Source organism: Pseudacidovorax sp. DMC4 (assembly GCF_056314265.1).
This window is the reverse complement of sequence record NZ_JBQUYR010000002.1, coordinates 1-57329: the sequence shown is the minus strand read 5'-3', so window position 1 is coordinate 57329 and position 57329 is coordinate 1. Positions and strand designations below refer to the sequence as shown.

The 57329-nt window shown below is 69.2% G+C and carries 47 protein-coding genes and 1 tRNA gene (1 of these 48 running past the window's edge); 21 read left to right on the top strand and 27 right to left on the bottom strand.

Features of this window, described 5'->3' with window-relative positions:
- The 6 genes from ACT54X_RS03905 to ACT54X_RS03880 form a co-directional block, all read left to right on the top strand.
- Positions 1-633, top strand: the 3' portion of a protein-coding gene (locus ACT54X_RS03905) for a Bug family tripartite tricarboxylate transporter substrate binding protein (protein ID WP_476345145.1). It extends 339 nt beyond the left edge of the window; 633 of the gene's 972 nt are visible here — the last part of the coding sequence; the start codon falls outside the window, past its left edge; it ends in the stop codon at positions 631-633.
- Entirely contained in the window at positions 630-1970 is a 1341-nt protein-coding gene (locus ACT54X_RS03900; protein WP_476345143.1) for a sulfatase family protein, read from the top strand. Before ACT54X_RS03905 ends, ACT54X_RS03900 begins: the two co-directional genes overlap by 4 nt.
- A gap of 132 nt (positions 1971-2102) precedes the next feature.
- Positions 2103-2615: a hypothetical protein gene (locus ACT54X_RS03895; RefSeq protein WP_294373082.1), complete on the top strand. Its 513-nt coding sequence runs from the start codon at positions 2103-2105 to the stop codon at positions 2613-2615.
- 58 nt (positions 2616-2673) lie between these two features.
- The gene (locus tag ACT54X_RS03890; RefSeq protein ID WP_476345141.1) at positions 2674-5493 is read left to right on the top strand and encodes a PAS domain S-box protein; all 2820 of its coding nucleotides are present in this window, start codon (positions 2674-2676) and stop codon (positions 5491-5493) included.
- Positions 5494-5736: 243 nt separating this feature from the next.
- Positions 5737-6366: a TRAP transporter small permease subunit gene (locus ACT54X_RS03885; protein ID WP_294373079.1), complete on the top strand. Its 630-nt coding sequence runs from the start codon at positions 5737-5739 to the stop codon at positions 6364-6366.
- Between the two features lie 20 nt (positions 6367-6386).
- The gene (locus ACT54X_RS03880; protein ID WP_294373077.1) at positions 6387-8258 is read left to right on the top strand and encodes a TRAP transporter large permease; all 1872 of its coding nucleotides are present in this window, start codon (positions 6387-6389) and stop codon (positions 8256-8258) included.
- A 199-nt stretch (positions 8259-8457) separates the two neighbouring features.
- On the opposite strand, the gene ACT54X_RS03875 is transcribed toward ACT54X_RS03880, so the two are convergent.
- The 4 genes from ACT54X_RS03875 to xseB form a co-directional block, all read right to left on the bottom strand.
- Positions 8458-9540: a TRAP transporter substrate-binding protein gene (locus ACT54X_RS03875; protein ID WP_017762306.1), complete on the bottom strand. Its 1083-nt coding sequence runs from the start codon at positions 9538-9540 to the stop codon at positions 8458-8460.
- Positions 9541-9689: 149 nt separating this feature from the next.
- Entirely contained in the window at positions 9690-11543 is a 1854-nt protein-coding gene (gene dxs / locus ACT54X_RS03870; RefSeq protein WP_476345137.1) for a 1-deoxy-D-xylulose-5-phosphate synthase, read from the bottom strand.
- A 20-nt stretch (positions 11544-11563) separates the two neighbouring features.
- Entirely contained in the window at positions 11564-12499 is a 936-nt protein-coding gene (locus ACT54X_RS03865) for a polyprenyl synthetase family protein (protein ID WP_294373070.1), read from the bottom strand.
- Entirely contained in the window at positions 12499-12753 is a 255-nt protein-coding gene (gene xseB / locus ACT54X_RS03860; protein ID WP_234193837.1) for an exodeoxyribonuclease VII small subunit, read from the bottom strand. The genes ACT54X_RS03865 and xseB overlap by 1 nt, the downstream gene beginning before the upstream one ends.
- Positions 12754-13021: 268 nt before the next feature.
- Here xseB and ACT54X_RS03855 point away from each other — a divergent pair, with 268 nt between their 5' ends.
- From ACT54X_RS03855 to ACT54X_RS03820, 8 genes are all read left to right on the top strand, one after another.
- Positions 13022-14185 (top strand): aromatic ring-hydroxylating oxygenase subunit alpha, encoded by a 1164-nt coding sequence (locus ACT54X_RS03855; protein ID WP_294373068.1) that lies wholly within the window; start codon positions 13022-13024, stop codon positions 14183-14185.
- 51 nt (positions 14186-14236) lie between these two features.
- Positions 14237-15160, top strand: coding sequence for a DMT family transporter (locus ACT54X_RS03850; RefSeq protein WP_294373066.1), 924 nt, complete (start codon positions 14237-14239; stop codon positions 15158-15160).
- A 64-nt stretch (positions 15161-15224) separates the two neighbouring features.
- Complete coding sequence (locus ACT54X_RS03845) at positions 15225-16133, top strand: sulfurtransferase (RefSeq protein ID WP_294373064.1); 909 nt, start codon at positions 15225-15227, stop codon at positions 16131-16133.
- Positions 16134-16138: 5 nt separating this feature from the next.
- Entirely contained in the window at positions 16139-16771 is a 633-nt protein-coding gene (locus tag ACT54X_RS03840; RefSeq protein ID WP_294373063.1) for a DUF2796 domain-containing protein, read from the top strand.
- The gene (locus tag ACT54X_RS03835; protein WP_294373061.1) at positions 16768-17472 is read left to right on the top strand and encodes an ABC transporter ATP-binding protein; all 705 of its coding nucleotides are present in this window, start codon (positions 16768-16770) and stop codon (positions 17470-17472) included. Before ACT54X_RS03840 ends, ACT54X_RS03835 begins: the two co-directional genes overlap by 4 nt.
- Complete coding sequence (locus ACT54X_RS03830) at positions 17469-18728, top strand: ABC transporter permease (protein WP_294373059.1); 1260 nt, start codon at positions 17469-17471, stop codon at positions 18726-18728. Before ACT54X_RS03835 ends, ACT54X_RS03830 begins: the two co-directional genes overlap by 4 nt.
- A gap of 191 nt (positions 18729-18919) precedes the next feature.
- Entirely contained in the window at positions 18920-19534 is a 615-nt protein-coding gene (locus tag ACT54X_RS03825) for a DUF3299 domain-containing protein (RefSeq protein ID WP_294373057.1), read from the top strand.
- A 214-nt stretch (positions 19535-19748) separates the two neighbouring features.
- A complete protein-coding gene (locus ACT54X_RS03820; protein WP_294373055.1) occupies positions 19749-21791 on the top strand; it encodes a DUF3300 domain-containing protein in 2043 nt (680 codons plus the stop codon).
- 84 nt (positions 21792-21875) lie between these two features.
- On the opposite strand, the gene ACT54X_RS03815 is transcribed toward ACT54X_RS03820, so the two are convergent.
- The 4 genes from ACT54X_RS03815 to polA form a co-directional block, all read right to left on the bottom strand.
- Positions 21876-22832 (bottom strand): ZIP family metal transporter, encoded by a 957-nt coding sequence (locus tag ACT54X_RS03815; protein WP_476345133.1) that lies wholly within the window; start codon positions 22830-22832, stop codon positions 21876-21878.
- Positions 22833-22947: 115 nt separating this feature from the next.
- A complete protein-coding gene (locus tag ACT54X_RS03810) occupies positions 22948-23844 on the bottom strand; it encodes a dienelactone hydrolase family protein (RefSeq protein WP_294373050.1) in 897 nt (298 codons plus the stop codon).
- 169 nt (positions 23845-24013) lie between these two features.
- On the bottom strand, positions 24014-25309 hold the full coding sequence (locus tag ACT54X_RS03805; RefSeq protein WP_476345132.1) for a glutamate carboxypeptidase: 1296 nt from the start codon (positions 25307-25309) through the stop codon (positions 24014-24016).
- Positions 25310-25568: 259 nt separating this feature from the next.
- Positions 25569-28358 carry a DNA polymerase I gene (gene polA, locus ACT54X_RS03800; RefSeq protein ID WP_476345130.1) on the bottom strand — a complete coding sequence of 930 codons (2790 nt, stop codon included), beginning with the start codon at positions 28356-28358 and terminating at the stop codon, positions 25569-25571.
- A 122-nt stretch (positions 28359-28480) separates the two neighbouring features.
- Between polA and ACT54X_RS03795 the strand changes: the two genes are divergently transcribed.
- The 3 genes from ACT54X_RS03795 to ACT54X_RS03785 are packed head-to-tail and all read left to right on the top strand — an operon-like array spanning position 28481 to position 30748.
- Complete coding sequence (locus ACT54X_RS03795; protein ID WP_234193825.1) at positions 28481-28849, top strand: hypothetical protein; 369 nt, start codon at positions 28481-28483, stop codon at positions 28847-28849.
- A gap of 7 nt (positions 28850-28856) precedes the next feature.
- Positions 28857-29909 carry a homoserine kinase gene (locus tag ACT54X_RS03790; protein ID WP_294373042.1) on the top strand — a complete coding sequence of 351 codons (1053 nt, stop codon included), beginning with the start codon at positions 28857-28859 and terminating at the stop codon, positions 29907-29909.
- A 41-nt stretch (positions 29910-29950) separates the two neighbouring features.
- On the top strand, positions 29951-30748 hold the full coding sequence (locus ACT54X_RS03785; RefSeq protein ID WP_294373040.1) for a BPSS1780 family membrane protein: 798 nt from the start codon (positions 29951-29953) through the stop codon (positions 30746-30748).
- Positions 30749-30772: 24 nt separating this feature from the next.
- On the opposite strand, the gene ACT54X_RS03780 is transcribed toward ACT54X_RS03785, so the two are convergent.
- Positions 30773-33187, bottom strand: coding sequence for a UvrD-helicase domain-containing protein (locus ACT54X_RS03780; protein WP_294373039.1), 2415 nt, complete (start codon positions 33185-33187; stop codon positions 30773-30775).
- A gap of 48 nt (positions 33188-33235) precedes the next feature.
- Complete coding sequence (gene azu / locus ACT54X_RS03775) at positions 33236-33688, bottom strand: azurin (protein ID WP_294373037.1); 453 nt, start codon at positions 33686-33688, stop codon at positions 33236-33238.
- Positions 33689-33900: 212 nt separating this feature from the next.
- On the opposite strand from azu, the gene ACT54X_RS03770 reads away from it, so the two are divergent.
- From ACT54X_RS03770 to ACT54X_RS03760, 3 genes are all read left to right on the top strand, one after another.
- Positions 33901-34563, top strand: coding sequence for an OmpW/AlkL family protein (locus tag ACT54X_RS03770; RefSeq protein WP_294373036.1), 663 nt, complete (start codon positions 33901-33903; stop codon positions 34561-34563).
- Positions 34564-34786: 223 nt separating this feature from the next.
- Positions 34787-35764, top strand: coding sequence for a GMP reductase (locus tag ACT54X_RS03765; protein WP_294373034.1), 978 nt, complete (start codon positions 34787-34789; stop codon positions 35762-35764).
- 36 nt (positions 35765-35800) lie between these two features.
- Positions 35801-35876 (top strand) — tRNA-Ala (locus tag ACT54X_RS03760).
- Between the two features lie 76 nt (positions 35877-35952).
- Here the strand turns inward: ACT54X_RS03760 and ACT54X_RS03755 are convergent.
- From ACT54X_RS03755 to ACT54X_RS03725, 7 genes are all read right to left on the bottom strand, one after another.
- Positions 35953-36792: a restriction endonuclease gene (locus tag ACT54X_RS03755; protein ID WP_476345648.1), complete on the bottom strand. Its 840-nt coding sequence runs from the start codon at positions 36790-36792 to the stop codon at positions 35953-35955.
- A 90-nt stretch (positions 36793-36882) separates the two neighbouring features.
- Positions 36883-37347 carry a YdeI/OmpD-associated family protein gene (locus ACT54X_RS03750; protein ID WP_476345127.1) on the bottom strand — a complete coding sequence of 155 codons (465 nt, stop codon included), beginning with the start codon at positions 37345-37347 and terminating at the stop codon, positions 36883-36885.
- Positions 37348-37379: 32 nt separating this feature from the next.
- Positions 37380-38495, bottom strand: coding sequence for a sensor domain-containing diguanylate cyclase (locus ACT54X_RS03745; protein ID WP_294373028.1), 1116 nt, complete (start codon positions 38493-38495; stop codon positions 37380-37382).
- 380 nt (positions 38496-38875) lie between these two features.
- Positions 38876-39283: a GFA family protein gene (locus ACT54X_RS03740; RefSeq protein ID WP_294373026.1), complete on the bottom strand. Its 408-nt coding sequence runs from the start codon at positions 39281-39283 to the stop codon at positions 38876-38878.
- Between the two features lie 146 nt (positions 39284-39429).
- Positions 39430-40233 carry an SDR family oxidoreductase gene (locus ACT54X_RS03735; RefSeq protein WP_294373024.1) on the bottom strand — a complete coding sequence of 268 codons (804 nt, stop codon included), beginning with the start codon at positions 40231-40233 and terminating at the stop codon, positions 39430-39432.
- Between the two features lie 30 nt (positions 40234-40263).
- Positions 40264-41121, bottom strand: coding sequence for a helix-turn-helix transcriptional regulator (locus ACT54X_RS03730; RefSeq protein ID WP_294373021.1), 858 nt, complete (start codon positions 41119-41121; stop codon positions 40264-40266).
- A 40-nt stretch (positions 41122-41161) separates the two neighbouring features.
- Complete coding sequence (locus ACT54X_RS03725; protein WP_476345124.1) at positions 41162-42364, bottom strand: acyl-CoA dehydrogenase family protein; 1203 nt, start codon at positions 42362-42364, stop codon at positions 41162-41164.
- A 291-nt stretch (positions 42365-42655) separates the two neighbouring features.
- On the opposite strand from ACT54X_RS03725, the gene ACT54X_RS03720 reads away from it, so the two are divergent.
- Positions 42656-43381: a GntR family transcriptional regulator gene (locus ACT54X_RS03720; protein ID WP_294373016.1), complete on the top strand. Its 726-nt coding sequence runs from the start codon at positions 42656-42658 to the stop codon at positions 43379-43381.
- A gap of 18 nt (positions 43382-43399) precedes the next feature.
- Here the strand turns inward: ACT54X_RS03720 and ACT54X_RS03715 are convergent, their stop codons facing one another.
- The 10 genes from ACT54X_RS03715 to ACT54X_RS03670 form a co-directional block, all read right to left on the bottom strand.
- Positions 43400-44467, bottom strand: a complete 1068-nt coding sequence (locus ACT54X_RS03715; protein ID WP_476345121.1) for a branched-chain amino acid ABC transporter permease — start codon at positions 44465-44467, stop codon at positions 43400-43402.
- Positions 44468-44480: 13 nt separating this feature from the next.
- Positions 44481-45542: a branched-chain amino acid ABC transporter permease gene (locus tag ACT54X_RS03710; RefSeq protein WP_476345119.1), complete on the bottom strand. Its 1062-nt coding sequence runs from the start codon at positions 45540-45542 to the stop codon at positions 44481-44483.
- Positions 45543-45555: 13 nt separating this feature from the next.
- On the bottom strand, positions 45556-46299 hold the full coding sequence (locus ACT54X_RS03705; protein ID WP_476345647.1) for an ABC transporter ATP-binding protein: 744 nt from the start codon (positions 46297-46299) through the stop codon (positions 45556-45558).
- A gap of 1 nt (position 46300) precedes the next feature.
- Complete coding sequence (locus tag ACT54X_RS03700) at positions 46301-47125, bottom strand: ABC transporter ATP-binding protein (RefSeq protein WP_294373012.1); 825 nt, start codon at positions 47123-47125, stop codon at positions 46301-46303.
- 4 nt (positions 47126-47129) lie between these two features.
- Entirely contained in the window at positions 47130-48323 is a 1194-nt protein-coding gene (locus ACT54X_RS03695; protein WP_017761940.1) for a substrate-binding domain-containing protein, read from the bottom strand.
- 56 nt (positions 48324-48379) lie between these two features.
- On the bottom strand, positions 48380-49942 hold the full coding sequence (locus ACT54X_RS03690) for a long-chain-fatty-acid--CoA ligase (RefSeq protein WP_294373009.1): 1563 nt from the start codon (positions 49940-49942) through the stop codon (positions 48380-48382).
- A 45-nt stretch (positions 49943-49987) separates the two neighbouring features.
- Positions 49988-52105, bottom strand: a complete 2118-nt coding sequence (locus ACT54X_RS03685; protein WP_476345116.1) for a 3-hydroxyacyl-CoA dehydrogenase NAD-binding domain-containing protein — start codon at positions 52103-52105, stop codon at positions 49988-49990.
- Between the two features lie 130 nt (positions 52106-52235).
- Positions 52236-53033 carry an enoyl-CoA hydratase/isomerase family protein gene (locus ACT54X_RS03680; RefSeq protein WP_294373007.1) on the bottom strand — a complete coding sequence of 266 codons (798 nt, stop codon included), beginning with the start codon at positions 53031-53033 and terminating at the stop codon, positions 52236-52238.
- 50 nt (positions 53034-53083) lie between these two features.
- The gene (locus tag ACT54X_RS03675; protein WP_294373006.1) at positions 53084-55078 is read right to left on the bottom strand and encodes an acetyl/propionyl/methylcrotonyl-CoA carboxylase subunit alpha; all 1995 of its coding nucleotides are present in this window, start codon (positions 55076-55078) and stop codon (positions 53084-53086) included.
- Positions 55079-55106: 28 nt separating this feature from the next.
- Complete coding sequence (locus ACT54X_RS03670) at positions 55107-56729, bottom strand: acyl-CoA carboxylase subunit beta (protein WP_294373004.1); 1623 nt, start codon at positions 56727-56729, stop codon at positions 55107-55109.
- Between the last annotated feature and the right edge of the window lie 600 nt (positions 56730-57329).

Here is a 57329-nt window from a genome sequence, read left to right as displayed (position 1 = left end):
GAGCGCGACTTCCAGCCGCTGTCCAACGTCAACAACTACGAGTTCGGCCTGGTGGTGGGCAGCGCGGTGCCGGTCAAGCAGCTGTCGCACCTGCTGGCGTGGATGAAGGCCAACCCCGAGAAGGCCAACGTGGGCGTGCCCGCCACCGGCAGCCTGCCGCACTTCTTCGCGCTCATGCTGGGCCAGAAGGCCCAGGTCAAGACCGAGGTGGTGGGCTACCGCGGCTCTTCCACGGTGATGACCGACCTGATCGGCGGCCAGATCCCCATCGCCGTCGACACCTTCGACGTGCTGCTGCCGCAGCATGAATCGGGCAAGGTGCGCATCCTGGCGGTCTCCAGCGCCAAGCGCTCGGCCTTTGCGCCCGACGTGCCCACCTTCAAGGAAGCCGGCCTGGACATCACGGCCGTGGGCTGGAACGCCTTCTTCGCCCCAGCCTCGATGCCGCGCGACAAGGCCGACCGCCTGGCACGCGAGATCCACGACGTGATGCAGGAACCCGACACCCAGCGCAAGTTCACCGACGCCAGGATGCAGCCGGTGGTCAGCACCCGCGCCGAAACCGAGGCGATGCTCAAGGCCTTCCGCGCCCAATGGGCACCCGTCGTCAAGACCTCGGGCTACCAGCCATGAACGCCACCGCCACCCCCGGGGCCGGCCGCCCCAACATCATCTTCATCGTCGCCGACGACCTGGGCTACGCCGACCTGGGCTGCTACGGCGGCCGCGACGCGCCCTTCGGCAAGGTCTCGCCCGTGCTGGACCAGCTGGCTGCGGGCGGCCTGCTGCTGACCCAGGGCTACGCCAACTCGCCCGTGTGCTCGCCCACCCGCTTCGGCATGATCACCGGCCGCTACCAGTACCGGTTGCGCGGCGCGGCCGAGGAGCCGATCAACAGCAAGAGCCGCGGCAGCAGCACGCTGGGCATGCCGCCCTCGCATCCCACCCTGCCCTCGCTGCTCAAGGACGCCGGCTACCGCACCGCCCTGATCGGCAAGTGGCACCTGGGCTACCCGCCCGCCTTCGGGCCGCTGCGCTCGGGCTACGAGGAGTTCTTCGGGCCGCTGTCGGGCGGGGTGGACTACTTCACCCACTGCGACAGCCGCGGCACGCACGACCTGTTCTTCGGCGAGGAAGAGAAGCACGACGAGGGCTACCTCACCGACCTGTTCTCCCACCGCGCCGTGGATTACGTCGAGCGCATGGCCGCCGGCGAGGCGCCCTTCTTCCTGAGCCTGCACTACACCGCGCCGCACTGGCCCTGGGAAACGCGCGAGGACGCCGGCCGCGCCCCCGCCGTCAAGGACAACCTGTTCGACCTGGCCGGCGGCAACATCCACGTCTACCGCCGCATGATCCACCACATGGACGAAGGCATCGGCTGGATCGTGGAGGCCCTGCGCCGCACCGGCCGGTTGGACAACACGCTGGTCGTCTTCACCAGCGACAACGGCGGCGAGCGCTTCTCGGACAACTGGCCGCTGGTCGGCGGCAAGATGGACCTGACCGAAGGCGGCATCCGCGTGCCGTGGATCGCCCACTGGCCGGCCGCCATCGCCCCCGGCGGCCGCAGCGAGCAGCTGTGCATGACCATGGACTGGTCGGCCACCATGCTCGACGCCGCCGGCGTCGCCGCAGACCCCGAGTACCCGCTGGATGGCGTCTCGCTCATGCCCGTGCTGCGCGACCCCGCCGCCACCTTCGCGCGGCCGCTGCACTGGCGCATGAACCACCGCGGCCAGCGCGCCCTGCGCGACGGCCGCTGGAAGTACCTGCGCGTGGACGGACACGACTACCTGTTCGACATCCCGGCCGACGAGCGCGAGCGGGCCAATCTGGCGCCGCGCGTGCCCGCCCGCCTGGCCGCCATGCGCCAGCAGTGGGAGGACTGGAACGCCACCATGCCGCCCATTCCAGAGGACGCCACCGTCAGCCTGGGCTATTCGTACAAGGACATGCCGCAGCGCTGAGCGCACCCGCTGGCCGGAAAGGCCTGCGCCTTCCTAGAATCGTCCGAGGCATCCGGCCCGCCCCATCCCGGGGGCGCTGCGCCTGCAGCCCCTGGCGCGGGGTGGCGGTGCCATCCGCATTGGGAGGACGCCATGCAACCGCTGAGCTTCGGCCGCTGGGAACACTGGATGCTGGCGTCGGCCGTGGTCATGGGGCTGGCGGCCCTGGCCTGGCGCCTGTGGGATGGATCGCGCGCCTGGCGGCAGCGCCACCACCGCATCGACACGGCCCGCTCGCGCTCGGGCACCCTCGCCATGCCTCTGCAAGGCCGCAGCACCGGCGCCGTTCCCAGTGCCCCCGTGCCGTCGCCCGCGGCGGCCCCGCCGGTGGCGAACACCGCGCTGTACGACAACCCGCATCCGACGCTGCGCATCCAGTACACGGACATCTACGGGCAGGCCTCGGACCGGGTGATCACGGTCGAACGGCTGGACCTGTACCGCCAGGTCATCATCGCGCGCGGCACGGAGCGCGAGGACCTGCGCACACTGTCGATCGGCCGCATCCGCATCGCCCGGGACGCCGGCACGGGCGCCCACTTCAGCCTGGCCCAGTGGATCGAACGCATGCGCAGCCGCCAGGCCGGGACGGGCCATAACGCGTGATCCGCTGACATCGGCCGCCCCGTGCCGCCACCATAATCCGGCCGCATTCCCGCGACCTATGCGCGCCGCATCCGTCCCCACCCACTGGCCCTTCGTCCGAGGCGAGTGCGCCGCCCTGGCGCGCGCCCTGACCGCCGAGCGCTGCCCCCTCGGGCCGGCCTCCGAGTGGCCGCCGACACTGCGCATGCTCATCGACATGATGCTGCCTTCGCAGGCGGAGATCGTGCTGTTCTGGGGCCAGGACTACGTCGCCTTCTACAACGACGCCTACGCGCCCACCATCGGCAACAAGCATCCCACGGCCTTCGGTCGCCCGGGCCAGGAACACTGGAGCGAGTTGTGGGACGACCTGCAGCCGCTGCTGGACCGCGTGCTGCACTTCGGCGAGACGGTGGCCGCCCAGGACCGGCCCTTCCGCATCAACCGCCACGGGCAGATGGAAGACGTGTTCTTCGACATCTCCTACTCGCCCGTGCGCGAGCACGACGGCCGCATCTGCGGGGTGCTGTGCATCGTCAAGGAGACCACGGCCCGCGTGAACGCCACGCGCCGCCTGGCGGCCAGCGAGGCCCACCTGCGCGAGATGGAAGAGCAATGGCGGCTGGCCCAGGCGGCCGGCGGCGTGGGCGTGTTCGTGCTGGACATTCCGGCCGACACCGTCACTGCCTCGCCGGGCTTCTTCCGCGCCTTCGGCCTGCCGGCCCATGCCGCACCCGTGCCCTCGTCGATGCTGGAAACCCTGAAGGTGCCCGGCGAGGCGGAGGGCATGTCCGACACCCACAGCCGCAGCGACGGCAGCGCGCCGCTCGATGTCGAGTACCGCATCCGCCGCGCCGACGACGGCCGGCTGCGCTGGATCTGGCGCCGCGCCGAGATCGTGCGCGACAGCACCGGCGCGCCCTTGCTCATGCGCGGCGTGGTGCAGGACGTGACCGTGAGCCATTTGGCCCAGGCCACCCTGCGCGAAAGCGAGGCGCGCTTTCGCGCCCTCGCCCAGGCCGTGCCCAACCAGGTGTGGACGGCGGGCCCCGACGGCGCGCTGGACTGGGTCAACCAGCAGGTGCTCGACTACACCGGCGCCCGCCCGGACGAGCTCCTTGGCCACCGATGGCTGGCGACCCTGCACCCCGAGGACCACGCCTCGATGCGGGCCGCCTGGGCCCGTGCCTGCACTACCCTGACGCCCTACAGCACCGAGCTGCGCCTGCGCCGCCATGATGGTCAGTGGCGCTGGCAACTGGTGCGCGCTCAGCCCGTGCAGGGTGGCGACGGCAGCATGCGCTGGATCGGCACCACCACCGACATCGAGGACCAGAAGGCCGCACAGGCGCAACTGGAGGCCATGAACTCCACCCTGGCGCAGCGGGTGGAGGAACGCACGCGTGACCGCGACCGGCTGTGGCAGCTGTCCACCGACGTGATGGTGATCGCCGACCTGGGAGGCCGCATCCTGCACGTCAACCCGGCCTGGTACGCCATCCTCGGTTGGCGCGAGGAGGAACTGCTGGGTGGCCAGCTGCTGGACTATTCGCATCCCGAGGACCTGGCTGCCGCCGAACGCGAGTTCGAGCGGCTGGCGCAGGGCATCCCCACGCTGCGCTACGAAGGCCGGATGCGCCACCGCGACGGCAGCTACCGCACGCTGTCATGGACGGCCGTGCCCGACGCGCCCTATCTGCATGCGGTCGGCCGCGACGTGACGGCGCTGCGCGAATCCGAGGCGCGGCTGCGCCACAGCCAGAAGATGGAAGCCATCGGCCAGCTCACCGGCGGCATCGCGCACGACTTCAACAACATGCTCCAGGGCATCACCGGCGCCATCGAGGTGATGCGGCGGCGCGTGGCCCAGGGCCAGACCGAGGGGCTGGAGCGCTTCATGGACAGCGCCACGCAATCGGCCCACCGCGCCGCCTCGCTGGTGCAGCGGTTGCTGGCCTTCTCGCGCCGCCAGTCGCTCGATCCGAAGCCGCTGGACGTCAACCATCTCGTGCGCTCCATGGAGGAGATGCTGCGCCGCACACTGGGCGAGCATGTGCGCCTGGACGTGGCGCTGGAAGCCCAGGCCTGCCTGGCGGTCGGCGACGAAAGCCAGCTGGAGAGCGCCATCCTCAACCTGGCCATCAACGCGCGCGACGCCATGCCTTCGGGCGGCCTGCTGCGCATCGCAACGGCACACCTGGCGGTGAAGGACGGCGAGATGGAGCCGCTGCGCCCCGGCCACTATGTCCGCATCACCGTGGCCGACACCGGCAGCGGCATGCCCCGCGACGTACTGTCCAAGGCCTTCGATCCCTTCTTCACCACCAAGCCGATCGGCCAGGGCACCGGGCTCGGGCTGTCGATGGTCTACGGCTTCGCCCAGCAATCGGGCGGCCATGTGCGCATCGACAGCGTGCCGGACCAGGGCACCCGCGTGGACCTGTACCTGCCCTGCTCCGACGAGCCGCCCACCGAGCAGCCGGAGGCGAGCCGCGATGCAGGCAGGCCGCTGGCGACCGAGGGCGAGGTCGTGCTGCTGGTGGAGGACGACCCAGGCGTGCGCCTGCTGGTTCGCGAGGTGCTGGTCGATCTGGGCTACCAAACGCTGGAGGCAGCGGACGGTCCGTCGGCGCTGCCCATCCTGCAGTCGAACCGCCGCATCGACCTGCTGGTGAGCGATGTGGGCCTGCCCGGCCTCAATGGCCGGCAGGTGGCGGAGATCGCCCGCCAGCAGCGGCCTGGCCTGCAGGTGCTGTTCATGACCGGCTATGCCGCGCGCGCCGCGATCCGGTCGGAGTTCCTCGCGCCCGGCATGGACATGATCGCCAAGCCCTTCGCCATCGAGGAACTCATCGAGCGCATCCGCGCGATGGTGGGACGCGGCCCGACCGAGCGCTGAGTCCTTGCGCGCCCGCACCATGCGGGACGACCCAAGCCGCCTTGGCGAAGACCGCGCGGCCCGCGGTCCGGGACGCGCCGACATGCACTGCTGCAGGCCCGCACAGGCTGGGGGTTCGCCTCATGGTCGACGCGGCGCGGCCCCTTAGAATCCGCCCGCCTTTCGCACCCGGCTCGCGGCCCACAACGCCAGCGCGCCGGGTGTCTTCGTATCTGAAAGGCCCAATTCAAAAATGGAGTAGACATGCAAGGCTTGCTGAGGCTCTCGCGCGCCATCGACTGGCTCAATGCGCAGGTGGGCAAGGTCGTGATCTGGCTGATCATGGCGTCAACGGCCATCAGTGCGCTCAACGCGCTGGTGCGCTACATCTTCAACACCAGTTCCAATGCCTTCCTCGAGGTGCAGTGGTACCTGTTCGCCTGGTCCTTCCTGGTGGCTGCGGGCTTCACGCTGCTCAACCGGGAGCATGTGCGCATCGATGTGCTCAACAGCCGCCTGCCCAAGAAGGCGCAGATCTGGATCGACATCGTCGGCTTCACGCTCTTCCTCACGCCGGTATGCCTGCTGGTGCTGTACTACACGGTGCCCATGACGATGCAGAAGTTCGCCTCGGGCGAAATGTCGGGCAACCCCGGCGGACTGATCCGCTGGCCGGTGTGGCTGGCGCTGCCGATCGGTTTCACCCTGCTGCTGCTGCAGGGCTGGTCCGAGCTGATCAAGCGCATCGCCTTCCTCACCGGCGATGGCCCTGACCCGACCGTCAAGCCCGGCGAGAAGACCGCCGAGGAAGAACTGGCCGAGGTGCTGCGCCAGCGCGCCGAATCCGACGCCCGCAATGCCAACGCGGCCGCCACGGCGCCGCAGGCCCGCTGAACCGGACGGGAGTACACGACGTGGAGTTCATCACCGCCAATTTCGCCCCGATCATGTTCGCGGGGCTCATCTGCTTCCTGCTGCTGGGATTCCCGGTGGCCTTCAGCCTTGGCGCCTGCGGGCTGACCTTCGGCATCATCGGCATCGAACTGGGGGTGTTCCAGTCCTCGGTGATGGCCTGGCTGCCGCAGCGCCTGATCGGCATCATGGCCAACGACACGCTGCTCGCGGTGCCCTTCTTCACGCTGATGGGGCTCATCCTGGAGCGCAGCGGCATGGCTGAGGACCTGCTCGACACCGTCGGCCAGGTGTTCGGCCCCATGCGCGGGGGCCTGGCGCTGGCCGTGGTCTTCGTCGGCGCGCTGCTGGCCGCCACCACCGGCGTGGTGGCCGCCTCGGTCATCTCGATGGGCCTGATCTCGCTGCCCATCATGCTGCGCTACGGCTATGACCGCCGCTTCAGCAGCGGCGTGATCGCGGCATCGGGCACGCTGGCCCAGATCATCCCGCCCTCGCTGGTGCTGATCATCATGGCCGACCAGCTCGGCAAGAGCGTGGGCGACATGTACAAGGGCGCCTTCGTGCCGGCCTTCATGCTGGTGGGCTGCTATGTGCTGTACGTGGCCTTCCTCGCCATCTTCCGGCCCGCCAGCGTGCCGGCGCTGCCCGCCGAGGCCCGCATCTACCGCGAGCCCGACGGCAGCGGTGGCTATCGCTCGCTGCTGGTGCTCATGGTCATCTCCTTTGTCGTCTCGGTGCTGGTCGCGCGCCACCTGACCGATGTGCACAGCTGGTGGAGCGGCCAGACGGTCACCTCGGTCGCCACGGACGAAAAGGTGGTCGTGGCGATGTGCGGCGGTACCTTCGTCGCGCTGGTGATCGCCCTGCTCAACAAGTACCTGCGGCTGGGGCTGCTGTCCAGGCTGGCCGAGCGCGTGACCTTCGTGCTCATCCCGCCGCTGCTGCTGATCTTCCTGGTGCTCGGCACGATCTTCCTGGGCATCGCCACGCCGACCGAAGGCGGGGCGATGGGCGCCATCGGTGCGCTCATCATGGGCTGGGCGCGCGGGCGGCTCGACATGACGCTGCTCAAGCAGGCGCTGGCCGCCACCACCAAGCTCGGCAGCTTCGTGATGTTCATCCTGATCGGCGCCACCATCTTCAGCCTGGTATTCCAGGCGGCGGACGGCCCGATCTGGGTCGAGCACCTGCTGGCCAGCCTGCCGGGCGGCCAGGTGGGCTTCCTGGTCGCGGTGAACCTGCTGATCTTCTTCCTGGCCTTCTTCCTCGACTACTTCGAGCTGTCGTTCATCGTGGTGCCGCTGCTGGCGCCCGTGGCCGACAAGCTGGGCATCGACCTGATCTGGTTCGGCGTGCTGCTGGCGATGAACATGCAGACCTCCTTCATGCACCCGCCCTTCGGCTTCGCGCTGTTCTTCCTGCGCTCGGTGGCGCCGGACAAGCCGTACGTGGACCGTGTGACCCACACGGTGATGCAGCCTGTCACCACCATGCAGATCTACAAGGGCGCCATTCCCTTCGTGCTGATCCAGCTGGTGATGGTCGGCGTGATGATCTCGTTCCCCAACTTGGTCACGGGCAGCCTCGACAAGGCCCAGAACTACGATCTCAAGAGCATCGGCGACCAGATGCGCGAGAGCCTGCAGCCCGAAGGCGGCGGGGCCTCGCCGGATGCCGGCTACGGCAGCGGCGAAGAGCCCTACGGCGGCACGCCCGCGCCGGGCGGTGACTCGCCCCCCGCGGCACCGGCTTCCCCGGAGGCGGCACCCGCCGCACCCGCCGCACCCGACGCGGACGCGCCGGCGTCCACCCCGGACGATCCGGTCAAGGCGATGGAAGAGGCGCTCAAGCGGGCGCAGCCTTCCAACTAGCCACCGCCTGCCCGCCCGCGTCCATTGCGGGCGCCTGCGCCGGACGCCGCGCCTTGCGCGATGTCGGCGCGGGACTCGCGGTCACCACCGAGGGCCATGACGACAGACGCAAAAAAGCCGCGCACTGCGCGGCTTTTTTGTTGTGCGTGCATCAAGCCGACGAGCCCGCCATCCGGCAGGCTCGGCGCCCGCGCCTTCGTCAGATCTTGACGCCGTTCATGTACTGGTTGAACGGGTACTCCGAGAAGCGGTTCCACAGGATCTGGTCGCGCTGGAAGGCGCGCATGCTCTGGTGGATGGCCTTGAACTCCGGCGACTTGGCTTCGTGGTCGGCGAAGACCTCCATCGACGACTTGAAACCCGCGTCCATCACGGCCTTGGGGAAGGCCTTCAGTTGGGTCTTTTCGGCCACCAGCTTCTTCAGAGCGATGGGGTTGTAGGCGTCGTACTTGGCGGTCATGTCGGTGGCCGCCACGGCCATCGCGGCGTTGAGGATCGCCTTGTTCTCGTCGGACAGCGCGTTGAACTTCTTCACATTGATGAAGAACTCCAGGTCGGCGCCGCCTTCCCACCAGCCGGGGTAGTAGTAGTAGGGCGCGACCTTGTTGAAGCCCAGCTTGGCGTCGTCGTAGGGACCGACGAATTCGGCGGCGTCCAGCGTGCCCTTCTCGAGCGCCTGGTACACGTCGCCGGCCGGCATGTTCTGCGGCACCACGCCGAGCTTCTGCATCGCTTCGCCGAACACGCCGCCGCCCATGCGCATCTTCAGACCCTTGAGGTCCTCGACGGTCTTGATTTCCTTGCGGTACCAGCCGCCCATCTGCGTGCCGGTGTTGCCGGCGCTGGCGGTGCGGAAGTTGTACTTGGCGAAGAAGTCGTCGAGCAGCTTGCGGCCGCCGCCGTAGTCCTTCCACGCGGTGTTCTGACGCGCGGTCAGGCCGAAGGGCACGGCGCAGCTGAAGGCGAAGACCGGGTCCTTGCCGGTGAAGTAATAGGCGGCGGACTGGGCCATCTCGATGGTGTCGCCTTGCAGCGCATCGACGACGCCGAAGGCCGGCATCAGTTCACCGGCGGGGTGCACGGTGATCTCGAACTTGCCACCCGACATGGCCTTGATCGTCTTGGACAGCATTTCGGCGCTGCCGAAGATGGTGTCGAGCGAGCGAGGGAAGCTCGATGCGAGGCGCCAGCGCACTGCGGCCTGCGCGTGCACCGCTGGCGCCACACCGGCGGCCAGGACACCAGCGAGGCCGGCATTTTTGATGATGGAACGACGATCCATGAGCTTGACTCCGTTGAACAGCTGAAATACGAACGCGGCCCGTGGCCGCGTTGTCGACTCTGAAGAGGGCCGATTCTAAAAAGATGCACCCGGCGGCCCCGTGGGGTTTCCCCTTGCGGTGCCCGGAACGCGCCCGCACAGCGCGCGGGTCAGGCCGCGCCGAAGCGCGCCTCGATGGCGCTGCGGATGCCCGCGGCATCCAGCCCCAGCCCGGCCAGCAGGCGGGCCGGGTCGCCATGCTCGATGAAGCGGTCGGGCAGGCCCAGTTGCAGCACCGGGCGCTGGATGCCCGCGGCCTGCAAGGCCTCGAGCACGGCGCTGCCCGCGCCGCCCATGATGGCCCCCTCTTCGATCGTCACCAGCGCCTCGTGGCCCTCGGCCACCTCGCGCAGCAACGCCTCGTCCAGGGGCTTGGCCCAGCGCATGTTGACGACCGTGGCATCGAGCGCCTGGCCGGCCTCGAGCGCCGGATAGAGCAGCGTGCCGAAGGCGAGGATGGCGATGCGCCGGCCCTGGCGGCGCACCTCCCCCTTGCCGTAGGGAAGGGCATCGAGCGACAGCGAAGGCACGGTGCCCACGCCCGCGCCGCGCGGATAGCGCACGGCCACCGGATGGTTCTGCGCGAAGGCGGTGGACAGCAGTTGCCGGCACTCGGCCTCGTCCGCCGGACAGGCCACGGCCATGTTAGGCACGCAGCGCAGGAAGGGGATGTCGTAGGCCCCCGCATGCGTGGCGCCGTCGGCGCCCACCAGGCCCGCGCGGTCCAGCGCGAAGACCACCGGCAGATTCTGGATCGCCACGTCGTGGATCAACTGGTCGTAGGCGCGCTGCAGGAAGGTCGAATAGATGGCTACCACCGGCTTGAGCCCTTCGCAGGCGAGGCCACCCGCAAAGGTCACGGCATGCTGCTCGGCGATGCCGACGTCGTAGTAGCGCTCGGGGAACTGCTGTTCGAACTCCACCAGGCCCGAGCCCTCGCGCATGGCGGGCGTGATGCCCACCAGCCGGCCGTCCTTGGCGGCCATGTCGCACAGCCACTGGCCGAAGACCTGGGTGAAGGTCTTCTTGGGCGCGGCGGCGGGCTTGACCAGGCCGATGGACGGATCGAACTTGCCCGGGCCGTGATAGGCCACGGGGTCGGCCTCGGCCAGCTTGTAGCCCTGGCCCTTGCGCGTGACTACATGCAGGAACTGCGGGCCCTTGAGCTGCTTGAGGTTCTCCAGCGTGGGAATCAGCGAGTCGAGATCGTGGCCATCGATCGGCCCGATGTAGTTGAAGCCGAACTTCTCGAACAGCGTGGCCGGCACCACCATGCCCTTGGCCTGCTCCTCCAGCCGCTTGGCCAGCTGGAACAGTGGCGGCGCCGCCTTGAGCACGCTCTTGCCGACCTCCTTGGCCGCCGCGTAGAACTGGCCGCTCATCAGCTGCGCCAGATACCGGTTGAGTGCGCCCACGGGCGGGCTGATCGACATGTCGTTGTCGTTCAGGATCACCAGGAGCCGGGCGTCGTCGTACACGCCCGCGTTGTTCAGCGCCTCGAAGGCCATGCCGGCAGTCATCGCGCCGTCGCCGATCACCGCGATGGCGTGGCGCGTCTCGCCCTTCTGGCGCGCGGCCAGAGCCATGCCGAGGGCGGCCGAGATGCTGGTGGACGAGTGCGCCGTGCCGAAGGTGTCGTAGACGCTTTCGGTGCGCTGCGGAAAGCCCGAGATGCCGCCCTGCTGGCGCAGCGTGGGCATGCGCTCGCGCCGGCCGGTGAGGATCTTGTGCGGATAGGTCTGGTGGCCCACGTCCCACACGATGCGGTCCTCGGGCGTGTCGAAGACATAGTGCAGCGCCACGGTGAGCTCGACAGTACCGAGGTTGGAGCTGAGGTGGCCGCCGGTGCGCGACACGTTGTCGAGCACGCAGGCACGCACCTCGTCGGCCAGCTGGCGCAGCTGCTCGCGCGGCAGGCGGCGCAGGTCGGCGGGATCGTGGATCGTGGGGAGAAGAGGTGCCATGGGGCGATGTTCGAAAAAGGCTACCGGTCGCGCGCGACGACCATGTGGGCCAGGGCGGCCAGTGCGGCGGTGTCGGCCAGGCCGCTGGCATCGAGCGCGGCCAGCGCCTGGGCCAGCAGGCGGTCCGCTTCGGCGCGGGCGCCGTCCAGGCCCAGAAGGGCGACGTAGGTGGGCTTGTCGGCGGCGGCGTCCTTGCCGGCCGTCTTGCCCAGGGTGGCGGAATCGGCCGTGACGTCGAGCACGTCATCCACGACCTGGAAGGCGAGGCCGATGGCGGCGCCGAAGGCGCGCAGGCCCTGGGCCGCGGCCACAGGCAGCTCGCCCGCGCACGCGGCGCCCATCTCGACGCTGGCCTGCAGCAGGGCGCCGGTCTTGAGGCGGTGCATCTCGCGCAGCTGCGCCTCGTCCAGCCGACGGCCGACGCTGGCCAGGTCGATGGCCTGGCCGCCGGCCATGCCGCAGGCACCGGCGCCGCGCGCCAGCAGCGCGACGAGACGGGCCTGCACCTGCGCGGGCACCGCCGCGGCGGCGCCGTCCAACGGCGCGATCAGCTCGAAGGCCTGCGCCTGCAGGGCATCCCCGGCCAGCAGCGCACCCGCTTCGCCGAAGCGCACATGCACCGTTGGCTTGCCCCGGCGCAGCACGTCGTTGTCCATGCAGGGCATGTCGTCGTGCACCAGCGAATAGGCATGGATCAGCTCGACGCCACAGGCCGCGCGCAGGGCCGCCTCGTCCAGCCAGGCCGGCACGCCGGCCGAGCCAGCGGCCCGTGCGGCAGCCAGCACCAGCAGCGGCCGCAGGCGCTTGCCGCCGTCGAGCACGGCGTAACGCATGGGCTCGGCCAGCGAGGACGGCGCCCCGGCGCCCACCCACTGCGCGAGCGCAGCTTCCACACGCGCCAACTGCGGGCGCATCCAGGCCGCGAGTTCGACCGGCGTCCAGGCAGACGCGGCCATCAGGCGCCTGTCCATGGCTTGAGGTTGCCGGCGTCCAGCACCTTGATCTGCTCTTCCACGGCCTGCAGGCGTTCGCGGCAGAAGGCCAGCAGGCGCGCACCGCGCTGGTAGCCGGCAAGCAGCTGGTCGAGGGGAAGCTGGCCCGATTCGAGCGCGGCCACCAGTTGCTCCAGTTCCTGCAGACCTGCCTCGTAACTGGCGGGCAGGTCGGCGGTGTCGGGCGCAGGCGCGGCTGCGGGGGCGGCCTTGGGCATTCGGAAGGTTGTCGGAAGGTGAAACGCGCGATTCTAGGAGGCCCCGTCCGAGCCGCCTGTCGGCCGTGGGCGGGACCAGCGCCTTCGCCGGTCGCGGTCATCGGCCCTGGATAAAACCGGGGTACAATTCGAGCTCATTCCCTGTGCCGGCGCCAGCCGGCTTCGTTTTTTCTGCCCAATCCTCAAGGAGGCCACCCCTTCCGGGCGGAGCAAAGCAGGGGTTTCCACTTCGCGTTACCTCCCTGTGGGGAGCTTGGTCAGGTCACCCATGTCTGATTTAAGTCTTCGACTGCAGCAGGCTTCGAGCCAACTTCCGGTCTCCAGCTATTTCGACGAGGCGCTCTATGCGAGCGAAATGGAAACACTCTTCAAGCAGGGCCCACGCTACGTGGGCCACAAGCTGTGGGTGCCCGAAGCCGGCAGCTACCACACGCTGCCGCAGGAAGGCGAAGGCCGCGCGCTGGTGCACACGCCGCGCGGCGTCGAGCTGATCTCCAATGTCTGCCGCCACCGCCAGGCCGTGATCCTGCGCGGCAAGGGCGAGCTGCCGCGCCAGAGCGGCGGCCACATCGTCTGCCCGCTGCACCGCTGGACCTACAACGCCGCCGGCCCTTCGCCCACCGGCACGCTGCTGGGCGCGCCGCATTTCGCCCAGGACCCCTGCCTCAACCTGCACACCTACGGCCTGCGCGAATGGAACGGCCTGCTGTTCGAGGACAACGGCCGCGACATCGAGGCCGACCTCGCCGGCATGGGCCCGCGCGCCCACCTGAACTTCGACGGCTACGTGCTCGACCGCGTCGAGATGCACGAGTGCAACTACAACTGGAAGACCTTCATCGAGGTCTACCTGGAGGACTACCACGTCGGCCCCTTCCATCCGGGCCTGGGCAACTTCGTGACCTGCGACGACCTGCGCTGGGAGTTCAAGCCGCAGTATTCGGTGCAGACCGTGGGCGTGGCCAACCGGCTCGGCCGTGCCGGCAGCCCGGTGTACGAGCGCTGGCATGACGAGTTGCTGCGCTACCGCAGTGGCCGCCCGCCCGAGTTCGGCGCCATCTGGCTGACCTACTACCCCCACATCATGGTGGAGTGGTACCCGCATGTGCTGACCGTGTCGACGCTGCATCCCATGGGCCCGCACAAGACCATGAACGTGGTCGAGTTCTACTACCCCGAGGAGATCGCCCACTTCGAGCGCGAGTTCGTCGAGGCGCAGCAGGCTGCCTACATGGAGACCTGCATCGAGGACGACGAGATCGGCGAGCGCATGGACGCCGGGCGGCGCGCCCTCTTCCAGCGCGGCGACAACGAGGTCGGTCCCTACCAGAGCCCCATGGAAGACGGCATGCAGCACTTCCACGAGTGGTATCGCACGCAGATGACCGCCAGCGCCGCGGCCCGCGCCTGTCTCGACAGCGCGCGCGGCTGATGGGCCACCCCGGCCGGCCGATTCCCACCCAGCAGGAGAACTGACCCGCGCATGCAAAGCCTGTGGATGGTCGCTTCGGCCCTGTTCTTCGCGACCATGGGCGTGTGCGTGAAGATCGCCTCGGCCTGGTTCACCAGCGCCGAGCTGGTGTTCTGGCGCGGTGTGATCGGCATGATCTTCATCGCCGTGCTGGCGCGCCGGCAGAAGGTGTCGCTGGCCACGCGCTATCCCGGCATGCATGCGTGGCGCAGCGTGATCGGCACCGCCTCGCTGGGCGCCTGGTGGTACGCCATCGCCAACCTGCCGCTGGCCACCGCCATGACGCTCAACTACATGAGCAGCATCTGGGTCGCGGCCTTCCTGGTGGGCGGCGCGCTGTTGGCCTGGGCGCCGGTGCCAGGCCGTGGCGGACGGGTGCCGCTGCCGCCCATGCAGGGCCCGCTGGCACTCACGGTGCTGGCCGGCTTCGCGGGGGTGGTGCTGCTGCTCAAGCCCTCGGTGCACGGCACGGACGCCTTCGCCGGCCTGGTCGGGCTGCTGTCGGGCATGGCCGCGGCCTTTGCGTACATGCAGGTGATCGCGCTGTCGCGCATCGGCGAGCCCGAGACGCGCACGGTCTTCTACTTCGCAGTCGGCTCGGCCGTGGCGGGCGCCCTGTGGACGCTGTTCACCGGCTGGTCGGTCTGGTCGTGGTCGCATGCCATCTGGCTGCTCCCGGTGGGCGTGCTCGCTGCTCTTGGGCAGCTGTGCCTCACCCGCGCGTATGCCAGTGCGAAGACGCAGGCGGCGACCCTGGTGGTGGCCAACCTGCAGTACTCCGGCATCGTATTCGCGGCCATCTACAGCGTGCTGCTCTTCGGCGACCGCATCGACGCGGCGGGCTGGGGTGGCATCGCGCTGATCATCGGCAGCGGCATCGCGGCCACGGTGCTGCGCCAGCGCGCGGTGCCCAAGGCGCCGGCCGAGGAACACTGAGCGCGCTCAGGCACCGGGCAGGCGCCGGGCCCACAATGGCGGCTTCGCCCTCGGAGCCTTGCCGATGCACGACACCCTGATTTCCGTCGACCAGCTGCGCGCGCTGCAGGACAGCCACGCGCCGCTCATGATCTTCGACTGCAGCTTCGACCTGATGAAGCCGCACGCCGGCCGCGAGGCCTGGCTGCAGTCCCACATCCTCGGCGCGCTGCATGCCGACCTGGACCAGCACCTGAGCGCCCGCCATGGCGCGCCAGGCCATGACGGCCGCGTGCTGGTCGCGCACGAGGCCGACCGGCCGGCCTCCGGTGGCCGGCATCCGCTGCCCAGCCGCGAGCGCTTCGCGGCCTGGCTGGGCAGCGTGGGCTTCTCCAACGACATGCAGGCGGTGGTCTACGACCGCAACGGCGCCAACTACTGCGGCCGGCTGTGGTGGATGCTGCAATGGGCCGGCCACGCTGCCACCGCCGTGCTCGACGGCGGCCTGCAAGCCTGGCAGGCGGCCGGCCTGCCCGTCGCCAGCGGCGAGGAACCGGCGCACTTCCAGAGCAATTTCGTGCTGGGCGCGCCGCGCGTGAAGCTCGTCGACACCGACGCCGTGCGCGCCGCCATGGACAGCGGCGCCGCCCCCATCGTCGATGCCCGGGCCGGCCCGCGCTACCGCGGCGAAGTGGAACCGCTGGACCCGATCGCGGGTCACATCCCCGGCGCGCTGAACCGGCCCTTCGTGGACAACATCGGACCGGACGGCCGCTTCAAGCACGCCGACCAGTTGCGCGCCGAGTTCGAGGCGCTGCTCGGCGACCGAGCAGCCACGGGTGCGATCCATCACTGCGGCAGCGGCGTGAGCGCCGTGCCCAATGTGCTGGCCGCCCGCATCGCCGGCCTGCCCGAGCCGGCCCTGTACGCCGGCAGCTGGAGCGAATGGAGCAACACCCCCGGCCTGCCCACCCGGCAAGGCCCCAACCCGTGACCTGCATGACCTTCCGCCGACTCACCGCCCTTGCGGCGCTCTCGTCCCTCCTGTTCACCGGTTTTGCCGCGCCCGCCCTGGCCCAGCAGAAGCCTGCCCCCCGCGCCCAGCATGCCCATGTGCATGGCAAGCTGGAGCTGGACATCGCCATCGAAGGCACCGCCGTCACCATCGAGATGGAGGCGCCGCTGGACAGCCTTCTCGGCTTCGAGCGCGCGCCGCGCACCGATGCCGAGCGCGAGGCCGTGGCCAGCATGACGAAGCGCCTGCGCGCGGCCGATCAGCTCTTCGTGATCGATCCGGCGGCCGGCTGCAAGCTCGGTCCGGTGCAGCTCGATTCGCCCGTGCTCAGCGGCGACAAGGCGGCCGAGGCCAAGCCAGCTGCCGGCGCCAAGGTTGGCGATGCCAAGGCCGCAGCCAAACCCGCTGCGAAGCCCGCGGAGGACGTCGACCATGCCGACCTGGACGCCAGCTTCGCCTTCAACTGCGTCGATGCCTCGCGCGCCCGCTACATCGAGGTGCAACTCTTCGACGCCTTCAAGAACCTGCGGCAGATCGAAGCAGAGATCGTCGCGCCGCAGGGCCAGTTCAAGCGTGTGCTGCGCCGTCCCGCCGCGCGGCTGACCTGGGACAAGTGAGCGCCGCCCCCGTCCTGGAGGCCCGGAGCCTGCGCTTCGGCTGGCCCGGCGCGGCCGCGCCCTGCATCGACATCGACCATCTGGCTGTCGCGGCCGACGAGCCGGTGTTCCTGTACGGCCCGAGCGGCTGCGGCAAGAGCACGCTGCTGTCGCTGCTGGCCGGCGTGCTGCTGGCGGATGCCGGCGACGTGCGACTGCTGGGCCAGGACTGGTCGCGCCTGGGGGGCAGCGCCCGCGACCGCCGGCGCGTGGACCACGTGGGCTACATCTTCCAGCAGTTCAACCTGCTGCCCTACCTGAGCGTGATGGACAACGTGCTGCTGCCGCTGCGCTTCTCTCCGCGCCGCCGGGCCGAGGGCTCGCGCGCACAGGCCGAGGCGCTGCTGGCGCGCATGGGCCTGGATGCCACGCTCTGGTCGCGCAGCGCCCTGCAGCTGTCGGTGGGCCAGCAGCAGCGCGTGGCTGCGGCGCGGGCGCTGGTCGGCCGGCCCGAACTGGTGATCGCCGACGAGCCCACCTCCGCGCTGGACGAGGAGCGCCGCGAGGCCTTCCTCGACACCCTGCTGGCCGCCTGTCAGGAGGCCGGCAGCGCGCTGGTGCTGGTCAGCCACGACCCGCGCATCGCGCAACGTTTTGCGCGCCAGCTGCACCTGCCCTCGCTCAACAAGGCCGCGACGGCCGTTGCCGCTTCCGCCGCATGAAGACGCTGTTCGCCATCGCCGCCCGCAGCGCCTGGAACCGGCGCTTCACGCTGGCGCTCACGGTGTTTTCCATCGCGCTGTCCACCCTGCTGCTGCTGGGCGTGGAGCGCATCCGCACCGAGCTGCGCGACAACTTCTCGTCGGCCGTCTCGGGCACCGACCTGATCGTCGGCGCGCGCACGGGCAGCACGCAGCTGCTGCTGTATTCGGTGTTCCGCATCGGCGCCGCCACCAACAACATGGGCTGGAAGAGCGTGCAGGACCTGCAGGCCCACCGCGGCGTCGCCTGGGTGGTGCCGATCTCGCTGGGCGACTCGCACCACGGCTTTCCGGTGCTGGCCACCACGCCCGAGTACTTCAGCCGCTTCCACTACGGCGATCGCCAGGCGCTGGCCATGCGCGAAGGCAAACCCTTCGAGCAGCTTTTCGACGCGGTGCTGGGCGCCGACGTCGCCGAGCAGTTGGGCTATCGCCTGGGCCAGAAGATCACGCTGTCGCACGGCAGCGGCGAGCTCTCGCCCGAGCATGCCGACAAGCCCTTCACCGTGGTCGGCATCCTCGCGCGCACCGGCACGCCGGTGGACCGCACCGTGCACATCGGCCTGGAGGCCATGCAGGCCATCCACCTCGACTGGGTCGCCGGCGTGCCGGTGCCGGGGCTCAAGATCCCCGCCGAGCAGGTGCGCAAGTTCGACCTCAGCCCCAAGAGCGTCACCGCCGCGCTGGTCGGCCTCAAGAGCCGCGCCGCCGTGTTCGCGGTGCAGCGCTGGGTGGCCGGTTATACCGAGGAGCCGTTGATGGCCATCCTGCCCGGCGTGGCGCTGGACGAGCTGTGGCAGGTGGTCGGCGTGGGCGAGAAGGCGCTGCTGGTGCTGTCGGGCCTGGTAGGCATCGTCAGCCTGGCAGGCCTGGTGTCGGTGGTGCTGGCCGGCCTGAACGAGCGCCGCCGCGAGTTGGCCGTGCTGCGCGCCGTGGGCGCGGGCGCGCGCCATGTGCTGGCGCTGTTGGCACTGGAAGGGGCGCTGGTCACCGCGCTGGGCGTGCTGCTGGGCGCCATCGCCGCGGCCGTCGCCCTGGCCCTGCTGGGGCCGTGGCTGCAATCGACCTACGGCCTCGCCCTGACGATCTCGGCTCCTACACTGAACGAATGGACCTTGCTCGGTGCGCTGCTGGCAGCAGGCTGGCTGGCCAGCCTGCTGCCAGGCTGGCGCGCCTATCGCCTGTCGCTGGCCGACGGGCTCTCTCCCAGGATCTGAAATGAAACCACCCCGTTTGGACTTCCTCACTGCGTGTGGAAGTCCAATCCCCCTCAAGGGGCGCACCCAGCGGCCGGGCCAAGCCCGTTCCGCGGGTGCACTGGCATAGCCTGCTCCGCGGCCCTTCGATCAGAAAAGCGATGCCGGTTTCTTGCCCTGCGGGTGGCGCGACAGCGCTGAGGAAAACTGATATGACGACCCTACTTTCGCGAACCCTGCTCGCCGGCGCCTGCGTCGTCGCGTCTCTTGCCATCGCCCCAGCCCTGGCCGCCGGCCCGGCGCCCGAAGCCACCACGGCCACCAACCCGTTGGGCGGCAAGAGCAGCAGCCCCGCCAAGCCCGCCGCGGGCGCCAAGCAGATCACCTGGGTCGAGCTGGTGCCGCCGGGTTGGGACCCGGCCAAGGACTTCAAGGACATCGACCTCGGCAAGCTGGAGGACAACGATCCCCGCGCCGCCGAGTTGCTGCAGAAGATGCAGGACGTGCTCAACAACGCCCCCACCAATGCCGCCCTCAACGGGGTTCAGGTGCGCCTGCCGGGCTTCGTGGTGCCGCTGGAGGAAAGCAAGGGCCTGGTGAGCGAGTTCCTGCTGGTGCCGTACTTCGGCGCCTGCATCCACACCCCACCGCCGCCGGCCAACCAGATCCTGCATGTGCGGCCGCGCACACCGGTCAAGTTCCGCGCCATGGATGCCGTGTGGGTCAGCGGCCCGCTGCGCACCGAGCGCAACGACTCGATGATGGGCGCCAGCGGCTACAGCATGACGGCCGAAGCCGTCACCAAGTACACCGAGGGCGGCAAGTAGGGCCCGCAGGTCAGCTTCCCGCAGGTCGTCTGGCCGCCGCGACCTACAGGTTTGCGCGGGCAACGCCGGCAGCGGCCACCTGCCAGCACCGGAAACTCATCGACACCACTGGTCACACAGCCGAGGCGCCGCGGGTGCACCGCGACAGACGCGGCACCGTTGACCAGGAACCGGCAGGACTTCTCGTCCTTCCGACCGATGGGGACTTCCAACCATGCCCGCTTTGCCATTCATTGCCGCCGCGCCGCAGCCATCGCGCCCGGCCGCTACCCCCCGCCCGCTCTGGGTGGCCCTGACGCTGGCCCTGGCGCTCGGCGCCTGCAACCAGACGTCACCGTCGCCCGAAGCCCAGGCACCCGTTCCGGCCCCGGCCCCCGCAGCCCAGGCCGTCACAGCCGCCGCGCCGGTTCCTGCGGCCTACACGCCACCTTCGGCCAATGAGTTGTATCGGCTGGTGGCGCCCATCGCGCTGTACCCGGACAAGCTGGTGGCCCAGGTACTGGCCGCCTCTACCTATCCCGACCAGGTGACCGCCGCCCACCAGTGGCTGATGCAGAACCAGCAACTCAAGGCAGGCCCGCTGGCCGATGCCGCCAACCAGCAGCCCTGGGATCCGAGCGTGAAGGGGCTGACCGCATTCCGGCGCGTGCTGGACCAGATGGCCGGCAACGTCGCGTGGACCACGGCCCTGGGCCAGGCCTACTACAACGACCCGACGGACGTGATGAACGCCATCCAGGTCATGCGCCAGCGCGCTCGCAGCGCCGGGGAACTCAAGAGCAGTTCGCAGTTGAAGGTGGTGCAGAGCAGCGCGCCACCGGCGCAACCCGTCGCGGTGCAGCCGGGGGTGGTGGTGCAGTCCACCCCGGTGGTGGTGGAGCCGCCGCCGACCTACATCACCATCGAGCCCGCCCAGCCCGACGTGGTCTATGTGCCGCGCTATGACCCGCAGGTCGTGTACGGCGCGCCTGTGCCCTATTACAGCGGCTACAGCTACACGCCGCCCCTGCAGGTGGCCGAACCCGTGCCGGTGCAGCCCGTGGTCGTGGGCGCCCTGGCCTTCGGCGCCGGTGTCATCGTCAGCTCGGCACTGCAGCGGCACGACTGGGGCTGGCGCAACTGGGACCTGCGCTGGGGCAGCCCGCCACCGCCCCCGCCGCCCGGCGGCTGGGGACGCGACCGGCCTCCCCCCAACTGGCAGCGGCCGGCCGTGGTCTACAACAACAACATCTACATGCCCCAGCCCGCGCCGGGCTACGGCCCCCCGCCTCGGCCGTGGGGCGGCCCGCCCCCCGGCGGTCCGGATCCACGCATGCTGGCTGTCCAGCAACAGCAACAGCAACAGCGGGAGTTGGCCGAGCAGGCCGCACGCCAGAGCCAGGAGCAGCAGCGGCAGACGCAACTGATGCAGCAGCAGATGCAGCGCGACCAGCAGATGCGCGACATGGCGCAACGTCAGGCCGACGAGCAACGGCGCGTGGCCGACATGCAGCGGCAGCAGGCCCAGCAGCAGCGTCAGCTCGCCGACCAGCAGCGGGACATGCAGATGCGGCAGCAGGCGGCGCAGGCACAAAGCCGCGAACAGCAGGACCGCATGCGCCAGGCCCAGCTGGAACAACAGCGCCAGCAGCAGGAGGCGCAACGGCAGCAGGCAGACATGGCACGCCGCCAGCAGGAAATGCAGCAGCGTCAGCAGCAGGACCAGGCCCGCCGCCAGCAGCAGGCCGCCGAAGAACAGCAGCGGCAGGCCCGCGCCCAGCAGGACCAGCGGCAGGCGCAGGCGGAACGCGACCGCCAGCAAGGGCAGATGCGCGACCAGCAGCGACAGATGCAGGAGCAGGCACGTCGACAGCAGGAGCAGGTGCAGCAGCAGGCCCAGGACCAGATGCGCCGGCAACAGGAGCAGCGTCAGGAGCAAGCGCGGCAACAGCAGCAGCAAGCCCAGGAGCAGGCACGCCGCCAGCAACAGCAGGCCCAGGAGCAGGTCCGCCAGCAGCAGCAACAGGCGCAGGAGCAGGCCCGGCGCCAACAGCAGCAGGCGCAGGAGCAGATGCGCCAGCAGCAGCAACAGATGCAGGAGCGCGCCGGGCAACAGCAGCGGGAAGCACAGCAGCGGATGCAGGAGCAGATGCGTCAGCAACAGCAGCAGGCGCAGCAGCGCGCCCGCGAGGCCCAGCCGGGGCACGGCGGCGAACGGCGGGACGGGCCGCCTGGGCCGGGCCGGCCGCCGCGCCCGGGCGAGCAGCCGCCGTCCTGACCACGGCGCCCGCCGCGCATCAGGGCCAGCATGGCGCGGGCGCGGGCGCGGGCTCGGGCGGCCTGGGCTCGCAGGAACACTGCCTCAGTGCGTGTGCGGGGGCGCAGCGCTCACGGGCGGCGCCACTCCCTCATCGTGCCCATGCCCATGCTCATCGCCATGGGACAGGCGGCTGACCCCCGTCACCAGCACGATGCCCGCCAGCAGCCACAACACCTGAAGCACTGTCTGGCGTGCGGCCAGCCTGCGCTGCAGTTGCGGGATGAGATCGGCCAGTGCCACGTACGCGAAGCTGCTGGACGCCAGCACCAGGAAGTACGGCAGCCAGCCGTGCAACCGCTCGACCAGCCACCAGCCCAAGACGCCGCCCAGCGCGGTCACCGTGCCCGCCAGGGACACCTTGATCAGCGCGGCGCGGGCATCCGGCGAGGTCTGTCGCATCACCACCAGGTCACCCACATGGTGCGGCACTTCATGGGCCAGCACCGACAGCGCGGCCAGCAGGCCGAGCCGCGTGTCGGCCATGAAGGCCGAGGCGATGAGCACGCCGTCGCCGAAGCAGTGCACGCTGTCGCCGGCCAGCACGGCCCAGCCGCCGACCCGCGGTGCATGCGCATGCGCATGGGCGCGGTCGTGGGCGTGGCCCGCGCTGTCGACGGGATGGGCATGAAGACGCCGATGCCCCGGATGGTCGTGTCCATGCGCCGCGGCGTGCGCATGGGCGTCGGGCGCAGGTCCGTGGTGGTGTTCATGCCCGTGATGCCAAAGCTCGGCCTTGTCGAGCAGGAAGAAGAGCACCAGCCCGCCCAGCAGCACGGCGAACAGCACCGAGGGTTCCAGCCCGCTCTCGAAGGCCTCCGGCAGCAGGTGCATGAAGGCCGTCGCCAGCAAGGCGCCCGCGGCCAGGCTCAGCAGATGCTGCGGCCCATGGCCTGCGTCCTGCGGCCGTCCGCGCACGCCCAGGCGCAGCAGCATGCCGGCGATCCAGACGCTGCCGATGCCGGTGACGAGGGTGGCGAGCAGGATCTGGAGCAGCTTCATCGGGGGTCGGACGAACGGGAGGGATGACGAAAAAAGGCCGCCCGAAGGCGGCCCGTGCGGGAGGGTCAGGACAGCGGGCGGGCGCCATTGTCGGCGGCCCGGCCCCGCGTGGCACTCAGGCCACGCCGTTGGCTTTGAACCAGGCCGTGGCGCGCTTCCAGCCGTCCTCGGCGGCACTCTGCACATAGCTGGGCCGGTAGTCCGCATGGAAGGCATGGCCCGCCTCCGGATAGACGACGAACTGCGAGGCCTTGGCCGCAGGCGAGCCAGCGGCCAGCGCGGTCTTCATCTGCTCGACCGTGTCCAGCGGGATGCCCTGGTCCTTGCCGCCATAGAGGCCCAGCACCGGCGCCTTGAGTTCGGCCGCAATCTCGACAGGGTGCTTCGGCGTGAGCGTCGAGGCCTGCCCCACCAGACGCCCGTACCAGGCGACGCCGGCCTTGACCCGTCCGGTGGCCGCATAAAGCCAGGTGATCCGGCCGCCCCAGCAGAAGCCGGTGATGCCGGCCCGGCTGGTGTCCCCGCCGTTGGCGCCGGCCCAGGCCAGCGCGCCGTCCAGATCGGCCATGACCTGCGCGTCAGGCACCTTGGAGACCACCTCGGCCATCAGCTTGGGGATGTCGGTGTAGCCACGCGGATCGCCCTGGCGCGCATACAGCTCCGGCGCGATGGCCAGATAGCCCAGCTTGGCGAAGCGACGGCAGGTGTCGGCGATGTACTCGTGCACACCGAAGATCTCCTGCACCACCAACACCACCGGCAGGCCCGTGCGGCCTTCCGGCGCCGCGGCATAGGCCGGCACGTCGAAACCGGCGACGGTGAACTTGACCGGCCCGGCCCGCAGCCCGTCGGCCGGTGTGCGGATGGCCGTCTGCGCAGCGATGGGCAGCGTGGCGGCGGCATAGCCCACGCCAAGTGCTGCCTTGAGGGCGGTGCGGCGGGTGGCGCCTTCGGCTTCGGCGCGGCCGGGCCGCAGGGAATCGAAATCGCGCTGGATGTCGTCTTTCAGCATGCGGTGTCTTCCTTGGCTGTAGGGGGTGTCGGAGTCTAGGCAGCGCGCGGCGCTGCGCTCGCAAAGCCCTGCGGGGTGCAGGGCCGGCCGCGCAGGGCTCTGCGAGCCCAGCTCCACAGTACGGTGGGAAGCGCCGGGCGGATCAGTCGACACGCCCGCCGCAGGCGGCTCAGCGCGCCGGCACCTTGCCCGCCGACACGTCCATGATCAGCCGCGTGGCCAGGTACAGCCGCGGCGCGATGGAGTCGATCAGCACGTACTCGGCATCGGCGGAGTGCGCGCCGTAGCCCTGCAGACCGAAGCGCTCGACCACGGCCGCCTTGCCCGACAGGCCCGCGAAGGCCGCGTCGGTGCCGCCGCCGGCCACCCTGTCATCGGCGCCCAGCGTGCGGCCGAGTTCGCCGTAGATGCCCTGTGCATGCCTGGCCAGCGCCAGCGCGGCGGCATTGGCCTCCAGCGGCGGGCGGCGGCGCTCGAACACGGCCTCGACCTTGGCCTCGGGGATCAGCTGCGTCTTCACCCGCTCCTGGATGGCGCGCTCCAGACGGTCGTAGTCGGCCACCTTGATCACGCGCACATCGGCCATGGCCTGGGCCGCCGCCGGGATCACGTTGCGGTTGTTGCCGGCCTGCCCCACCGTCCAGTTCATCTTGAGACCAGTGGACGGGTCCGACAGGTCACGCATCTGCAGCACCTGGTGGGCCATTTCGTAGAAGGCATTGACGCCCTTTTCGGGGGCCGAGCCGGCATGCGAGGCCTTGCCCTGCACCTTGAGCGTGACGGCGCCGATGCCGGCGGTGGCGAGCGACAGCTTGTCGTCGTTGGCATAGGCGCCTTCGTGCGACATCACCACGTCATGCTCGGCGCCCAGCTTGCTGATCAGGGCGCGCGAGCCTGGCGAGCTGATCTCCTCGTCACCATTGATCAGCACCGTGATGCGGCCGTAGTCCTTGAAGCCCAACTCCTTGAGCATGGCCAGCGTATGCAGGATCACCGCGACGCCCTGCTTGTCGTCGGCGATGCCCAGGCCGTAGGCCTTGTCGCCTTCGACGCGGAAGGGCTGGCGCGCGCCCATGCCGATGGTGTAGACCGTGTCCATGTGCGCGATGAGCAGGATGCGCGCCTTGCCCGTGCCCTCGAAGGTGGCGCGCACCATCTTGCCGATGTGCTCGGGCGTGTCGCCCATGCGGTAGACCTCGGGCGACTCGGCGCTGCCCGGCTCGATCACCGACACCTCCCCGCCCAGCGCCCGCAGTCGCCCGGCCACCAGTGCCGCCATGCGGTCCAGGCCATCGAGGTCGCGGCTGCCGGATTCGATGGCGACCAGCTGCGAGAGCGTGTCGAGCAGCGGCTGCTTCTGCTGCTGGGCCAGCGTCTCGATGCGCGCGTCGCGCTGGGCGAATGCGGGCGCGGCAGCAACCGTCAGTGCCAGGGCGAGGATGAGGGAGCGGAGCTTAGGTTGCATGGAATCAGGGGTATTCGAATGAGTCGGTCGAAGGTGAAGCAAGGGCGACCTTCAGACGGCCGCGGAGCAGGCCATGCCAAGGCACCCGAGGACCTGGCTCCGCCAGGCCTCTGGGTGCACCCCCCTCCAAGCCGAAGGCGGCAGAGAGGGGCTGAGGGCCGCGGCTCCAAGCTTGCCTGCGCGGGCTTGGACGCGCCCGAAGAGCCGCCGCCTCCGGCGGCCGCCCGGAGCATTGACGCGGCATGGGGGGTGAAGCCCATCAATGCGCCTTTTCCCAGTTCGGACCGAAGCCGATCTCGGCCAGCAAAGGCACCTTGAGCTCGGCCACGCCGGCCATGATGCGCGGCACCTCGGCCCGCACCCAGTTGACCTCGGCCTCGGGCACCTCGAACACCAGTTCGTCGTGCACCTGCATGATCATCTTCGTGTCCAGGCCCTGCGCGTCCAGTGCCTTCTGCACGGCGTTCATGCTCAGCTTGATGAGGTCGGCCGCGGTGCCCTGCATGGGCGCGTTGATGGCCGCACGCTCGGCGGCGCCGCGCCGCGGGCCGTTGGGCGAGCGGATCTCGGGCAGGTACAGGCGCCGGCCGAACACGGTCTCGACGTAGCCCTTCTCCTTGGCGCTGGCGCGCGTCTCGTCCATGTAGTTCTTCACGCCCGGGTAGCGCGCGAAGTAGCGGTCGATGTAGCTCTTGGCTGCGGTGTTGTCGATGCCCAGGTTGCGCGCCAGGCCGAAGCTGCTCATGCCGTAGATCAGGCCGAAGTTGATCACCTTGGCATAGCGGCGCTGCTCGCTGCTGACCTGCTCGGGCGTACTGCCGAAGACCTCGGCGGCCGTTGCCCGGTGCACGTCGATGCCCTCGTTGAAGGCCCGCAGCAGCGCCTCGTCGCCGCTGATGTGGGCCATGATGCGCAGCTCGATCTGCGAGTAGTCGGCGCTGGCGATCACCCGGCCCTCGGGCGCGATGAAGGCCTCGCGGATGCGCCGGCCTTCGGTGGTGCGCACCGGGATGTTCTGCAGGTTGGGGTCGTTGCTCGACAGCCGTCCGGTCACGGCCACCGCCTGCGCATAGTGCGTGTGCACGCGCCCCGTGCGCGGCAGCGCCATCTGCGCCAGCTTGTCGGTGTAGGTGCTCTTGAGCTTCGAGAGGCCGCGGTGCTCCAGGATCTTGGCCGGCAGCGGATAGTCCTCGGCCAGCTTTTCGAGCACCTCCTCGTCGGTGCTGGGCGCGCCGCTCGGCGTCTTCTTGACCACCGGCAGGCCCAGCTTGTTGAAGAAGATGTCGCCGATCTGCTTGGGGCTGCCCAGGTTGAAGGGCTGGCCGGCAATCTCGTAGGCCTGCTGCTCCAGCGCCACGATGCGCTGGCCCAGCTCATGGCTCTGCGCGGACAGCGCGCCAGCATCGATCAGCACGCCGTTGCGCTCGATGCGATAGAGCGTCTCGCTGCTGGCGATCTCCAGCTCGTAGATGAACTTCAGCCGCTCGTCGGCCCGCAACTGCGGCCACAGCACGCGGTGCACGTCCAGCGTCTGGTCGCTGTCCTCGCAGGAATATTCGGCGGCCTTGTCAATGGCGACCTGGCTGAAGGGGATCTGGTGCGCGCCCTTGCCGCAAAGGTCCTCGTAGTCGATGCCGGTGCGGCCGGTGTGACGCTCGGCCAGACTGGCCAGGCCATGGGGCTTGTGCACCTCCAGCACATAGCTTTGCAGCATGGTGTCGTGCACGTAGCCCTGCACCTCGATGCCGTGGTTGGCGAAGACGTGGCGGTCGTACTTGATGTGCTGGCCGAGCTTGTGGCGGCCCGCGTCCTCCAGCCAGGGCTTCATGCGAGCCAGCACCTCGTCGCGGGGCAGTTGCTCGGGCGCGTCGGGATAGTCGTGGGCAAGCGGCACATAGGCCGCCTCGCCGGGCGTCACGCTGAAGCTGATGCCGACGATCTCGGCCTTCATCTCGTCGAGCGAGCTGGTCTCGGTGTCGATGGCGACCAGCTCTGCCGCCTGCAGCCTGGCCATCCAGGCATCGAAGGCCGGCCAGTCGAGCACCGTGTCGTAGACCAGGTTGCTCGCCCGCTCGGCCGCCGCGGCCAGCGTGCCATCGAGCAGTCCGGTGCCGCCCTCGCCCGGCTGCGCGGCGCCATGGCCCAGCAGCTCGGGCGCGGCGGCGTGGGCCTCCAGGCTCTTGGCCAGGCTCTTGAAGCCGTACTGCTCGTAGAAGTCCCTCAGCGCGTCGGTCTGCAGCGGCTGGATGGCAATGCCCTCCAGCGCGGGCAGGCCCTCCACATGGCCGGCCAGGTCGCAGTCGGTGCGGATGGTGACCAGCCGCCGGCCCTGCGGCAGCCAGTCGAGCGCGCGGCGCAGGTTCTCGCCAGCCTGGCCCTTGACCTCGGCCGCATGGGCGATCAGTCCGTCGAGCGAGCCGTACTGCGTGAGCCACTTGGCGGCGGTCTTGGGGCCCACCTTGTCCACGCCCGGCACGTTGTCGACCGCGTCGCCCACCAGCGTCTGGTAGTCCACCATCAACGAGGGCGGCACGCCGAATTCGGCCGTCACGCCCGCCACGTCGCGGCGCTTGCCGCTCATGGTGTCGATGATGGTGACGTGCTCGTCGACCAGCTGCGACAGGTCCTTGTCGCCGCTGCTCACGATCACCTCGATGCCCTGGCCGGCGGCCGTGCGCGCCAGCGTCCCGATGACGTCGTCGGCCTCCACGTCAGGCACGCACAGCACCGGCCAGCCCAGCAGCCGCACCACCTGGTGGATAGGCGGGATTTGCGTGCGCAGGTCGTCGGGCATGGGCGCGCGGTGGGCCTTGTACTCGGGGTACCAGTCGTCGCGGAAGGTCTTGCCCGGCGCGTCGAACACGCAGGCCGCATAGTCGGCGCGCACCTCGCGGCGCAGGGCCTGCATCATGTTGATCATGCCCCGGATGGCGCCGGTGGCGGGGCTGTTGGGGTCGCCAGGCACCGCACGCAGGTCGGGCATGGCATGGAAGGCGCGGTACAGGTAGCTGGAGCCATCGACCAGCAGCAGCGTTTTCTTCTCGGTCATCGGGCCATTCTCCCCTGCCGCCGGAATGCGGCTGTGCGTCGGCGCCTACGGGCTGCGGCAGCCTTCGACGACAGGGGGCAAGGCCGAGGGAACATGGGGGGCGCACCTACAATCGCCCGACCATGCCTGCCCATTCCTCCCCGTCCGTGCGCGCAGCCCTGCTGGCTGCGGGACTGTCGCTCCTTCCGGCCCTCGGCCATGCCCAGACCCCGCCGCCCCAGTCGGCCTCGGCAGCCCCGGCCGCTGAATCGCAGCCGCTGGACGGGCGCCGCAACCAGAAGATCGAGCACATCACGGTGGAAGACCGCGGCGCCAAGGTCGACGAGGTGCGCTACGGCGGCGTGACGCAGAGCATCACCGTCCAGCCCAAGGATTCGGCACTGCCCTCCTACGACATCCAGCCGACGGACGGCACGCGCCAGCGCACCGGCGCGACCGACGGCAACAGTTCCAGCGGCGGTCAGCGCGTCTGGAACGTCCTCAAGTTCTGAACCGCCCGTGGCGGTCTTCACCGAAGTCCGGGCCGACGAAGCGGCCGAACTGATGCGCCGCCTGGGACTGGGCGAACTCACCGAACTGCGCGGCATCGAGGGGGGCATCGAGAACACCAACTACTTCGCCACCACCGACCGGGGCGAGTACGTGCTGACGCTCTTCGAGCGCCTGACGCCGGCACAACTTCCGTACTACCTGGGGCTGATGAAGCACCTGGCCGAGCGCGGCATGCCGGTGCCCGAACCCGCGGCAGTCGGTCCCGGGGGCGGCCCGCTCTTCGATGCCGGCGCCCCGGACACCGCCTGCCCGCTGCTGCACACCATCGCCGGCAAGCCTGCGGCCGTGGTGCGCAAGCTGCAGGGCCGCAGCGAGCTGGCGCCGACCGCCGACCATTGCAGCGCGCTCGGCGACCTGCTGGCCCAGCTGCACCTGGCGGGGCGCGACTATGGGCAGGTGCAGCCCAACCTGCGTGGCCTGCCCTGGTGGAACGAGACCGTTCCGGTGGTGCTGCCGCATGTGGATGACGCCCAGGCCGCCCTGCTGCGCAGCGAACTGGCCTATCAGAACCATGTGGCCGAGTCCTCGGCCTATGCGGCCCTGCCCCGCGGCCCCGTGCATGCCGACCTGTTCCGCGACAACGCCATGTTCGCGCACGACGGCAAAGGCGGCACGCTGCCCGTGGTCACGGGTGTGTTCGACTTCTACTTCGCCGGCACCGACACTTGGCTCTTCGATCTGGCCGTGTGCCTGAACGACTGGGCCATCGACCTGCCCACCGGCCGTGCCGACCCGGCACGCAGCCGCGCCCTGCTCGATGCCTACCAGGCCCGCCGGCCGCTGGGCGCCGCCGAGCGGGAACTGCTGCCCGCGATGCTGCGCGCCGGTGCGCTGCGCTTCTGGATCTCGCGCCTGTGGGACTTCCACCTCCCGCGTGAAGCCAGCATGCTGAAGCCGCACGATCCGACGCATTTCGAGCGCGTGCTGCGCGAACGGGTGCGTGCGCCGCAGGTGCCGGCCCTGCAGGCCGAACCCGTCGCCGAAACGCTGGGCGCCTGAGCGCCCCTTGCGCCGGCGCCGGCCGCCCCCTTCTCCTGCTCATGAAACTCCAAATCGTCTCGCCCCGCACCGGCGTCCAGTGGATGCGCGAGGGCCTGCGCGCCTTCCGCCGCCAGCCGATGGCCTTCTTCTCGCTGTTCATGCTGTTCATGTCGGCGATCGCGATGCTCTCGGTGGTGCCGCTCATCGGCGGCCCCCTGGCTGTGGCCCTGGGCCCGGCCACCACGCTGGCCCTGATGGTGGCCAGCGAGCGCACCGTCCACGGCCGTGCCGACCCCGCCGCGGGGCGGGCGGCCTCGGCCGGCATCTTCCTGCAGGCGCTGCAGGCCGTGCGCGCGCAGGCCAAGCCGCTGGTGGTGCTGGGGGTGCTGTATGCGCTGGGCGCCCTGGCCGCCGGCGGGTTGGCCACGCTGATCTTCGGCGACCCCTTCGATGGCGCCTTCGGCAACGACGGCGCGCCGCAGGCCGAGGTGGTGCAGAGCACCGGTTTCCAGATCGCCGTGCTGGCCCGGTTGCTGTTCTATGTGCCGGTGGCGCTGGCCTTCTGGCATGCGCCCGCACTGGTGCACTGGCATGGCGTGACGCCGGTCAAGAGCATCTTCTTCAGCCTGGTGGCCTGCTGGCGCAACATGGGCGCCATGACGCTGTACGGCCTGGCCTGGGCCGGCGTCGTGCTGGCGTTGAGCCTGCTGATGAGCCTGATCGCCTCGCTGTTGATCGCCGTGAGCGGGGCCGGGGCGCTGGGCATGGCCGTGATGGTGGGCGGCTCCTTCCTGCTCTCGGCCGCCTTCCTCGCCTCCGCCTGGTTCACCTTCCGGGACAGCTTCAGCGTGGAGTGAAGGCGCGGCACGCCCTGCACTTCATCACTCGACCGGCGTGAGCTTGGCCACGCTCAGCGCCAGCCACTTGATGCCGTGGCGGTTGAACTTGACCTGGGCGCGGGCGTCGTCGCCGCTGCCTTCCAGCGCAGTCACCGTGCCTTCGCCGAACTTGTTGTGGAAGACCTGCATGCCGGTGCGCAGGCCGTGCGATGGCGCTGCGCGCTGGGGCACCGTGGCGGGGGCCGGGCTGCTGCTGGCGTAGCCACCGCTGTAGCCCGACGACGAGAAGCCGCCGAAGCCACCACTGCTGCCGCCCGAGCCACCGCCTGCGCCGCTGCCGCCGAACTGCCCGAAGCCGGACTGCTTGGGCGTGAGCCACTTGAGCGCCTCTTCCGGCAACTCGTCGAAGAAGCGGCTGCGCAGGTTGTAGCGGGTCTGGCCGTGCAGCAGCCGGGTCTGCGAATGGCTGAGGTACAGCCGGCGCCGCGCGCGCGTGATGGCCACGTACATCAGGCGACGCTCCTCTTCCAGGCCCTCGAAATCGCTCAGCGAGTTCTCGTGCGGGAACAGGCCCTCTTCCATGCCGGTGATGAACACGCAGTCGAATTCCAGGCCCTTGGCCGCATGCACCGTCATCAACTGCACGGCGTCCTGGCCGGCCTGGGCCTGGTTGTCACCCGACTCCAGCGCGGCGTGCGTGAGGAAGGCGGCCAGCGGGCTCAGCGTCTCGCCGGTGTCGGCATCGGGCGCGAGCGGATCGTCCAGCACCGGCAGGTTCGGGTCCAGGCCCTGGCTGACGACGCTCTGGCGCAGCTCGTCGACCGGCAGGGCCACGGCGTCGCGGCCGAACCCTTCCTGCGTGACGAAGGCCTCGGCAGCATTGACCAGTTCCTCCAGGTTCTCCAGCCGGTCCTCGCCCTCGCGGTCGGCCTTGTAGTGCTCGATCAGGCCGCTGGCGTCCAGCACCAGCTCGACGATCTCCTTGAGCGACAGGCCCTGCGTCTGCTCGCGCATGACGTCGATCTTGGCGACGAAGGCGCCCAGGTTGGCGCCCGCCTTGCCCGGCAGGCCTTCCACGCCCTTGGCCAGCGACACGCCGCGGCTGCGCGCCGCGTCCTGCAATTGCTCGATGCTGCGCGCGCCGATGCCGCGGGGCGGAAAGTTCACGACCCGCAGAAAGCTCGTGTCATCGTCCGCGTTCTCCAGCAGGCGCAGGTAGGCCAGCACATGCTTGATCTCCGCCCGCTCGAAGAAGCGCAGGCCGCCGTACACGCGGTAGGGCATCCCTGCGTTGAACAGCGCCGTCTCGATCACCCGGCTCTGCGCATTGCTGCGGTAGAGCACGGCGATCTCCTTGCGTTCGACATCGTCGCGCACCAGCTGGCGCATCTCCTCGACCATCCACTGGGCCTCGGCGAAGTCGCTGGATGCCTCGTAGACGCGCACGGGCTCGCCGGGGCCCTGGTCGGTGCGCAGGTTCTTGCCCAGGCGCTTCTTGTTGTGGCTGATGAGGGCGTTGGCCGAGTCCAGGATGTTGCTGAAGCTGCGGTAGTTGCGCTCCAGCTTGATCTGGTGCTGCACGTCGAACTCGCGCACGAAGTCGCTCATGTTGCCCACGCGCGCGCCGCGGAAGGCATAGATGCTCTGGTCGTCGTCGCCCACGGCCAGCACGCTGTTGCCGCCCGAGGTGAAGTGGCCCAGCGCATCGGTGTGGCCGGCCAGCATCTTGATCCAGGCGTACTGCAGGCGGTTGGTGTCCTGGAACTCGTCGATCAGGATGTGGCGAAAGCGCCGCTGGTAGTGCTCGCGGACGGCATCGTTGTCGCGCAGCAGCTCGTAGCTGCGCAGCATCAGCTCGCCGAAGTCGACCACACCTTCGCGCTGGCACTGCTCTTCGTACAGCGCATACAGCTCGATCTTCTTGCGGTCGTCCTCGCCGCGGGCCTGCATGTCGCCGGGGCGCAGGCCGTCTTCCTTGGCACCGGCGATGAACCACTGCGTCTGCTTGGCCGGAAAGCGTTCGTCGTCGACGTTGAACTGCTTCATCAGCCGCTTGATGGCCGAGAGCTGGTCCTGCGTATCCAGGATCTGGAAGCTCTGCGGCAGGTTGGCCAGCTTCCAGTGCGCACGCAGGAAGCGGTTGCACAGGCCGTGGAAGGTGCCGATCCACATGCCGCGCACATTGACGGGCAGCAGCGCCGTCAGGCGCGTCATCATCTCCTTAGCGGCCTTGTTGGTGAAGGTGACGGCCAGCACGCCGCCGGGCGAGACCTGGCCGGTGGAGATCAGCCAGGCGATGCGCGTGGTGAGCACGCGCGTCTTGCCGGAGCCTGCGCCCGCCAGGATGAGCGAATGCCCCTCGGGCACCGTGACGGCCGCGCGCTGCTCGTCGTTGAGGTTGGCAAGAAGGGGGGAGTCGGCCGCCGTCGGCTCGGCGTGGGGGCCAGGAAAGGACATCCCCCGATTGTAGGAAGCGGGGCCTGCGCCGGCCCCGCGCAGGGCTGCTTACTTGGCCAGCGCGAAGCTGCCCTTCATGACGCCGGAATGACCCGGGAAGGAGCAGAAGAAGGTGTAGCTCTCACCCACCTTGAGCTTGCTCACGTCCACGGCCACCGAGTCGCTCTCGCCACCGCCCACGACCTTGGTGTGGGCGATCACGCGGGCGTCGCCGGGCTTGACGTACTGCTTGTCCAGGCCGGCCGCGATGCCGTCGTTGGCCACGGCCTGCACGTCGGCGGTCTTGGCCAGCACCCAGTTGTGGCCCATTGCGGCCTTGGGCATCTTGCCGGCATGCTTGAGTTGCACGGTGAAGCTCTTGCAGGCCTTGGGCACTTCGATGGCGGTCTTGTTGAACTGCATGGCGTCGTTGCCTTCGATCTGCACGCTGCAATCGGCGGCGTAGAGGGGCGTGGAGACAGCGGCCAGCAGGGCTGCGGCAACGATGAAACGAGACGACATGGAGAGTCTTTCGGGATGCGGTTGAAGTCGGGATGCAGCCGCGCCAGTGCGAGCCGCAGGGGCATTGTGCGAAGCGCACCACAGCATCCGCATGACATGGATCAAGCAACCGGCAGCGGCTCCCGCGCGGCCCCGCGGACTTGCGCCGCGTCAACACCGGCCCCGAATCCCTTGCAGACACTGACCTGGCATTCACAACCAGAGCACAGCGTATGTCCAGACTGTTCGCCCTCCGGGGCACCACCCTCCTCCTTGCCGCGCTGCTGAGCGGCGGCGCCTTTGCCCAGAGCACCCCGACGCCCGAAGGCAACTGGCTCGTGCGTGCACGTGCCGTGCGGCTCGACCCGGCCAACAAGTCCAGCGCCATCCCCTCGCTGCTCGTGCCGGCCGACGCCATCCACGTCAACGACAAGACCATCCCCGAGCTGGACGTGACCTACTTCTTCACGCCCAACATCGCCGCCGAGCTGGTGCTCACCGTGCCGCAGAAGCAGCGCGTGACCGTCCAGCAGAGCGCCCTGGGCGGCCCGGTGGATATCGGCAGCTTCAAGCACCTGCCGCCCACGCTGATGCTGCAGTACCACTTCCTGCCCGAGGGCACCTTCCGCCCCTACGCGGGCGTGGGTCTCAACTACACCCGCATCAGCTCGGTGAACCTGGCCGTGCCGACCGTGGGCAGCCTGTCGCTCGACAAGAGCAGCGTCGGTCTGGCCCTCGGTGCGGGCGTGGACATCAAGATCGCGCCGCAGTGGTTCCTGAACTTCGACGTGAAGAAGGTGAAGATCGACTCCGACGTCCGTCTGGGCTGGCAGACCGTCTCGAAGGTCAAGATCGACCCCTGGCTGGTGGGCGTGGGCATCGGCTACCGCTTCTGAACCCGCCCCGCCGCAACGCCTCACAACCTTGTCTCTATAGAGGCTATACGCAAACCCATAGGCCGCCCTTTGCGGGGCGCGCCTACACTCAATCACCGGGCCCAAGTTTCTTGCGCCCGGTTTTTTTGTGCCCTGCTTTTCCTGCAATGGCGGCACAGGAGGACCGGCCAGGCCAAGCGCTCATCCTTTTCGTTCACCCACGATTCCCGGAGCCTGGACTGCCATGCAAATCTTCGACTACGACAACGTTCTGCTCTTGCCGCGCAAGTGCCGCGTGGAGAGCCGCGCGGAATGCGACACCACCGTGCAACTCGGCAGCCGCCGCTTCAAGCTGCCGGTGGTGCCCGCCAACATGAAGACGGTCATCGACGAGGCACGCTGCCTGTGGCTCGCACAGAACGGCTACTTCTACGTGATGCACCGCTTCGACCTCGACAACCTGGCCTTCACGCGCCGGATGAAGTCGCAGGGTGCCTTCGCCTCGATCTCGCTGGGCGTCAAGGACGCCGACTACCGCACCGTGGACGCCATGGCCGCCGAGGGCCTGGTGCCCGACTACGTGACCATCGATATCGCCCACGGTCATGCCGACAGCGTGCAGCGCATGATCGGCCACCTCAAGCAGAAGCTGCCGCAGACCTTCGTGATCGCCGGCAACGTGGGCACGCCCGAGGCCGTGATCGACCTGGAAAACTGGGGGGCCGACGCCACCAAGGTGGGCATCGGCCCCGGCAAGGTCTGCATCACCAAGCTCAAGACCGGCTTCGGCACCGGCGGCTGGCAGCTGTCGGCGCTCAAGTGGTGCGCCCGCGTGGCCACCAAGCCCATCATTGCCGATGGCGGCATCCGCGAGCATGGCGACATCGCCAAGAGCATCCGTTTCGGCGCCACGATGGTCATGATCGGCTCGCTGCTGGCCGGCCTGGAAGAGAGCCCCGGCGAGACGGTCGAGGTGGACGGCAAGCGCTACAAGGAGTACTTCGGCTCGGCCTCGGACTTCAACAAGGGCGAATACAAGCACGTCGAAGGCAAGCGCATCCTGGAGCCGGTGCGCGGCACCTGGGAAGGCATCCTGCGCGAGATGCAGGAAGACCTGCAGAGCGCCGTGAGCTACGCGGGCGGCAAGCAGCTGATGGACATCCGCAAGGTCAACTACGTGATCCTGGGTGGCGACAACGCGGGCGAGCACCTCTTGATGTGAGCCGCAACGCTGCGCATATAATCGCGCGATTGCGTTGGGGGGGTAGCTCAGCTGGGAGAGCGCCGCGTTCGCAATGCGGAGGTCGGGAGTTCGATCCTCCTCCTCTCCACCAACACTTCCAAACCCGTTGATTCGTCAACGGGTTTTTTCTTTTTTGCGCACCCCGGGACCCGCGCCGAGTTGGCGTCTCAAACGACTGTCGTGCCTTTGCAGGCGGGGTAGGTCGAGCAGCCCCAGAACGGGTGACCAGCGGCGCTTCCTCGCCTGGCCACCCGCTTGACCATGGCGCTGCCGCAGGCCGGGCACGCAGGCGTCGTCGCTGCCTTGGATGGCATTGATGACGCCTCTGGGACTTCTGAACGTCTGCCTGCCCGGATCAAACGCCGCAGTTCCTCTCCGTTCACGAGTTTGATGTTCCTACCTTCGGCGAAGGCGACGGCGTCATCGGTGAAGCGGCCTGAGGTCACGATGAACGCGCCGTCTGCGCCTTTGGCTGCCATGACGCCATAGACCTCGCGAGCCACGGCGACGCCGACCCGTGTGGCCCTCCACTGCTTGCACTGGACGAAGAATGTTTCCCGGCCTCTGCGCAGCACCAGGTCAATGCCGCCGTCCCCGCCCCCGCCTCCGGTCTCCTGCACGCTGTAGCCCTGCTGCCTGAAGCCTTCGCCCACCAGCATCTCGAACTGCTTCCAGGTCATGTCGTCCAGAGCGCTGGCGCTCTTGGCCTCCTGCACCGTCTGGAGCAAGTTGCTCCGCTGCCGACGCTTGATGGCGGAGGCCGCAGCACCTGCAAGACAAATCAATGGGACCACCCACTGACCGACATAGGCGGCCGCGTGAAGGAACCCCGCCGTCGCGACATTGGCGACGTCTTTCGTCGTAATGCCTTGTGGCAGTGGCTGAGAGGCCCACCCATGCAACAACGCGAAGCTCACCACAGCAAGCACCACGCCCGCCCACCAGGGCAGCAAGGCCACCGCCTCCATCAAGTCTTCCGCAGCACCCGTGCTCTTGCGTCTCGCCACCTGCTTCTCCTGGAACATCCACTTCGACTGCGAACATTTTGATACGTCGCCGAATCGAAGATGAACACCCAGGCTCAGCCATTTGGCAGGTCAGCGTGAACGCTCCTTGTCGCTTCTCTCGTGTGCGGCCAGCACGCCCTCCTGAACTCTCCTGGCACGCGTCTCTGCCTTTGCGGCCTCGTCAATGCGGCGGACGATGAAGTTCCGCTTGCCCGGTGGCAGGGCATCGAAGGCCGCCTGGGCGCCTTCCGCCGCCAATGCAGTCCGCAGATCGTCCGGAATCTCCACCCTGCTGCGGTCCAGGACAGTGATCCTCAGGCGAATGCAGTCACCCGTACGGGCGGATGTCTGCTTGCGGATCCGGGCCTTGATCCGGATGTAGTGCCGCCCTCCGCCCACGGGAAACAGACTCACCTGAAAAGGCTCGGAGTCATTGACACGTGCCATGACCAGCACCGGCCCTTTAGTACCGAGCGCCTCGGTGATCTCGGCCGGCACAGCAACAGCGCAGTAGTCCATGCCTTCCGCCCAGTCCTCCAGGAGCGCCTCGAACATGAACTGCTTGCCTGCCGGGGGTGCCGATGACTTCATGCAGGATGATCCCCGGGAGCGTCCGCCGCCTCGTCGAGCGGTTGGCGATCGAATTGACCAGGGGTCGAGACGAATATCTCGCTGCGGTTGCGGCCATTGGCCTTGGCCCGATAAAGCGCCGCATCCGCCGAACGAAGCAATTCGCGCCCAACGGCACCGTGTTCCGGGTACACGGAAATTCCGCAGGACAGCGTGGCATTGATCGACGCCTCGCCAAAACCGACGGGGCTCTCCATGAATCGACGCCGCAGTTGCTCGGCACGCCGGGCCGCCAGATCGGCGGGGCAATCGGGCAGCACGATGACGAATTCCTCGCCGCCGTACCGGTAGACCAATTCGTCGCTGCGCGCGGCGGCCTTCATGATCGATGCCAGCGACTTGAGCACCTCGTCGCCCACGTCGTGGCCATGCTGGTCGTTGATGTTCTTGAAGTGATCGATGTCCACCATCAGCAGAGCCAGCGCGCGCCCCTCGACCTGGGCCGACTCGAGGGCGGACGGCAATGCCTTTTCCAGATGTCGGCGATTGAGCAGGCCCGTGAGCGGATCGGACATCGTCTGCTCATAGAGCCTGGCCTGCAGCGCCCTGATCTCCTCGACCTGCGCGCGGAGCTTCATTTCGCTGCCGTGCTGGTACATCGCCCGCCGATAGCCGTCGAGCGCATAGGTCACGAAGAACAGGGTGAGCGACAGCATCGCCAACAAGGTGGTGCGCAGGTCGGTGTCGAAATGCACGCCGCTCCAGTTGCCGCTGGCGATCACCAGGCCGGCACCGAGTCCCATGGCGCCGACCACCATCGGCAGGCCGCGCAGCCCGTAGAAGACCACCATGTGAAGGCAGGCGCCCGCAAACATGGTGAAGGAAATCCACAACGGGAAGCCCAGGCCGGCCATCCAGCAACCCGCCCAGAAGCCATCCAGCAACTGGTTGCGATGCTCGGCCTTGCGCTGATCTGCCGACCGCAAAGCAACCCCATAGGCAAGCTGGGGATACAGCAGGAATTGAAGGGCCAGCAGCAGCCACGCCGTGAAGCTCGAACCCACCCCCCACAGGTGCGAGGCAACGGTGAGGAACAGCAGCACATAAAAGATGCTCCGGTTGCGCCGGTTCATCCTCACGAGCCAATAGACACGAGGCTGCTCCCCGGAAGGCGCGGCGGACGCAGAGGGGTGCGGAAAAATCTTCAGCATCGCGCCGGGCTGCGGGCGTTGGACGGAGAAGCCGTGTCGTGCTGAATCCGACGCCGGACGATGGCTCCAGGGCCCTGCTGCAAACTTTTTGCTGAAACTCGCATGTCGGCAACATTCTGATGCACATCGGCACTGGCTCGATGCACCGATGAAAGCCGTTCGAGCCGCCCATATGGGCCCCTTGCCCTGGAACTCGGCCCTGCGCGCGGCGCGATGGCTCAGCGCCTGAGCGTTTTTTGGCCGAGCCCGAGCGGCGGCGTTTTGGCGTGACGAGCGAGCCTGGACCCAAGACGCTCAGGCGCTCAGGGCTGCCCTTCGAAGGAGGCCACGCCGTCCGGCAGGCCGACCCAGTCCAGCCGCCGCTGCGTCCAGATCTCGCGCTGCGGGACACCCAGCGCGTGGCGCTGCTTGATCGTGCCGACGCGCAATGAATAGACCTGGGGATCCTCGGTGGCACAGGCATACAGCGAGCTGCCACAGACCTCGCAGAAAGCGAGCAGGCGCCGGTTGCCGCTGGCCGCGGTCTTGACGTAGGTGCGGGGCGTCCCGCGCAGCAGCCGGAAGCCGGCCGCGGGCGCCGGCATGTTGGCGCGGAAGGCAGATCCGGATTGCATCTGGCAATCCGCGCAGTGGCAGACCGTGATCGTGCCGGGCTCCACCTCGGCCTCGTAGGCGATGGCCCCGCAATAGCACTCACCTTGAATCTTCATCGACGACTCCTTGGCATGGGGCGCGCTCGCCCCGACCCCGTCGACTTTAGCCAACGCGGCGCCGCCATGCGGGCACTGCTGGCGGGTGCCCTGCCGCGGCGCCCCGCCTGCGAACCGCCGGGCACCGGGCCCAAGGCCGCCCAAGCTCAGAGCGCCGCCCCCGCCGCCTCGAGTGCCGGCTTGACGCTCTCCAGCGCCCCACCGCCATCGCAGGGAATCACGGCGCCCGAGATGTAGCCCGCATAGGGCGAGCCCAGGAACAAGGCCAGGTTGGCGATGTCGTCCAGCCCGCCGAAGCGTTGCAGCGGCACCTGCCGGCGCGCGAACTCGCGGTCCTCCGGCGTCGGCGCCATCAGCTTGCGGAAGCCTTCGGTGCCATCGATGGGCCCGGGCGAGATGCCGTTGAGCCGGATGCCCTCCCCGCCCCATTCGAGCGCCAGCGCCCGCGTGAGCTGGTCCACACCTGCCTTGGCGGCGCTCGCATGGGCCTGGTAGCGCATGGGCACGAAGGATTGCGGCGCGGTGATGTTGATGACCGAGGCACCCGGCCGGCGCAGATGCGCGTGCGCCTGCCGCAGCACATGGAAGGTGCCGAGCAGGTCGATGTCCACCACGACCTTGAAGCCGTTGGCCGACATGTCCTTGGCCGCGCACAGGAAGTTGCCGGCCGCGCCGGAGACCAGCACATCGATGGGACCGAAGGCCTCGGCCGACCGCGCGAAGGCCGCACCCACGGCATCGAAGTCGCGCACGTCGGCGCTGACACCCTGGACCTCGCCGCCGTGCTGGCGCAGCGCGACGACCGCCGCATCGACGTTCTCCGGCTTGCGGCTCGCCACGGTGAGGCGGGCGCCCTGGCGCGCGAAGGCATCGGCGATGCCCAGGTTGATGCCGCTGGTGCCGCCGAACACCACGACATGGCGGCCGGTGAAGTCGAGATCGATCTGCATGGAAGGAAGGCTGCAAGCGAAGAAGCGGCGTCAATGGAAGGCGAAACGCGGCAGGGCGGCGGCACCGCTGCCATAGAGCGCCAGCCGTCTACAGCCGGCAAAGATCGACTTGGGCGTGAGCCCGTAGATCTGCCGGATCGAGTGGCTGAAATGGGTCGAATCCGGATAGCCCACATCCAGCGCGATGGCGGCCAGGTTCGAGTTCCGGGTGACGAAATAGAGCAGGCTGCGTGCGCGCTCCCAGGTGCGAAAGCTGCGGAACGGCGCCTCCACCTCGGCGCGGAACAGATGCAGGAAGCGCGACACCGACAGATGGCAGCTGGCCGCGCAGTCCTCGGCCGGAAAATGGCGGTTGGGGTCGTCCTTGATGCGTGCAAGCACCTGGGCGATGCGGCGGTCCAGGGGCCGCGCAGGCAGGGCCGCACCGAAGAAGGCGCGGTCGAAGTCGGCGGTGCGGGCGTACTGCCGCGTACTGCCGAGCCTGAATCGCAGCAGTGCCTCACGCAGGGACTGCACGGCCTGGGGATCGTGAATGGCGCCGCGCCCTGCGCGCAGCGCACCGCACAGATCGGCCGCCCGCACCGTGTCGGCTTCGACGAGCACATTGCAGATCATCCGGTCGACCGAGACGATGCGGTGCGGCACGTAGGGCGGCACCACCGACAACGACGCCTCCTCCCAGCGACCGCCCTCCACGCAGATGCGATGCGGCCGCGCCAGCGACAGGTACAGCGAATACGCGCCGAAGGTACGCATCGAAGGCGCACCCAGCAGGCCCACATACAGCACGCGGTCGGTGTTGAGCCACATCAGCGGCTCGGACGGCTCGGCCGCCGTGGCTGCACCGAAGGCGCGGTCGCATGCGGGATCGATCGAACTGTCCTTCATGGTCTCCTCGGCGGTCTGTCGGCGAAAGCGTTTCGCATGCTCATCGGTACTTGGCCAGCTCGAGCTTGCCGATCTGGGCGCAATGCACCTCGTCGGGGCCATCGGCCAGGCGCAGCAGCCGCGCGGTGGCATAGGCGGACGCGATACCCAGGTCGTTGTTGGTACCGCCGCCACCATGGGCCTGGATCACCCAGTCGATCACCTGGCAGGCCATCTGCGGTGCCGCCACCTTGATCATGGCGATGTCCGCCTTGGCGCCCTTGTTGCCCAGCGTGTCCATGCGGTGCGCCGCATTGAGCGTGAGCAAGCGTGCCTGCTCGATCAGGATGCGGGCCTGGGCGATGCGCTCCAGCGTCACGCCCTGCTGCGCAATGGGCTTGCCGAAGGCCACGCGCGAGAGGCTGCGCCGGCACATGCGCTCCAGCATCCGCTCGGCCAGACCCACCAGCCGCATGCAGTGGTGGATGCGGCCCGGCCCCAACCGGCCCTGCGCGATCTCGAAGCCACGGCCCTCGCCCAGCAGCATGTTGGCCGCCGGCACCCGCACGTTCTCGAAGATGACCTCCGACGCACGGTCGGGCACGCCGTAGAAGCCGAACACCGCGATGGGCCGCACCACCTTCACGCCGGGCGTGTCCATGGGCACGAGGATCATGGACTGCTGCCGGTGGCGGTCGGCGTTGTCCGGATCGGACTTGCCCATGAAGATGCAGATGCGGCAGCGCGGATCGGTGGCGTTGGTCGTGTACCACTTGTGGCCGTTGATGACGTAGTGGTCGCCGTCGCGCACGATGCTCGACGCGATGTTCGTGGCATCGCTGGAGGCGACGGCCGGCTCCGTCATGGCGAAGCAGGAGCGGATCTCCCCCGCCAGCAGCGGCGTGAGCCAGCGCGCCTGCTGCTCGGGCGTGCCGTAACGGGCCAGCACCTCCATGTTGCCGGTGTCGGGTGCCGAGCAGTTGAACACCTCGGGCGCCAGGTGCGAGCGGCCCATGATCTCGCACAGCGGCGCGTAGTCGAAGTTGCTCAGGCCGGCACCATGCCCGGAGTCGGGCAGGAACAGGTTCCACAGCCCCGCCGCGCGCGCCTTCGGCTTGAGTTCCTCCAGGATCGGCGCGACCTTCCATGGGCCCAGCGCCTCGGCCTCCTTGTAGTAGCGGTCCTCGTTGGGATGGATGTGCTCATCCATGAAGGCGAGCAGGCGCTGCTGCAGATCCTGGACTTTGGGAGAGAACGCGAACACGAAAGGCCTTTCGAGAGATGGGGCTGCAGCGGGCAACGGTGGCCCGCATGGTGATTCGGCCAGATAGTAGGATGATTTCGTCAGACGATCTTAGGTACTTGCCCCGGCCGCCGTCGCGCGGGCGACGCGCATCGAAGTGCGCCGCCACGCCGATCAGCGCGGGTCCGCAGCGTAGGACGAGGGGGCCTTGCCGTCTTGCGTCCACCTGCTGGAGGCATCTCGCTGCGTGCCGGTGCGGAGCCCCGATCGGGCCTCATCGCCCGACAATGGCACAGGCCAACATCCGCATCCATGAACGACAACAAGCCCGCCGCCACACGCCGCCCCGCCGTGCGCAAGACACCCGCCGCCGTGTCGCCCGCCCATCCGCGCAGCACGCCCGACCGCGTGGCCGACGCCATCGGCAAGGGCATCCTCAATCGCCGCTTCGTGGTGGGCCAGCGTCTGGTCGAGACCGACCTGATGCGTGACCTGGGCGTGGGCCGCAGCACGGTGCGCGAGGCACTGCGCATCCTGGCCGCCAGCGGTGTGGTCGAACTCACACCGCACCGGGGCGCCGTCATCCGCTCGCTCACCCGCGAAGACGCGACCAGCCTGTTGGGCGTGCTGGAGGTGCTTTCGGGCCTGGCCGCGCGCCTGGCCGCCCAACGCATCCACCTGGGCGACAACGCCAGGCGCTTCGAGGCGGCCGCGCACAAGCTCGTGCGCGCCGAGACGCCCGAGGCGCTGGACCACGTGCTCGACGCACGCGCCCACTACTACAAGGTCATGTTCGACATCGCGGCCAGCCCGGAGCTCGACCGCGTGCTGCCGCAGGCCCGGGCCCATCTCTTCCGCGCCCAGTTCCACCACCTGCTCACGCCCGCCGATGTGCGCGCCATGGTGGCCGAATACCGCGGCATCACGGAGGCGATCCTGATGGGCGACGCCGACAAGGCAGAAAAGCGCATGCGGCGCCATCTGCAGAAGTCCGGCGAGCGCACCCTGCCTCGCATGCGCGGACTCGCCCTGGACTGAGCGCGGTCGGGCAGGCTCTCAGCGCCGGACCACAGCCGTGCGCAGCCGGCCCACGACGCCACTCGGGAAGAAGTACACCGACAGCACGAAGACCAGCCCGAACCAGAGCATCCAGCGGTCCGGGTGGAACAGCTTGGCCAGCAGCGGCGCGGCGGCCAGGGAGCCGCTCAGCCCCGCCATCAGGCTCTGCAGGTAGTTCTCGGCCACGATGTACAGCGCCACGCCGATGACCGCACCATAGATGGTGCCCAGCCCACCGATCACTGCCATCAGCAGGATGTTGAGCATCACGTTGAAGCCCACCGTGGTCTGCGGCCCCACGTAGCGCAGCCACAGTGCCATCAGGATGCCGGCACAGGTGGCCAGTGCCGCGGCCAGGCAGTTGACGGCGATGCGGTAGTGGAGCGTGCGATAGCCGATGGCCTCGGCGCGGAATTCGTTCTCGCGGATGGCTTCCAGCACCCGGCCGAAGCGCGAGTTGACAACGCGCAGCATCAGCAGGAAGAGCAGCAGCGACACGCCAAAGACCAGGTAGTAGGTCAGCAGGCGGCCGTTGATGGCCGTGCCCAGAACCTCGTCCTCGACCAGGCGGAAGGCCGGCGTCAGGGCCTGCGGCAAGCGGAAGGTGCGGCCATCGTCGCCGCCGGTGATCCCGCTCAGGCGCATCACCAGGGCCCCGAAGGCAGCCCCGAAGGCCAGCGTCATCATGGTGTAGAAGATGGCCTTCACCCGCAGCGAGATCAGCGCGATCAGGAAGGACAGCAGCACCGACAGCCCGATCGCCGCCAGCGCCCCGACGCCCATGGCCGTCCACGTGGGCCCCAGCGTGTGCATGGCAATGGCCACGCCATAGGCGCCGATGCCATAGAACATGGCATGCGCGAAGGACACCACGCCGCAGTAGCCGAGCAGCAGGTCGAAGGACGCCACCAGCACGATGAACACGCAGATGGTGGCCGCCACGTTCAACGGCCGGGCTCCGGAGAAAAGAAAGGGCGCCGTGGCCAGATAGAACAGCACCAGGAGCAGCAGCACGGTGAGCGCCCGGCTGCGCGGCAGGTCGCCGGAAAGGATTCGCATGAGCATGGCGGACGTCCTCCTACGGCTTGTGCACCGGGTACAGCCCCTGCGGCCGCCACAGCAGCACGGCCATCATCACCAGGATGTTGGAGACCAGCGCCAGGTCGGGGAGCAGGAAGCTCACGTAATTGGTGGTCAGCGCCACCAGCATGGCACCGGCGAAGCAGCCGGCCACCGAGCCCAGCCCACCGATGATGACGATGATGAGCATCTGCACCAGCACCTCGGCGCCGATGGCCACGGTGAACTGCTCGCGATAAAAGCCCCACATCACGCCGCCCAGGCCCGCCAGCGCCGAGCCGGCCACGAACACGCCCACGAACACCGTGCGCACGCGGTAGCCGAGGGCCTCGACCATGGAACGGTTCTCCACGCCCGCACGGATCAGCAGGCCGATGCGCGTGCGCCCGAGCACCAGCGTCAGCCCGATGAAGACGGCCAGCCCCACGCCCACGGCCACCAGCCGGTAGCGCTCGATGGTCACGTCGCCCAGCAGGATCGAGCCACGCAGCGCCTCGGGCAGTGGCAGCAGCATCTGGTTGGCGCCGAACACCACCAGCACCAGCTGCTCCATGACGATCATGGCGCCGATGGTGATGAGGATCTGCTTGAGATGGTCGCCATAGACCGGCTTCACGAAGAGCCGCTCGTACACCCAGCCCAGCAGCGCCGTCACGGCCATCGCCACCGCGACGACGGCCAGGATGGCCGACATGCCGGCCCATATCGACGCCGACTGCAGCAGGCCCTGCAAGGGCCCGACCATCAGCGTCGCGGTGTAGGCGCCGACGGCCACGAAGGCCGCATGGCCGAGGTTCATCACGTCCATGAGGCCGAAGACCAGCGTGAGGCCACTGGCCATGATGAACAGCATCATGCCCATGGCCAGGGCCGCCACTGTCAACGTGACCCAGGTGGGCACGCTGCCCGTGACCGGCAGTGCGACGGCGATGAAGGCCAGGATGACCAGGACGGGCACCAGGTCGCGTCGCCGGCCCGGCAGGGCCTCCAGCGCTGCAGGTGCGGCGGGCATGGCCGCGGCCTGCGGCGGCGCGGCCAGGGTGGAGTCGGTGGCGGACATTCGTCGGTCTCCCTCAATGGACGGCGCCGGCATGCAGGCCGAGCAGCCGGGCCTGCAGCGCCTCGTCGGCGTCCAGCGCGGCCATGGTGCCGGTGTGCACGATGCGCCCGTCGTCCATCACCGCGACATGGTCGCCCAGCGCGCGCACGAAATGGAAGTTCTGCTCCACCAGCAGGATGGTGGTGCCGCGGGCCTTCAGGGCCTCGAAGGCATCGGCCAGGTTGTCGACGATGGCCGGCGCCAGGCCCTTGGTGGGCTCGTCGATCAGCAGCAGCTTGCGCGGCTCGATGATGGCGCGGGCGATGGCCACCATCTGCTTCTGGCCGCCCGACAGCGTGCCGCCCGGCCGCAGCCAGAAGCGCTTGAGCGCCGGGAACAGGTCGAAGATCCACGCCAGCCGCGCCTCGTCGAAGCGCCCGCCGATGGCCGCCAGGCGCAGGTTCTCCTGCACCGTGAGCCCTGCGAACACGCCCATGTCCTCGGGAACGAAGGCGATGCCGCGGCGTGCGATGTCCGGCGTGCGGGCGGCGCTGATGTCTTCGCCATCGAAGCGCAGCGTGCCGCGGCTGGCGTGCCACAGGCCCATGATCGTGCGCAGCGTGGTGCTCTTGCCGGCGCCGTTGCGGCCCAGCAGCACCGTCAGGCCGGCGCGTGGTACCTGCAGGTCCACGCCCTGCAGGATGTGGTATTCGCCGATATGGGTGTGCACGCCGGTGAGCGACAGCAGCGCGTTGTCGCCCGTCTTTGGCTCCAGCATCTCATGCATGGGCCGCCTCCCTGCGCGCCGCGCGCTGGCGGCGCACGCCGAGGTAGGCCTCTTGCACGACGGCCGAGGCCATCACCTCGGCGGGCAAGCCGTCGGCCACCAGGCGGCCGTTGTGCAGCACGACGATGCGGTCGGCCAGCGAACGGATCACGTCCATCTTGTGCTCCACCAGGAGGATGGTGCGATCGCCGCGCGCCTTCAGGCGGGCGATCAGGTCGAGGATCACCGGCACCTCGTCCACGCTCATGCCGGCCGTGGGCTCGTCGAGCATGACGACCTGCGGCGCCAGCGCCATCAGGATGGCGACCTCCAGCTTGCGCTTGTCGCCGTGCGACAGCCGCGCCGCCTGCTCGTCCAGGCGCGCGGCCAGGCCGACCTGCTGCACATGCTCGCGCGCCTGCTCCACCAGATCGCCCCGGCTGCGCCACACGGCCAGCATGTTGAAGCCGGCGCGGTGGCGGCTCTGCACCGCCAGCCGCACGTTCTCCAGCACGCTCAGCCGCGGAAACAGGTGGGTGAGCTGGAAGGCGCGGCCGATGCCGCGGGCCGTGCGCCGCGCGGCGTCGAGCCGGGTCACGTCTTCGCCATGCAGCAGCACCCGGCCGGCCGTGGCCGGCAGCTGGCCGGACAGCAGGTTGAAGTAGGTCGTCTTGCCGGCCCCGTTGGGCCCGACGATGGCCGTCAGCGTTCCCGCATGGAAGGCCGCGCTCACGTCGTCCACGGCGGCATGGCCGCCGAAGCGGATACCCAGTCCCCGGCTCTCCAGGACCGGTGCACGCGCTTCAGGCGGGCGGACTTGCGCTGTCGCGTCGTGCATGCGCTCAGCGCTTGACGGTGATCGGCAGCGGCATCTCGGACGCCGGGATCTCGCGCACCAGCTCGAACAGGTCCCACTCGTTCGCCGGCGCCTTCTTCATTCGGAACTGGTACTGCGACTGCAGCGCCTGATGGTCTTCCTTGCGGAAGGTCATCTTGCCCTTGGGCGTGTCGAACTCCATGCCTTCCATGGCGGCGATGAGCTTGGGCGTGTCGACCGAGTTGGCCTTCTTCACCCCGGCCACGATGGCCGCCGCCGTGACGAAGCCGCCCGCGGTGAACAGGTCCGGCGGCGTCTGGTAACGCTTGCGGTGCTCGGCCACCAGCCAGTCGTTCATCGGGTTCTTGGGGAAGTCGTAGTAGTAGAAGGTGCCGCCGGTGATGTCCAGGCCGCGCCAGGGCTTGGCGTTCTCGAGGTTGGCCCCGCCGATGGAAAGGAACTCGATGCCGTAGCGGCCCGGGTTGAGCTCCGAGATCTTGCGGATGGGATTGGGTGCGCCCCAGATCACCACCAGGTACTTCTTGCCCTGCACGTCCTTCATGCGGTCGAAGATGCGTTGCATGGGCGCGGTGAAGTCGGTGGTGGACAGCGGGATGTACTCCTCGTGCACCACGGTCGCCTTCTTTTTGGTGGCGGCCAGCGCTTCCTTGGCCGCCTTCACGCCGTCCTTGCCGTAGACATAGTCGGGCGCCAGGAAGGCGACATTGTCGCCGTCCTTGAGCGCCGCGGCACTGGCCAGGGCGTCCTGGAACGAGTTGCGGCTGGCGCGGAAGAGGTACTTGTTCCAGGCCGAGCCCGTGAGCGAATCGGCAATGGCCGGCTCGACCATCAGCAGCTTGCCGTACTCCTCCGCCACCGGCGCCATCGAGAGCGCGCCGCCGGACCAGGAGGTGCCGATGGCGATGTCGGCCTTGTCGTCCGCCAGCGCCTCGGTGAGCATGGCCTTGGACAGCTCGGGCTTCATCTGGTCGTCCTTGACGATCAGCTCGATCTTGCGGCCGAGCAGCGTCATCGAGCCCTGGGTGAGGTATTCGAGGCCCAGGCGCAGCCCGCGCTCGGTGTCGCGGGCATAGGCCTCGGACGGCCCGGTCTTGCTGGCAATGAGCGCGATCTTGATCGGCTTGTCCTGTGCGAAGGCCTGTGGCGCGAGCCAGCAGGCCGCGGCCGCGGTGGCGGCCATGGCGAGTTTCTTCAGCATGCTTGTCTCCGTTGTGGATGGGAACAGGCGCCTCTTCGTGCGCCCGGGATGCGCGCCTAGCCCACGGCGCGCGTCTGGCCTTTCCAGTAGGGCTCGCGCAGCACGCGCTTGAGCACCTTGCCACTGGGGTTGCGTGGCAGCACCTCGACGATGTCGATGGTCTTCGGGCACTTGTAGTGCGCAAGGTTCTCGCGCATGAAGTCGATGATGGCGCGCGCGTCGGCAGTGGCACCGGGGCGCAGCACCACGCAGGCCTTGACCGATTCGCCCCAGGTCGGGTCGGGCACGCCGATGACGGCGCCGTCAGCCACGGCCGGATGACGCATCAGGACGTTCTCCACCTCGGCCGGATAGATGTTCTCGCCGCCCGAAACGATCATGTCCTTGATGCGGTCGTTGATGTAGAGATAGCCGTTCTTCATGTAGCCCGCGTCGCCCGACCGGAACCAGCCGCCATTGGCATTGCGGCCTTCCGGGTAGGCGGCGGCCGTGGCCTCGGGGTTGCGCCAGTACTCCTTGAGGTTGCGGTCGGACTCGATCCAGATCTCGCCCACCTGGCCGTCGGGCAGGTCCTTGAGGTCGATGGGATCGACGATGCGCAGGCGCCCGCCGCCAATGGGCCGACCCGCAGAACGCAGCAGTTCGGCATCGCCAGCACGGTGGTCCTCGGGAAAGAGGAAGGTGGCCGGCCCGGAGACCTCCGTCAGGCCATAGACCTGCAGGAAGTCGCAGCCGAACAGCTCGAAGGCCTGGTGCAGCACCGACTCGCTCACCGGCGAGCCCCCGTAGGCGACGATTTGCAGCCGGCTGAAGTCGAAGGACTTGGCCTCGGGCACCTGCAGCATGAACAGGATCATGGCCGGCACCACGAAGGTGTGGGTGATGCCGTGCTCGCCGATGGCACGCAGGTAGCCGCGCGGATCGAACTCCGGGTACGACGAAGTCTGGCCGCCCGTGTAGAGCGTCAGCAGCAGCATCGTCATGCCCGCCACATGGAAGACCGGCAACGGGTTGCCCAGCACATGCCGGTGGTCGAACTTCCATTCGCGCGACACCACCCGCGAGGTGGACAGCAGCCCCGCATGCGTCAGCACGATGCCTTTGGGCAGCCCCGTGGTGCCGGAGGAATAGAGCTGCAGCGCCGCGTCATGCGTGTCCGCGGCCACCGGCTCGAAGCGGTCGGACTGGCCGGCGCACCACTGGGCGAGCGAGGGCAAGGCCGTGCCCTCGGTGGTGCACACGCGGATGCGCACACCCGGCAGCTCGGCCTTTTCCAGCAGGGGCAGGAACTCGGTATCGGCCATCAGGAAGGGCGCTTCGCCGTTGTTGACGATGTACTCGACCTCCTTGGCCGCCAGACGCCAGTTGACCGGCATGCACACGGCCCCCAGCTTGCAGGCGGCCAGCGTCACCAGGATGCATTCGACATGCTGTTTGGTGAGCACCGCCACGCGCGAGCCGCGTGCCACGCCGGCACCGGCGAGGGCGTGGGCCAGCCGGTTGGTGAAGGCCTCGATGTCGCGGTAGCTGAGCCGCCGCTCGCCCTGCCGGTAGGCGGTGGCGTCCGGCCGCTCGGCGAGCTGGCGTCGCAGTCCGTCGATGAGGGTGAGGTCTTCCATGGCGTGTCTCCGATGTGGGTGATGCGTGAGGTGGGCAGGTGGCGCTCAGCCCGGTAGCCCGTCGGACAGGCGCCGCCCGCTGCGGACGACTTCCGACAGCAACGGCGCCACGCGCCAGTAGCCGAAGCGGTCGCCGCGGGTGCGGCCGTAGAAGGTCAGTCGGTCGGCCACGGTGGCCAGGCCGAGCGTGTCGGCCCACCACAGAGGCCCACCGAGGTGGTCGGGGAAGCCGTAACCCGCCGTCCAGACGATGTCGATGTCGCCTGGCCGGTAGGCGATGCCCTCCTCCAGGATCCGCACGCCTTCGTTGATCAGCGGGTACAGCAGCCGCTCCACGATCTCCTGCGCGCCGATGTCCGTGCGGCGCGCGATGCCGTGGGCTGCAGCCAAATCGGCCGCGATGCGTGCGACCTCGGGGTCGTCCACCGGCGTGCGGCCTTCGTAGCGGTAGTACCCCGCGCCGGTCTTCTGGCCGAAGCGGCCCAGCTCGTAGAGCCGGCGCACCATGGCGCGGTAGCTGTCGTCCGGCGGAAGCCCGCCGGCCTTGCCGTACTCGATGACGGTGCGGGCCCCCACGTCGATGCCGGCCATGTCGAGCATGCGGCACGGGCCCATCGCCATGCCGAGCGCTTCCACTGCGCCGTCGACCTGCGAAGGGCTTGCGCCTTCCATCAACAGAAACTCGGCCTCGCGCATGTAGACCTCGGCCATGCGATTGCCGATGAAGCCGTAGCACACGCCCGAGACCACCGCCACCTTGCGGATGCTGCGTGCGAGCTGCATCGCCGTCGCCAGCACGTCGGGCGCGGTCCGCGCGCCGCGCACCACCTCCAGCAGGCGCATCACGTTGGCGGGGCTGAAGAAGTGCAGGCCCACCACATCGGCCGGCCGGCCGGTGGCCTCGGCGAGCGCGTCCACGTCCAGCGTGGAGGTGTTGGTGGCGATGATGGCGCCGGGCCGGCACACGGCACCCAGCCGCGCGCAGACCTGCTGCTTGAGGGCCATGTCCTCGAACACGGCCTCGATGACCAGATCGCAGTCGGCGAGCGCGGTGTCGTCGAGCTTGCCGTGCAGCAGCGCCATGCGCTGTTCCACCTGCGCAGACGTCATGCGGCCCTTGGCGGCGCTGGCCTCGTAGTTGCGGCGGATGATGCCCAGGCCGCGCGCAAGCGCCTCGGCCGAGGCCTCGACCAGCGTGACGGGCAGGCCGACGTTGGCGAAGTTCATCGCGATGCCGCCGCCCATGGTGCCCGCGCCCAGGATGCCGACTCGCCGCACCGACCGCAGCGCGGTGTCGCGCGGCAGGCCCGGAATGCGCGCGGCCTGGCGCTCGGCGAAGAACAGGTGCCGCAGGGCCTCCGATTCGGGCGACACACGCAACTGCTCGAACAGCCGTGCCTCGGTGGCCTCGCCCTCGGCAAAGGGCTGCGTGGCCGCCGCCTGCACCGCCAGCACGATGCTGCGCGCGGAAGGATGGAAGGGCTTGCGCTGCGCGGCGGCCTGCAGCGCCTGCGCGAAGAAGTCGGCCGGCAGGCCTTCGTCCGGCACAGGCTGCGCGCTCAGGCGCCGCACCGCGTCGCCACGCGCCTGCAGCTCGATCAGATAGGCCAGCCCCACGGCCAGCGGATCGCCCGCACGCACGTCGTCGACGATGCCCGCGTCGCGTGCGGCCTCGGCATCCAGGCTGCGGCCGGTCGAGATCATGTCCAGCGCCAGCCGGACGCCCACCGCGCGCGGCAGGCGCTGCGTGCCCAGCGAGCCCGGCAGCAGGCCCAGCTTGACTTCCGGTAGCCCGAACTGCGTGCCGGGCACCGCGACGCGGGCGTGGCAGGCCAGGGCCAGCTCCAGCCCACCCCCCAGCACGGTGCCGTGCAGCGCGGCCACCACCGGGCGATCCTGCGCCTCGATGCGGGCCAGGGTGCGGTTGTAGGGAGCGGCCGAGAAGGCCGGATCGTCGAAGCTGCCGATGTCCCCGCCCGCCACGAAGGTGCGGCCCGTGCAGTGCACCAGCAGGCCGGCAAAACTGCGGTCGGCCTCGAAGGCCAGCACGGCCTCGGCCAGGCCCTCCACCACCTCCTTCGACAGTGCGTTGACGGGCGGATTGGCAATGGTCAGCACCGCCATGTCGCCATGGCGTGCAAGGGAAACGACGGGCTCGGTCATGGGTGTCTCCAAGGGCCTTCGCGCAGGTTGCCGACAGCGAGGAAAGGCTAGCAAAGGGCTTCTTCGGCCTCTTGCGTCTACACGCTGTCCGGGTCGGTATCGACCCGGGGCCGCGGCAGGGACCGCAGGCTCAACGGCCGGTCCACACCGGCCTTCGCTTTTCGTTGAAGGCGGCCAGGCCTTCCCGCGCGTCCTCGGTCATTGCGAGCAGCGCAATCTGGCTCTCGGTGTAGGCGATGCCTTCGTCGAAGGACATGGCGGCCATGGCCCGCATGGCGTACTTGCCGCGGCGCAGCGCCGTGGGCGACTTGTCGGCCACGCGGTCGACCAGCCACTGGGTCTTCGCGTCCAGTTCGGCCGCGGGCACCACATGGTTGAGCAGGCCGGCCGCGTGGGCCTCCGCCGCACCGAAGGGCTCGCCGCTCAGGCACCACTCGCGCAGCACGCGCCGCGGCACCAGGTCCTGCAGCAGGCTCAGCACCTGCATGGGAAACAGGCCGATCTTGACCTCGGGCAGGCCGAACTGCACCTGCTCCGCGGCGATGGCCATGTCGGTCATGCACAGCAGCCCGATGCCGCCGGCCATGCAGGTGCCGTTGATGCGCGCGATGCTCGGCAGCGTGGCGTTCTGCACCTCGCGCAGCAGGTCGGCATAGTCGATGTTGGGCCGCGAGAGGTCGAAGGCGAAGCCGGCGCCCGGTTGCAGGTCGCCACCCGCACAGAAGGCCTTGTCGCCGGCCCCGGTGAGCACGATCACGCGCACCTCGGGGTCCGCATGGGCGCGCCGCCAGCCCTCGCGGATGCCCGCGACGACCTCCTTGTTGATGGCGTTGCGCTTGTCGGGCCGGTTGAGGATGACCCACAGGGCATGGCCCCGCTTCTCGCACAGCACGGCGGGCGCCGCGGCGGGCGCTGCGTTCTCTGTCATGGACGTCTCGCTGTAAGGAATGAAAGGGCGGCACGCGGCCGCCAGCCCGCTCAGGCGGGCACGGCCTCGGCCACCGCCTCGATCTCGGCGACGACGCGGCTCGCCGCCACCTGGTCGCCGGTCTTCACATGCAGGGCGACCAGCCGACCCGCCACAGGTGCGGCATGCACGTGCTCCATCTTCATGGCCTCCAGCGTGAGCACCGGCTGGCCGGGCTGCACCATGTCGCCGATGGCGGCCAGCACCGCCACGACACGGCCGTTCATGGACGCGCGCACCTTGCCGTCGCCGCCCGCCTCGCCCTGGCGCGCCGCCGCGGCGCGGGTGCGGTCCTCGATGCGGATCGGCAGGCCGGCGTAGTGCAGCAGCAGCGTCGCGCCATCGCGATGGAAGGCGACGCTCTCCTGCAGGCCATCGCAGGTGAAGCGGGCGCGGTGCTGCGCCAGCCCGTCGAGCGCGATGCCGTAGGTGGCCTCGCCGATGCCGACCGAGAAGTGGCGCCCCTCCGTCAGCACCACGCTGGCGGCCACGGTCTCACCCGCCATCTGCAGGCGCATGCCGATGGGCAGGCTGGGCGCCAGCCGACGCTGGCCGGGCGCCTGGGGTGCCGCGGTGGTCTCGTACAGCAGCACGGCGGCGATGGCCGCAGCCCGCGCGCGCAGGGCCGCATCGGGCGCCAGCAGCGCGGCCTGGTGCTCGGCGATGAAGGCGGTGGTCGCACCACCGGCCGCAAAGACGTCATGGCCCAGGCAGCGGTGCAGGAAGGCCTGGTTGGTGGTGACGCCCAGCGCCACCGCATCCTCCAGGCCGGCCATCAGCAGACGTCGTGCGTCCTCGCGGCTGTCGCCGTGGGCGATGAGCTTGGCGATCATCGAGTCGTAGTACGGCGGGATCTCGGCGCCGGACTGCAGCGCATGCTCCACACGCAACTGCGGCGGCATCTGCCACAGGGCCATGGTGCCGCTCTGGGGCATGAAGCCCTGATCGGCGTCCTCGGCGCACAGGCGCACCTCGATGGCATGGCCGCTGAACCGCACATCCTCCTGCGCGATGCCCAGGGGCTCGCCCGCGGCCACGCGCAACTGCAGGGCCACCAGGTCCAGGCCGGTGATGGCCTCGGTGACGGGATGCTCCACTTGCAGCCGCGTGTTCATCTCCATGAAGTAGTAGCGGCCCTCGGCGTCCAGCAGGAACTCGAGCGTGCCCGCGCCTTCGTAGCGGATGGCCTTGACGGCTGCCACAGCCGTGGCGCCCATGCGCGCACGCAGGTCGGCGTCGACCGCGGGCGATGGCGCCTCCTCGATCAGCTTCTGATGCCGGCGCTGCACCGAGCAGTCGCGCTCGCCCAGGTGGATGGCGTGGCCGTGGCGGTCGGCGAAGACCTGGATCTCGATGTGCCGCGGCCGCACGATGGCGCGCTCCAGGATCACCTCGGGGTCGCCGAAGGCGCTCTGCGCCTCGGAGCGGGCGCTGCGCAGCAGTTCCGGAAACTCGGCCGCGCTGTTCACCAGCCGCATGCCCCGGCCGCCGCCGCCCGCCGTGGCCTTGATCATGACCGGGAAGCCGATGCGCCCGGCCTCGTCGGCCAGGCGCGCCTCGCTCTGGTCCTCGCCCTGGTAGCCGGGAATGCACGGAACGCCCGCGGCCTGCATCAGCACCTTGGCGCCGGCCTTGTTGCCCATGGCGCGGATCGCCTCGGCCGAGGGGCCGATGAAGACCAGCCCGGCGTCATGGCAGGCCTGGGCGAAGTCCTCGTTCTCGGCCAGGAAGCCGTAGCCCGGGTGCACCGCATCGGCCCCGCTGCGCCGCGCCGCCTCGATGAGCGCGGGAATGCGCAGGTAGCTCTGCGCGGGCAGCGGATCGCCGATGCACACGGCCTGGTCGGCTTCGCGCACATGGCGCGCGCCGGCGTCGGCGGTGGAATGGACGGCCACCGTGCGGTAGCCCAGCGCCCGGGCGGTGCGGATGATGCGCAGCGCGATCTCCCCGCGGTTGGCAATGAGGATCTTGCGGAAGGGCGTGCGCGACGAGGTTTCGGCGGTCATGGCGTGGGTTCTGGAGCCTGGGGGTGGATCAAGGTCTTGCAACCGAGAACTGCATGGCCTGCGGCTGCCGCTGTTCGGCATCGCGGCAGATGGCCAGCACATTGGCCAGCACGGCGCGGGTGTCGCGCGGGTCGATCACGCCGTCGTCCAGCAGGTGCGCGCTGGTGGTGAACACGCTCATCTGGCTGTCGAAGCGCTCGACGATGCGGCGCTCCAGCTCGGCCAGCTTGGCGTGGTCCACCTCGCCGCCCTTGCGCTTCATGGCGGCCTCGGTCACGTTGACCATGGTCTGCGCGGCCTGCTCGCCGCCCATCACCGCCGTCTTGGCATTGGGCCAGCTGAAGCAGAAGCGCGGGTGGAAACCGCGGCCGCACATGCCGTAGTTGCCGGCCCCGAAGGAGGCACCGCAGTAGATCGTGATCTGCGGCACCGTCGCATTGGTCACGGCCTGGATCATCTTGGAGCCGTGCTTGATGATGCCGGCCTCCTCGTAGGCGCGCCCCACCATGAAGCCGGTCGTGTTGTTGAGGTAGAGGATGGGCGTGCGCGACTGGCAGCAGGCCTGGATGAAGTGCGTGGCCTTGGCCGCGCCGGCCGGGTCGATGGGCCCGTTGTTGGTGACGATGCCCAGCGGCATGCCTTCGATCTTGATGTGGCCGACGACGGTGGCGCCGCCGTAGTTCTGGCCGAATTCGAGGAAGTCGGAGTCGTCGGCGATGCGCGCGATGACCTGCTTCATGTCCACGGGCCGCTTGTGGTCCATGGGCATGATGCCCAGCAGTTCCTCCGCGTCATGGCGTGGCGGCTTGAAGGGGCGCAGGGGCTCGACCGGCATGCTGCGCTGCCAGTCGATGTTGGCCAGGATCTCGCGGGCCAGGCGGATGGCGTCGCGGTCGTCCTCGGCCAGGTAGTCGCCGAGGCCCGAGATGCTGGTGTGCATGAGCGCGCCGCCCAGTTCCTCCTCGGTCGCGATCTCGCCGGTGGCCGCCTTGAGCAGCGGCGGCCCGGCCAGGAAAGCCCGGGAGCGGCCTCGCACCATGATGATGTAGTCGGACAGGCCCGTCTGGTAGGCCCCGCCCGCGGTGGACGAGCCATGCGTGACGGTGACCACCGGCAGGCCGGCCGCGGAGATGCGCGCGATGTTGCGGAACAGGCTGCCGCCGGTGACGAATTCCTCGACCTTGTAGGTCATGAGGTTGGCGCCGGCCGACTCCACGAGCTGCACGTAGGGCAGCTTGTTCTCCAGCGCCAGCTCCTGCATGCGCAATTGTTTGGGGATGCCCATGGGCTGCAGGGCGCCGGCGTCGATGCCGGAGTCGGAGGCATTGACCATGACGCGCACGCCGCTGACCCAGCCGATGCCGCCGATGACGCCGCCGCCGGGGACGCTGCGGTCAAGATCGGGGTGGTCGAGGCCCAGGCCGGCCAGGGCGCCGATCTCGAGGAAGGGCGTGCCGGGGTCGAGCAGCAGGGCCAGGCGCTCGCGCGGGAGCAGTTGGCCGCGCTTCTCGAAGCGCTCGCGGGATTTGGCGGAGGTGGCGATGCTGCGTTGCTGGTAGGTGCGCACGCGCTCGATGAGGGCGAGCATGCCGGCGCGGTTGGCTTCGAAGGCATCGCTGCCGGGGGAGATGGTCGACTCGATGATGGCCATGAGGTGCTTCTGATGCGGGCGTCTGCGGTGCTGCGAACGCCTGCCGTGTGGGATGGGGGTCAGCTTAGGCAGTGAGGCTTGCCGGGTCTTGCGCGAAGTGGCTGTGTGCGGAGGGCGGCGTCGTGCCGGATCACCACATTTGGAGGCCCAGGTGCGCAGGCGTGATTCATGGCACGAGCGTCGTGCTCGATGGTCCGAGTTGCACGTCGCTTGGGGCGGCTGCGGCCCTTGTGCACGATGGTCCGGGGCGCGCGCGCCGGGGCCGGGGCCTGGGGGCCGCGGGCTCATACTTTTTCAGAGATCGCCCGCGGCCCCCAGGCCCCGGCCCCGACGCGCGGGAGACGGCGTGTCGGCACTGGCGAGATCAGTGCAGTGGCGAACGGAACGACTGCGGTGCACTGCCCCACCCCTGCCTTCCGCCAGCGGGAGAAGGAGTCAAGGCCGGCCGTTTACCCGCAACGCAGGCCCTGGTGCCGGTGAGGGCGTGGCGGCGCGCCTGTGGGGCGCCGAGGAGCGCAGGGCAGACGGGCTGCGGGCCTGCCGAAGGACAGGCCCGCTTCGTGAACTGACTCGCGGCAGTTGTTTGAGCGCAGCGCGAAG

Excerpts from the sequence above, each read along its gene's own strand:
- ACT54X_RS03820 (WP_294373055.1), top strand. The coding sequence starts at position 19,749 with ATGCCCGCTTTGCCATTCATTGCCGCCGCGCCGCAGCCATCGCGCCCG.
- ACT54X_RS03795 (WP_234193825.1), top strand. The coding sequence starts at position 28,481 with ATGCCTGCCCATTCCTCCCCGTCCGTGCGCGCAGCCCTGCTGGCTGCG.
- azu (WP_294373037.1), bottom strand. The coding sequence starts at position 33,688 with ATGTCGTCTCGTTTCATCGTTGCCGCAGCCCTGCTGGCCGCTGTCTCC.
- ACT54X_RS03750 (WP_476345127.1), bottom strand. The coding sequence starts at position 37,347 with ATGTTCGAGGCGCTCCTGGAGGACTGGGCGGAAGGCATGGACTACTGC.
- ACT54X_RS03735 (WP_294373024.1), bottom strand. The coding sequence starts at position 40,233 with ATGCAGATCGATCTCGACTTCACCGGCCGCCATGTCGTGGTGTTCGGC.
- ACT54X_RS03705 (WP_476345647.1), bottom strand. The coding sequence starts at position 46,299 with ATGCTGGAGCCAAAGACGGGCGACAACGCGCTGCTGTCGCTCACCGGC.
- ACT54X_RS03805 (WP_476345132.1), bottom strand. The coding sequence starts at position 25,309 with ATGCAACCTAAGCTCCGCTCCCTCATCCTCGCCCTGGCACTGACGGTT.
- ACT54X_RS03690 (WP_294373009.1), bottom strand. The coding sequence starts at position 49,942 with ATGGAAGACCTCACCCTCATCGACGGACTGCGACGCCAGCTCGCCGAG.
- dxs (WP_476345137.1), bottom strand. The coding sequence starts at position 11,543 with ATGGCACCTCTTCTCCCCACGATCCACGATCCCGCCGACCTGCGCCGC.
- ACT54X_RS03675 (WP_294373006.1), bottom strand. The coding sequence starts at position 55,078 with ATGACCGCCGAAACCTCGTCGCGCACGCCCTTCCGCAAGATCCTCATT.
- ACT54X_RS03780 (WP_294373039.1), bottom strand. The coding sequence starts at position 33,187 with ATGTCCTTTCCTGGCCCCCACGCCGAGCCGACGGCGGCCGACTCCCCC.
- ACT54X_RS03840 (WP_294373063.1), top strand. The coding sequence starts at position 16,139 with ATGACCTTCCGCCGACTCACCGCCCTTGCGGCGCTCTCGTCCCTCCTG.
- ACT54X_RS03700 (WP_294373012.1), bottom strand. The coding sequence starts at position 47,125 with ATGCACGACGCGACAGCGCAAGTCCGCCCGCCTGAAGCGCGTGCACCG.
- ACT54X_RS03875 (WP_017762306.1), bottom strand. The coding sequence starts at position 9,540 with ATGGATCGTCGTTCCATCATCAAAAATGCCGGCCTCGCTGGTGTCCTG.
- ACT54X_RS03865 (WP_294373070.1), bottom strand. The coding sequence starts at position 12,499 with ATGGCCGCGTCTGCCTGGACGCCGGTCGAACTCGCGGCCTGGATGCGC.
- ACT54X_RS03885 (WP_294373079.1), top strand. The coding sequence starts at position 5,737 with ATGCAAGGCTTGCTGAGGCTCTCGCGCGCCATCGACTGGCTCAATGCG.
- ACT54X_RS03745 (WP_294373028.1), bottom strand. The coding sequence starts at position 38,495 with ATGAACCGGCGCAACCGGAGCATCTTTTATGTGCTGCTGTTCCTCACC.
- ACT54X_RS03715 (WP_476345121.1), bottom strand. The coding sequence starts at position 44,467 with ATGCTCATGCGAATCCTTTCCGGCGACCTGCCGCGCAGCCGGGCGCTC.
- ACT54X_RS03680 (WP_294373007.1), bottom strand. The coding sequence starts at position 53,033 with ATGACAGAGAACGCAGCGCCCGCCGCGGCGCCCGCCGTGCTGTGCGAG.
- ACT54X_RS03815 (WP_476345133.1), bottom strand. The coding sequence starts at position 22,832 with ATGAAGCTGCTCCAGATCCTGCTCGCCACCCTCGTCACCGGCATCGGC.
- ACT54X_RS03895 (WP_294373082.1), top strand. The coding sequence starts at position 2,103 with ATGCAACCGCTGAGCTTCGGCCGCTGGGAACACTGGATGCTGGCGTCG.
- polA (WP_476345130.1), bottom strand. The coding sequence starts at position 28,358 with ATGACCGAGAAGAAAACGCTGCTGCTGGTCGATGGCTCCAGCTACCTG.
- ACT54X_RS03785 (WP_294373040.1), top strand. The coding sequence starts at position 29,951 with ATGAAACTCCAAATCGTCTCGCCCCGCACCGGCGTCCAGTGGATGCGC.
- ACT54X_RS03685 (WP_476345116.1), bottom strand. The coding sequence starts at position 52,105 with ATGACCGAGCCCGTCGTTTCCCTTGCACGCCATGGCGACATGGCGGTG.
- ACT54X_RS03825 (WP_294373057.1), top strand. The coding sequence starts at position 18,920 with ATGACGACCCTACTTTCGCGAACCCTGCTCGCCGGCGCCTGCGTCGTC.
- ACT54X_RS03740 (WP_294373026.1), bottom strand. The coding sequence starts at position 39,283 with ATGAAGATTCAAGGTGAGTGCTATTGCGGGGCCATCGCCTACGAGGCC.
- ACT54X_RS03830 (WP_294373059.1), top strand. The coding sequence starts at position 17,469 with ATGAAGACGCTGTTCGCCATCGCCGCCCGCAGCGCCTGGAACCGGCGC.
- ACT54X_RS03845 (WP_294373064.1), top strand. The coding sequence starts at position 15,225 with ATGCACGACACCCTGATTTCCGTCGACCAGCTGCGCGCGCTGCAGGAC.
- ACT54X_RS03670 (WP_294373004.1), bottom strand. The coding sequence starts at position 56,729 with ATGGCCATCATCGAGTCGACCATCTCCCCCGGCAGCGATGCCTTCGAA.
- ACT54X_RS03890 (WP_476345141.1), top strand. The coding sequence starts at position 2,674 with ATGCGCGCCGCATCCGTCCCCACCCACTGGCCCTTCGTCCGAGGCGAG.
- xseB (WP_234193837.1), bottom strand. The coding sequence starts at position 12,753 with ATGCCCAAGGCCGCCCCCGCAGCCGCGCCTGCGCCCGACACCGCCGAC.
- ACT54X_RS03900 (WP_476345143.1), top strand. The coding sequence starts at position 630 with ATGAACGCCACCGCCACCCCCGGGGCCGGCCGCCCCAACATCATCTTC.
- ACT54X_RS03770 (WP_294373036.1), top strand. The coding sequence starts at position 33,901 with ATGTCCAGACTGTTCGCCCTCCGGGGCACCACCCTCCTCCTTGCCGCG.
- ACT54X_RS03855 (WP_294373068.1), top strand. The coding sequence starts at position 13,022 with ATGTCTGATTTAAGTCTTCGACTGCAGCAGGCTTCGAGCCAACTTCCG.
- ACT54X_RS03730 (WP_294373021.1), bottom strand. The coding sequence starts at position 41,121 with ATGAAGGACAGTTCGATCGATCCCGCATGCGACCGCGCCTTCGGTGCA.
- ACT54X_RS03695 (WP_017761940.1), bottom strand. The coding sequence starts at position 48,323 with ATGCTGAAGAAACTCGCCATGGCCGCCACCGCGGCCGCGGCCTGCTGG.
- ACT54X_RS03720 (WP_294373016.1), top strand. The coding sequence starts at position 42,656 with ATGAACGACAACAAGCCCGCCGCCACACGCCGCCCCGCCGTGCGCAAG.
- ACT54X_RS03765 (WP_294373034.1), top strand. The coding sequence starts at position 34,787 with ATGCAAATCTTCGACTACGACAACGTTCTGCTCTTGCCGCGCAAGTGC.
- ACT54X_RS03850 (WP_294373066.1), top strand. The coding sequence starts at position 14,237 with ATGCAAAGCCTGTGGATGGTCGCTTCGGCCCTGTTCTTCGCGACCATG.
- ACT54X_RS03710 (WP_476345119.1), bottom strand. The coding sequence starts at position 45,542 with ATGTCCGCCACCGACTCCACCCTGGCCGCGCCGCCGCAGGCCGCGGCC.
- ACT54X_RS03810 (WP_294373050.1), bottom strand. The coding sequence starts at position 23,844 with ATGCTGAAAGACGACATCCAGCGCGATTTCGATTCCCTGCGGCCCGGC.